The sequence below is a fragment of the Nostoc paludosum FACHB-159 genome, assembly GCF_014698835.1.
GTDB classification, from domain to species: domain Bacteria; phylum Cyanobacteriota; class Cyanobacteriia; order Cyanobacteriales; family Nostocaceae; genus Nostoc; species Nostoc paludosum.
On sequence record NZ_JACJTU010000006.1, the window covers coordinates 1 to 57671 of the forward strand.

The window sequence follows — 57671 nt, forward strand, 5'->3', positions numbered from 1 at the left end:
GAATGATTTTTACTTGGGGTCATGCTTTAAGCTGCTGGAATTCTTTTGCAACATACATTTTGGCAGTTTTTGACCCCTCTTCTTTCAATCTTGGTGAGAAATCCGGGTATTAGAGGCTCCGGGTGATAAGCCTATGGTAATTGAATGTAAAAAGATAGTTTATCCACCCAAATATTATGAGCGACATCGGCATTTTCACAATTTTTATCAATATTTATATGAGTCTTATAATCGCAAATTAAAACCTGTTTTATCTCAAAATCTATATGAAATTCGTATAAACGAAAATGCACTGTATCAAAATAGTAAACAAAAATTGCCTTCAATATCGAATCAGATCGTAGCTCATGTATTGCAGCATATTGAGGAGCTTCATATCTCTAATCAAATCTGCTCAGCAGAACCTATTCCTTGGTGCTTTCGCCAGGTTCCAGAAAATGAACGTGATGACGAATCTTACAAATCAGGGCTAAGGTTATCTTCAGTAAAACCCTTCTCGTATCAATTTGATAAATTAGCCGAAGCTGAAGAGGAAATAGCCAAGCAATTAGCTAAATATTTATCCGAGGCAGATAAGAAATTTAAGGAATATGCCAACTGTTTAAAAATTTTAGTTCTAGAAATATGTGGTGATATTTCGTCTATTCCTGCACCCGAAGTAATTGTAGAAATAATCGAAAATGCAACTATTCCACCTAGCGTAGATCAAATCTGGCTTGCAGACCCACAAGATGATGCAGAAAGTATAATTACTTATCATCAAATTGTGTAGTAATAATTGAGATTTACACCAGGAAATCGAACGCTTGCTTCTACTAAAGCCTAACTACTTCTGCTATTGAGAGCGATCGCGCTTTGCTCTCACCTCAAGCGATCGCGAATAATCCCAACACAGTGCAAACTGAGATAATTGATAGTATGACTTTCGTAACGAATGATAGCTATGACTGACTTACTTGAACAAGCGATCGCTAAACTAAAAAATTTGCCTGCCACTGAACAAGATGCCATTGCAGCAATGATTTTAGCAGAACTAGAAGATGAACGCCGTTGGGATGAAGCTTTTGCCCGTTCTCCAGACATACTTGCCAAACTCGCAGCTGAGGCAATGGCTGAATACCGTGCAGGTAAAACCCAAGAGTTAGATCCAGATACATTGTGAAGTCACGTATAACCGCTCAGTTTCGTCAAGGGTTTGCCGATTTACCTGAGCAAGTTCAACAGCAAACGCGTGAAGCATACCGCCTTTTCAAACAAGATCCTAGCCATCCAAGCTTGCGTTTCAAAAAAGTACATCCAGAACTACCAATTTATTCAGCACGGATTAGCAAAAGTTACCGAGCAGTTGGACAGTTAGATGGAGATACTATTATTTGGTTTTGGCTTGGTTCACACGCCGAGTATGACAGGTTGCTCTCTCAGTTGTAGCGACAACTTAAAATTTGCTTCTACTCGAACTTTAATACTTCTACTATGGAGAGCGATCGCTATGGTACTTTGCCAGTACCAGCCAATCAACTCCTGCGAGTCATGGAACTCAAACAATTAGCGAAAAAACTCGGATTTAGCAGGATTAAATCAGAAAACAAACAGCACGTTGTTTTAGAAACTCAAGTTAAACTATACATAGCAGAGTGAAAGTACACTTGTGCCCAGCCTCTTCCCTGTTTTCCATTTTCTCTCTAGCTTTGAGTATTTTGTTTTACAATTTTTCACTTAACGATCTTCAGGTTACATAGTTGCGGTTAATATAGAAGCGATCGCCAAATTAACAAAGCAGGCTTATTGCCTACTATTATTCTTTTTGAATATCAAAATTATCAAAAATGGCTTTTACTTATAACCGCACGGTTCGCTTTCAAGATACTGATGCTGCTGGGGTAGTTTATTTTACTAATGTTTTGGGTATTTGTCATGAAGCTTATGAAGAATCTCTAGAAGCATCAAGTATTAATCTCAAAGATTTCTTTAATAATCCATCTGCGGCTTTCCCCATTGTTCATGCTAATGTGGATTTTTTGCGTCCTATGTTTGTAGGGGATAAATTGCTGATTAGTTTAATTCCCCAAAAACTAGGTGTTGATAAGTTTGAAATTACTTATGAAATTACTGTAGGTGAAGTGGTGGTTAGTAAGGCTATTACTCGGCATGTTTGTATTGATGTAAATAGTAGAGTTAAGCAGGAATTACCTGATGAGATAATTCAGTGGTTGGAAACGAACCGCAGAGGCGCTGAGGGCGCGGAGAGAAGAAGGGCAAGAGAGGTTATTTGAGAGGATTTTGTAGGTATGCGATCGCTATTTTTTCTAGCTGTTGGCGGTTAATTTTACCTTGGGAGTTACGGGGTAAGTTTTGTTGCGGAATCCAATATTTTGGGATTTTAAATTTGCTAAGTTTGTCTTTGAGTAGGGTTTGAATTTTTAAGGTAGAGATATTTGATTTTTTGGGAATATAAATTGCTGTTAAGGCTTGTCCCCAGTGTTTATCTGGAATGCCTATTACACAAATATCAGCAACGAGTTGAGTTTCTCGTATGGCTGATTCAATTTCTGCTGGGTAAATATTTTCTCCGCCTGTAATGATTTTTTCGCTGCTACGTCCGACAATATTTAAGTAACCTTGGTCATCTAAAAAGCCTAAATCGTCTACTCGAAAATTATCCTGATTTTCTTGAATTATGGGATAGTAACCAAGGGCTAAAGATTGAGCTTGAATGGTAATATTTCCTATTTCATTGGAATTTAAAATTTCGCCTTGCTGGTTGTGAATGGTTACCTTGGCATGAGGAAGAACCTGACCGCTGCTAGTTTTACCATTTAGAAAATCATCTGGTTTAAGAGTAGCAATTTGAGAAGCGGTTTCTGTCATGCCATAGGTTGGTGCTAATCGAATGCGATAAAATTTAGCTTTTTCTAATAGTTCTTCCCATGCTGGTGCGCCTCCTAAAAGGACGGTGTTAAATTCGCTTAGCCATTCTGTTAATTCTGGATTTTCTAGAAGTCTTTGTAGTTGAGTTGGTACTAATGATATGAAAAATTCTGATTGTTTAATATTCAATATTTTGCCAGATTCTAGAGTTTTAAATGGTAGAATGGCTAGTCTACCACCTGTGGTGAAAGAACGAATAAATTGCATTAAACCGCTGACGTGATATAGCGGCAAGACGCAAAAAGAGTTGACTTTTTTTATTTGAAAATATTCTGTAAATCCTTGTACAGAAGCTATGAGGGTTTCCCAAGTATGAATAGCAAATTTAATTTGTCCTGATGAACCACCTGTGGGAATCATGATTAGTGGGTATGGGGCATTGGGCATTGGGCATTGGGCATTGGGTATTCTCGGCGTCCCCGTGTCTCCCCATCTCCCCATCTCCCCTGCCCCATGCCCTATTCCCAAAACAATATCTGGTTGTACTAAATCAAATACTTGTTGCCATTCTTGTGTTCCCCAATCGGGGTTACAAAGAAAAACTGGGCAATTAGCTGCACAAGCGGCAAGAAAACTTGCTAAAAATCGTAATGTTTCGCGTTCGGCTAAGATGATTTTTGGCGGTGTTTCAAACGCGGATAACTGTATTAGCTCTAAATATAATTCTTGAACTAATTGATTAAATTGGCCGCTATCATAACCAATCAACCAATCATTTTCATTCAGGTTATTAAGATAGTCTAAAGGGTTTTCCATAGACTTTGAAGCCAGGTATGTTCTTGTTCAAAAAAGTGGTCAATGCCAAAACCAATTGCCCTGTGATTTTGGGATAATTCTGCTGCTAGTTGAAGTGCTGCTTGTCTGCCGATCGCACTTTCAAAGACTGATGAAAATACAGCTTCAATTTGATTTTCTTGACAAAACTTTCTCAACCGAGATGGCGATCCAATTATCCCAGGTTTAATTACAAAAATTCCTCGCCAACCTTGTTGATAACAAGCAATGAGTTGCTTTAGTGTGGCGACTGATTCATCTAAAGCGATGGCTGTTCCATAACACATACTCAATTCCAACATTCCCGGAAATTGTTCAACGGGTAATGGTTGTTCTATAAATTCAATTTCTGGGTTTAGTTCTCGATTTGCCTGGAGATTATCGCAAGTCCATAGCCACAAGTTAGCTTCTTCATAGTTGAGTCCCCCGTTAGCATCTAATCGCAGTTTGCTAATAGCTGGTAAAGTCCGTGCCAATAACTCAAAAATTTTAAGTTCATTAGCGATCGCATCTACACCAATTTTCCATTTAAACGTGCGATATCCCTGCTGCCATAAACTTTCCCATTGATTTAAAGCTGCTTCCCCAGCAGGGAGTAAGGCGCTAAATTGGGCATGGGGCATGGGGCATGGGGCATTGGGCATGGGCCATTGGACATTAGTTCCCCCAATCTCTCCGTTTCCCCATCTCCCTACCCCCTCCTGCGCTGATTCAAAGCCAAATTGACAAGCAGGTAACTCATCTGGAATGGAGAAAATCGTTTCGTCTGTAATTTCTGCTGGGAGTTGGCGACAAAAATCTAAAGCTTGTTCTATGGTTTCCGAACCAAACCAACTAATGGGCGCGATTTCTCCCCAGCCAACTCTACCTGATTCGTCGGTAAGGCGCACAATAATGCCATCTCGAATATCCCACTTTCCATGACTTGTACTAACCGTTCGCACAAATCTTCGCCGATAAGGGCGAAATTTAAATGTGTAAATCACTATCTTGATTTGTCATTAGTCATTAGTCATTAGTTATTTATCGTTTTTCTTTGCCTCATGCCCCATGCCCCATGCCCCATGCCCAATAACTAAAACAAAAATCCTAAGCCTAAAAGTAAGCAACTCCAAAAATGTATGGCGACGGCGATGAATTTACAGTTACTAACTTTGTCTGGTTGATGATGATTTTCTTGGACGTGGCGGCATAATTTGATGGCAAAGGGTAAACTCAACCAACTTAGCAATGTCCAAACTGGAAAAATGCCCGACAGCACAAACAACAAGCCCAGAGGATAAATGCTGCCAGTGAACCAAAATAGCACTTGGGCACCTTTTTCGGTTCCGAGGCGAACGATGGGCGATCGCTTGCCTGCGGCTATGTCATCCTTAACTTGGTGAAAGTGCGAGCAAAATAAAATCAAAGTTGTGGCAATACCAACAATTACTGAGGCTGCTAAACCCGTCATTGAAAAAGTTTGAGTTTGGCTATAGTATGCTGCTTCCACTGCCAAGGGCCCAAAGGCAAAAAAGCAAAGAATTTCCCCTAAACCTTGATATCCTAAGCGAAAGGGAGGCCCTTGGTACATATAGCCCAAACCACAGCACAGCAAAATTATACCGATAACAGTTAAGTCTTGTTGCCAAAAAGCGATCGCTACTATCGCCAACAACCCTAAACCTAAGCACAAGTTTCCTAACCAAAATATTAATGGCTTATTACCTGTTAAATTCACCAAAGAATGGTGTTTATTTCGATCTATACCTGTTTCTGAATCAAAGACATCATTACTGATATTTTCCCAGGCAAGAATTAAAATTGCCGCAGCTACAAAAGTAGAAAATATTACCCCATTGAAAATTTTTGTTTCGGCAAATGCTACTGCTGTTCCTACCCAAATGGGCATGATGGCAACGCTGTACATGGGCGGTTTAATCGCTGCCATCCATAACTTAGTGTTCGGATATAAAATCTGCTTGGTAGTCATCAGTCGTAATTAATTAAATTCCCACAATATCACTTTTACAAAATATTTTTAATATCATAATTCTCTGATTTAGGAGAATATTATGATGAATGAATATATCAATCATACTAGTACAACACGGCATAAATAAACCACCCATTTCAAATCAATCAAACGCTGACGCTGCATACCTTTTTGAATACTTCGACAAGCTCAGTACGAGTTTTGAATTTTGAATTCCGCCTTGCGGGTGGGGTTGGACTCCCGACAGTGATGCCGAAGTTGCAGTCTTGACTACAACTGGCTTCTTAGGCTCTAGGAACACCACCAAAAGGCAAATCTTACGCTGGTGAAATGGCAACTTAATATGTTACCTGTAAAAATACGACCACGATTAATTACACTTTAGGAAGTTAACTTAAAAAAAATTTACTATCGATAGATCCATGACAGTTTCACCATGTCGTAGCAACTTGTTTGTACAGCACAAAGATTTATATCAATTTCTGTTAGCAGTGCAAAAAAAGTGCATCAAAAATAATTCCAAGCAAATTGTCAGTATCTCCCAAGAGATCGATTTAGTTGACCCTTTACTTGTATTGGCTCGATTTACACAAGCAAATGAAATAAATTTTTACTTTGAGGATAAAGGTAAAGGAGAAGCGATCGCTGCAATTGATTCTGTAGAAAAGTTACAAGTTGATGGCACAGACCGTTTCACTAAAGCTGAATATTTTATCAAATCTTGTCTAAAAAATATAATTAATTTTGGTAACTCTAACCTACCTTTTTCTGGGCCTCATTTTTTTTGTTATTTCAGCTTTTTCGATCAAAATTCCCAAGTGGATTATCCATTTCCATCAGCTACCATTTTTCTGCCATGTTGGCAAGTAGCTGTGAAAAACCAGCGCTGTATATTAGTAACAAATTTAATGATAAATGCTGATGTAAATATTCAAAAAATATTAGACACTGTACAAACGAAAATTCAATTCCTTCAATCTTTAGAAAATTATTCTCCAGATATCGATTTTCCGACAAAATTTTACCAAAAATCCATCGCCAACGCCGAGCTATTTAAATATTCAGTAGCTTCTGTTTTAGAAAAAATCCAGTCTAGCCATTTAAGCAAGATTGTCTTAGCAGATATACTAGATGTCAAATCCAGCAATCATTTCGACTTAGTTAAATCTTTAAACAATCTCAGACAAATACATCCTAATTGTTATATTTTTTCTACAAGTAATGGCAAAGGGCAAAACTTTATTGGTGCAAGCCCCGAACGATTAATTAGTATTAATAATCAGCAGTTAATCACTGATGCTTTGGCTGGTTCTGCACCACGAGGTAAAACTCCTGCTGAAGATGCAGCTAAAGCCAATCGCTTACTTAATAGTGAAAAAGAAAGACACGAACATTCGCTGGTACTTAATTTCATAACTCAACGCCTATGCCAGCTAGGTTTATTACCCCAAATATTAGCACCTCGTCTGCGGCAATTATCCAACATCCAGCACTTATGGACACCAATTAGTGCTGTAGTTCCTGCTAACATCCATCCATTAAAAATTGTCGCGCAATTGCATCCTACACCGGCGGTTGCTGGTGCAGCACGAGATGTTGCTTGTGCCGAAATTCGTCGTTATGAAAGCTTTGAAAGGGGTTTATATGCTGCACCTCTGGGTTGGATAGATGCGAAGGGAAATTGCGAATTTATTGTGGGAATTCGCTCAGCATTAATAGATGGCGATCGCGCTAGGTTGTATGCTGGTGCTGGTATTGTTGCTGGTTCCGATCCTGATAAAGAATTTGCAGAGGTGCAGCTAAAACTTCAGGCTTTGTTGAAAGCATTAGTTTAAATTTATAGCAGGCAATAAGCAATAGGCTTGAAAGTCTATTATTGTCTAGGTTTTACGATCGGTTTATGTCTGAAATTATGCTTCAACTGCTAGAAATTACTTTTTAATTTCAGAGTGTTGAGTGCTAGACATCAGACAATTTATACTAAATCCCGATGAGTAAAGGGTTTTGCATTGGCGCCAGTGTAGTTAGCGACAATATGACCGTCACCAGTCATTTGATATTTGTATGTAACTAATCCTTCTAAGCCAACAGGGCCGCGGGGAGGCATTTGTTGAGTGCTAATTCCGACTTCTGCACCGAAACCATAGCGGAAACCATCAGCAAAACGGGTGGAACAATTGTGGAAGATATTGGCTGAATTCACCAGTCCAAAGAACGCTTCCACAGCGGCAGAATCTTCAGAGATAATGGCATCTGTGTGACGGGAACCATATTCGTTGATATGAGCGATCGCATCTTCAATAGAGTCTATAATTTTAATCGACAAAATAAAATCGTTGTATTCTGTTTCCCAGTCAACTTCTGTTGCAGTTTCGATATCCGGTAGAATTTTTAAAGTACTTTCGTCGCCTCTCAATTCTACGTGCCGTTCTGCTAAAGCCGCAGCAACTTTGGGTAAAAACTCTTGAGCAATTGACGAGTGAACCAGCAAAGTTTCAATAGCATTACAAACAGCAGGATATTGGGCTTTGGCATCTACTGTAATTGGAACCGCAAGAGAAATATCAGCGGCTTTATCTATATATAAATGACAAATTCCATCGGCGTGACCTAGTACGGGAATGCGTGTATTTTCCTGCACAAATCTCACAAAGGAATTAGAACCTCTGGGAATAATTAAATCTACATATTTATCTAACTTTAAAAGTTCGAGAGTTTCCTCTCTAGTTGTGAGCAACTGTACTGCATCAGGGTTAACACCAGTATGAGATAATCCTTGTTTAATTGCCTTAACTATCGCTTCACAAGAGCGTACAGCTTCCTTGCCACCTTTGAGGATGACGCCGTTTCCAGATTTGATAGCCAAAGAAACAATTTGAATTGCTGCTTCTGGACGCGCTTCAAAAATAATCCCTAAAACACCCAAAGGACAAGTGATGCGCTTGAGAATTAAACCAGTGTCGAGTTCGCGGTGAATCTGCACTTTACCAACAGGATCGGCTAGTTTACCAACATCTCGTACCCCAGCGATCGCATCTCTTAATTTATGTTCATCTAACTGCAAGCGCTTATAAAGCGGTTTAGGAATTCCAGCCGCAGTCGCAGCTTCACAATCAGCAATATTCGCTGCCAGAATTTCATCTTTAGCTGATTCTAAAGCCTGGGCAATGGCTTCAATTGCTTGATTTTTGGCCTCAGTGGAGAGAATCGCCAGCTTACTTGCAGCTTGCCGAGTTTGCGCTGCGATCGTAATTAGGGAAGACCCAACTTGAAAAGTAGTCATATTACAAAAAAACCCTCAACTTTCTCATCCTATCAATAATGGGTAATGGGCATTGGGCATTGGGCATTGGGCATTAGGCATTGGGCACAAACAGAAAGACTTGTTACAAGTTCTCACTCAAGTCACCTTGTCCCCTTGTCTCCCCAGTCCCCATTCCCCATTCCCCAGTCCCCATTCCCCATTCCCCATGCCCCATACCCTAAACGTTAACGGCAGTTTGAGTGATAATTTCCCGCACTTGGCTGGCGGTCAAACTCGCATTGGCACTGAGCATTAAGGCTGCTACTCCTGCTACATGAGGAGCGGCCATAGAAGTGCCATTATAAAAGCCGTAGGTTTGATTTGGTAGCGTAGAGTAAACGCTAACCCCTGGCGCAGTCACATAAGCCATGTTGGAATCACTTCCGGCTCGGTTAGAGAAATCGGCTAGGTTGTTATTGCTGTCAACTGCTCCAACGGCTAAACCCCAGTTTGTAGCATAGTACGCTGGGTATAAAGGAGTTGAACCTCCTGAATTAGCTGCTGCCATGACTACAATTACACCTTGGCTGGCGGCGTATTGAATGGCTGTTTCTAAGCCACTGTCAGGAACGGTTCCAGCTACACTTATGTTTATTACTTTCGCGCCGTTGTTGACGGCGTAATAAACTCCTTGGCTAATAGTAGAATAAGTGCCTTTGTTATCATCACCCAACACTTTCACAGGCATGATTTTGGCGTTATAGGCAATGCCTGTAACTCCAAAATCATTGTTAACTGCTGCGATCGTACCAGCCACATGAGTACCGTGACCGTAAACGTCTAAAGTATTGTTATTGTTATAAATAAAGTTCCAGCCGTAGAAATCATCAATGTATCCATTGGCATCATCGTCGATACCGTTGTCAGCAATTTCTCCATTATTTGTCCAAATGTTTGAACTTAAATCTGGATGGTTATAGTCAACGCCAGAATCTAATACAGCAACAACTACTCCTTGACCTGTATAACCTTTCGTCCAGACTTCCGGAGCTTTAATTAAATCTGCGCCCCAGTTGTTACCACCTAAATCAGGAATACCGGAAAAGGTAGGTTGACCGATAGCTTTAGCGACGGCAGCAGAAGCATTGACTAAACCATAACCATCTATAGAGCTATAATTTGGCAAGCTGTTGGCAAAATGAACATCAATACTAGCTTGGTTAGCTTCATTGAAGACATTGGCTAAGTCATCTTCTCCATCGCCATTAAAGTCACCCGCTAGCCATTTTTGCTCATTCCAAAATCCACCTTGTGCGGTTGCCCATCGCTGATTTGTGAAGCTGCTAGTGCTGGAAAGATGAACATCAATACTAGCTTGATTAGTATCATTGAAGACATTGGCTAAGTCCTCTTGCCCATCACCATTGAAGTCACCTGCTAGCCATTTTTGGTCATCCGAAAATCCACCTTGTGCAGTTGCCCATCGCTGATTTGTGAAGCTGCTACTGCTAGAGAGGTGAACATCAATACTGGCTTGATTAGCATCATTAAAAACATTGGCTAAATCATCTCGCCCATCGCCATTGTAATCACCAGCTAACCATTTTTGGTCGTTGGAAAATCCACCTTGTTGAGTTGCCCAGCGTTCAATTGTAAAGTTACTGCCGTTGGAGAGATGAACATCAATACTAGCTAGATTAGCGTCATTGAAGACATTGGCAAAATCATCTCGCCCATCGCCATTGTAATCACCAACTAGCCATTTTTGATCCTTGGAAAATCCACCTTGTTGAGTTGCCCAGCGTCCAATTGTGAAGCTATTACCACTGGAGAGATGAACATCAATGCTTGCTTGATTAGCGTCATAAAAAACTTTTGCTAAATCATCTCGTCCATCGCCATTAAAATCACCAACAAGCCATTTTTGACTATTCCAAAATCCACCTTGTCGAGTTGCCCACCGCTCATTTATGAAGCTACCACCGTTGGAGAGGTAAACATCAATATCGGCTCGACCAGCGTCATTAAAAACTTTTGCAAAATCATCTCGTCCGTCACCATTGAAGTCGCCTGTTAACCATTTTTGGTCATTCCAAAATTCACCTTGTGCAGTTGCCCATCGTGCATTGATAAAACTACTGGCAACAGTACCAGAAATTTCTGAACTAATAGAGGAGGAAACAGACTCTGTACTCAAACTACTAATACCCGAAGTACTAACATAGTCTTTTGCAAGTCCAGTTAAATAATCAATTCCGGCTATTGTTTGGTCTGTTTCATCTAAGGTGTCTGCAAAACTCAAGGTAGTCAGTGCTTGGTCAATAGCATCAATATCAAACCCGTAATTTAAAGAAAGTTCAGGTTGTCTTGTTGCCGAAATAGATAACAACGCTAGATCTGATGTACCAAGAGAAATAACACTATGAGAATTGGCGATAGGGTCATTAGGCAACAGGCTCAAGGAGTTAGCATCCAAAACGGTAGGGTCGGGCATCTAGCGTATTCCCCCAAAAATTCTCAATTAAGTTAATGTCATTGCTGAAAAATAATAAACAACTGAAACTAGCCATTGATAGAACACAGGAAGCCGATAGAAAAATCTTTATTCAAAGAATTTTTTTCTATTATTTGCCATCTGAAATTTGAATTTTCAGATACGTGTATAACATTTAAATGTAAATAATATTGTAAAGCAAAACTAAAGATTTTATAAAATAAGTTAGAGAATAGCTGTATAGCAACAAACATAAGAAATAGATTTAAGCAAATTTTTCTAAAGCTTAAGGAGGCCTGATGGTTACAGCAACAGTACCAGGACAACAGGTCAAAGTTGGCCCCACCCAACTGCTGATTAACAATGAATGGGTAAACAGTATCAGCGATCGCCGATTTGCAACAATCAATCCAGCTACAGGTGAAGTCATCTGCGAAGTCTCAGAAGCAGACGCCCCAGATGTCGATAAAGCAGTACAAGCAGCCCGTACCGCCTTTACTTCTGGAGAATGGCCAAAGATTTCTGCCACCCGTCGCGGCGAGTTACTTTACAAGCTAGCTGACTTAATTGAACAAAATATCGATGAGTTGGCGCGGTTAGAAACTCTCGACAATGGTAAGCCGCTACAAGATTCTTTGGGTGACTTGGGGTTAGTCATCGCTTGTTACCGCTACTATGCAGGCTGGGCTGACAAAGTTCAAGGTAAAACTATTCCAATTAACGGCCCTTACTTCTGCTACACTCGCCACGAACCCGTGGGTGTGGTTGGTCAAATTATCCCGTGGAATTTCCCATTGCTAATGCAGGCTTGGAAACTAGCACCCGCTTTGGCAACTGGTAATACTGTAGTGATGAAAACCGCAGAACAAACACCTTTATCAGCCCTACGGGTGGGTGAGTTGATTGTTGAGGCTGGTTTTCCGCCTGGTGTGGTCAATATTTTATCAGGATACGGGCCAACCGCTGGAGCAGCAATTTCCCGTCACATGGATGTTGACAAAGTGGCATTTACTGGTTCCACTGAAGTCGGGCATTTAATTATGGAAGCTGCTGCTAAAAGCAACCTCAAGCGCGTTACCTTGGAACTTGGAGGCAAGAGTCCCAACATCGTGTTTGCCGATGCTGACATGGACAGGGCGATCGCTCTTTCTCACGAAGCTTTATTCTTTAATCAAGGACAATGCTGCTGTGCTGGTTCGCGGGTATTCGTGGAAGAAAAATGCTACGACGAATTTGTTGCTAAAAGTGTAGAAAGAGCAAAAAAACGCATTGTTGGTAATCCCTTCGATGCCAAAACAGAACAAGGCCCGCAAGTAGACAAAGAACAATTCGATAAAGTCATGAGCTATATCGAATCTGGGATGCGGGAAGGTGCCCAAATGCTATGCGGTGGCAATCAAGTTGGCGACAAGGGTTTCTTTATCGCCCCCACAGTCTTTGCCGATGTCCGCGATGAGATGAAGATTGCCCAAGAGGAAATCTTTGGCCCAGTAATGAGCATCATCAAATTCAAAGATATCGAAGAAGTAATTCAACGGGCAAATACCACAATCTACGGACTCGCCGCCGCTGTGTGGACTCAGGATATCACCAAAGCACACGCGATCGCTAACAATGTTCGTGCTGGCACAGTCTGGGTAAACTGCTACGATGTATTCGATGCTGCTGCTCCCTTCGGTGGATTCAAGCAATCGGGTATTGGTCGAGAGCTAGGCGAGTATGGCTTGCAGCAATACACCGAAGTCAAAACAGTTACCATTAAACTCTAGTTTGGCTGGAGTCTAGCTTTAGCTTTGACTGTTGACTGTTCACAGTTAACAGTCAAAAAAAGACCATATCTAGCTTTCTTAATTACGAATTACGAATTACGAATTACGAATTACGAATTACGAATTACCAATTACCAATTGCCATAACGCAATTTTTAGTATGGGGTGGGCATGATAAATACGACATAGCACACAACCCAAAGATAACTCTAATGATAAATGCGATCGCCACTAAATTTCGCCAATTGATGGCTGGGAGGAAAAGCCGAATTGCCTATTTTCACGGTCATAGCCGCAAAAACCAAACCAGACGTTCCTTAGTACTGTATACCTGCATAGGATTAGTAGGTACAATTTTGGCATTCTTGTTAATAGCATCCCCTGGATTCACTCAACAACCGCAATCCCAACAACCGTTATTAGTAGCTACACGAGTCATACCACCATTTGTACTACAAGACAAAGAAGACAAAGATCGGCTATCGGGATTCAGTATCGACCTCTGGCGCAGCATCGCTAACGAAATGGGTGTAGAGTCTAAATTTATTCAATATCCCACTGTGTCGGAACTGCTTGCTGCCATTCAGGAAAACAAAGCCAAACTGGGAATTGCAGCTATTTCCATTACAGCCGAACGCCAGCAGTATTTTGACTTTTCATTACCAATTTTTGCTGGGGGGCTGCAAATTCTGGTCAGAAACCCAGAGAACAACACCAGTGGCTTCCCCGATATTTTCCAACTGTTTTTTTCCACTAGCCTATTACAAGTAATAGGTATTGCCCTATTGCTAATTGCCGTAGCAGCCCACATCATTTGGTTATCTGAGCGCAACCATAAAGAAGGAATGGTTCCCCAAGAATACTTTCCTGGCATTTTTAAAGCTTGTTGGTGGGCAGCTGCTACATTAGCAACCCAAGCTGATGAAATGCCTAAAGGAGTAGTAGGACGCTTAGTAGGTATTGTCTGGATGTTCATCGGAGTGCTTTTCGCTGCCTACTTTACAGCCAGCGCTACCACCTCATTAACAGTGCAGCAACTTCAAGGCGATATCAAGGGTATCGACGATTTGCCCGGTAAGATAGTGGCCACAACAGCGGGTAGCACAGCCTCTGCATACCTGCGAGAACATCATATTTCAGTTCTACAAGTTCCTAAAATTGAGCAAGCTTACAATGCTCTAATGACCAAAAAAGCTGATGCTGTGGTGTTTGATGCACCCGTACTTCTGTTTTATGCTGCCAATGAAGGCAAAGGAAAGGTACAGGTTGTTGGCAGTATTTTGCGTGAAGAAAGTTACGGTATTGTTTTACCCAATGACAGTCCCCACCGCAAACCAATTAATAGAGCTTTGTTGAATCTCAAAGAAAATGGCACTTATCAATCTTTGTATGATAAGTGGTTTGATGCTAAAGAATCTTGAAGTGGGCATGGGGCATGGGGCATGGGGCATTGGGCATTGGGCATGGGGCATGGAGAATAGGCAGTAGGAGTTTGAAGGCGACAGTTGAGGTATTGAGGCTGAAGTTTTAGGCTTTAAGCCTTAATGTTAGACCTTTAAGCCTTAATGTTAGACCTTTAAGTCTTAATGTTAGACCTTTAAGCCTTAATGTTAGACCTTTAAGCCTTAATGTTAGACCTTTAAGCCTTAATGTTAGACCTTTAAGCCTTAATGTTAGACCTTTAAGCCTTAATGTTAGACCTTTAAGCCTTAATGTTAGACCTTTAAGCCTTAATGTTAGACCTTTAAGCCTTAATGTTAGACCTTTAAGCCTTAATGTTAGACTTTTAAGCCTCGAAGTAAAACCATAGATCTGTAGAGACGTTGCAATGCAACGTCTCTACATTGTTTGGAGGATAAAGGTTTTAGTCTTATCTGAAACGTATTGCCCCATGCCCCATGCCCCATGCCCCATGCCCCATGCCCTATTCCCCATCTCCTTCTTGAGCAAGTCGAACTTTTGCCTGTTGCCACAATTTCTCTAACTCATCCAAACTGTAATCGCTCAAGGGGCGGTCAACAACTGCCTCCATTTTTTCTAATCGCTGGACAAATCGCTCATTTGTGCCTTGCAAAGCGGCGCTAGGGTCAAGGTTATGCCAACGCGCAAGTTGAATTACAGCAAATAGTAAATCACCTAATTCTGCTTGTTGTCGTGCTGGTGTTTCCTCTGCTAAAGCTTGTTGAAATTCCGCTAATTCTTCATGAAATTTATTCCAGACTCCATCAATGTTTTCCCATTCAAACCCCACAGCCGCAGCTTTCTGGGAAATCTTCATTGCCGCAGTTAATGGGGGAAGGGTACGCCCATAACGACTGAGTTTCGCACTCAGTTTTTGAGTTTCTGGAGATGATTCGCCTTTTTCGGCAGCTTTGATTTGTTCCCAATTTTGCCGCACTTCATCGACACTTTGCACTGAGACATCACCAAACACATGGGGATGGCGGCGAATTAATTTTTGGGAAATGCCTTGAGCGATTTCTTTAAGGGAAAATTGCTCAGATTCGCTGGCAATTTGGGCTTGCAATACTACTTGTAATAATAAATCGCCCAACTCTTCGGCGATCGCTTCCTTATCCCCATTTTTAATCGCGTCCACCACTTCATAAGCTTCTTCGATTACGTAAGGTGTCAGCGTTTCGGGAGTTTGCGCCAAATCCCACGGGCAACCACCATCAGGCGATCGCAATTTTGCTACTACCTCTATTAACTCCTGTAACGCGGCTAAAGTATCACTATGCTTTTGATTTGATTCCATAAGTTAAATTATCAAATTTATTGTTGACATAAATAATTAAATATGCAGTGGAAGTTTTTATCCTTGCAATTAGATTGTAAAACTGATTAAGAGCGGCTTTTAGTATTTCTAGGTTTAGACTGACGCTTAGTGCGACTTGTAACTTGGCGCTTCTTCATTTTGCCACTGGGAAGTAATCCACGAACTCCCTGTTTTTGAAACCGCTTGTATGCCGAACCGCCCCAATCGCTGAGAGAATGACTCATGGCACCAAGTTCTAAACCCAAGAAAAGGGCGACATATTCAGTATCGTAATCTAAGAGCGATCGCCCGACAGTTCTCCCCAACTCTTGCCAGGTAAAACTAAAATTCCACAGCTTTTGGGCAATTGCTAAAACAAAAATTGCCAAAACAGCTAGCAAACATCCCAGATAAAGCACCCGTAGCGTTGTACCAATAATCGGCCCGTGGGATAAAAAAGAGCGATGACGGAGACTTTTTTGATAAGGTAACCATATCCAACGCAAGAAACCCCAGCGTTGGTACTGCACAGAATAAATATCTAAATCCGGGCCAAACATCAATCCGCCGAACAGAAATCCACTGGCAACTAACAAAGTTGCATTGCTACTGCGAGTTTGCCAGAAAGTTACACCCGCCACGAATGGCAGAGAATATAGAGTAATGCGATCGTGCGTCCGACCAGAGGGCATCCTGATTCCTGTTAGCGATAGCGGGGCGTTGAGCCAGTGCTGAATACTGAGTGATTATAAGCCAATACCGTCGGCTTAAGCATTTTTTAGTTGTTTGTTGTATCCTCTGTTCTGTTCAACTTTAGCCGTTCCTCAGCCACCTTGCTCCTGCTGGGCTTTCTGCTTTATTTGTTGTAAAAGAAAGATAGAGTTACTTTTTATTTTTGCCTTTTACCTTTTGCCTTTCTTATGGCTGTAATTCGCTTAATTCTATTGGTGGCGATACTGGGAGGACTAACACTGTTGTTAGTTCAAAACTGGTCACCTCCCCTATCGCTGGTATTTTTAGGTCTGCGGACTCAACCATTACCACTAGCGATGTGGGTTTTGTTCAGCACAGTCACTGGTGCTTTTACATCTATATTTATTGCAACGTTGTTTAAAGTATCCAATTACTTTGCCCCAGGACAACGCCAAACTCGTGATAGACCAACAGCAACTTCACCTCGTCCAAAGGCAAATCCTAGAGAAGAACCTACATCTGGTCGTTCCAGCCCTCCTCCAGCTAGTAAAAAAGAAGAACCTACCAACGATGTGTTTGACGATTGGGAGACAAATAATAGTGGAGATGATTGGGACTTTGATGAAAAGCCCGAAGAAGCGTCTACTCGCAATCCTCAAACTCAACAGCCTAGAGACTCTAAAATTTACGAACGTCAATCACAACCTAAAAGCAGTTCTGAGTCTGGTTCAGTTTACTCTTACAGCTATCGCGAACCGAAAAATACGGCTGCGGGAAAAACTGAATCAATTTACGATGCTGATTATCGAGTAATTATTCCCCCCTATCAACCGCCAACCACGAACCAAGCAGATGATGATGATGATTGGGGATTTTTTGAAGATGATTCTGAAGATGACAATGAACGCCCGCGTCGGTGAGAAGTATTAAGCTATATCTCTACTTAATACCACACCGCTCTCTGGACTCTTGCTTGACTTTACCAGTCATGGCAGCTTCCTGCAAAGCCATGAAAGCATTAAAATCTTCCAAGTCATAACGGGTAGTCAACAGTTGTCGGAGTCGATCTTCAGCTTCGACTGTCAAATAGCCGGTGGCTAAAGCTTCTTGTACAAGGTCACGAATTCGAGCCATAGTTGACGCCTCATTCATCCTACTATTTATTAATTCAGGCTTATTCAAGTGGAATATGCAGTAGTTTTTATGTCGAAAATTTCTAAATTTGCAAATATTTTTCGGCTAATTACGGGTAATAAGTCATTATTTACACCTTTATTATGAATAATTAATTGTTCATTGGTTGTCCTAATTGAATTATTAAAAAAACTACTTTGTGTTGATTGAAACACGGTATGTTGTATACTTAAATTCGCCCGTCCAAGAGAAAATGCGTGTTATTTGAATAGACAGAAATTGTTTCGATAAAGTTTCAAAGAAGTTATCTTAAATTTCCGTTAAACGTAAATATAGCTCAACAAAATTTGTTAAGCCACCTCACGAAAGTCACTCAATTTGTGAGAATATTAATTATTTATCTATACTGAATAATTATTAATTTATGATGTTTGTTATTTTCAATACATCAATAACAGTAATAATGGCACTTGGTTCTATGCAAATAGAAGATGAATTTATAGAAGCTAAGACTTCTACTTTGAGAAAAAAGACCAAATAATAGATGATTTATAGACCACATCTATCTTAGGAAAGATTATTGTATGACTACACAGGGGGTTTAGTGGAGTCGCATCACTAAAGAATATATTTTGGTTAACGTGTGCTGAGTTAGCATTTACGTTTGGTTAAAGCTCAATTCTTGTTAACCTTAAAAAAGTCTAATTTCTCAAACCTTTACCCATATCCGTTGTCGCGATCTGAGCAGTGCGATCGCTTGTCAGTCTAATTCTCTAAAATCTCAATTCAGTACTAAAATTAAACTCTTGTCAGGCTTTATTTGAGTCTGACGAAGCCGCTAAAATAACTGACAATTGGAGCAAAGCAACTGGTGAGCAGTTTATTACAAGGAGTCAACCTGTACTTAATTGGTATGATGGGCGTTGGTAAGACGACGGTGGGGCGCTTACTAGCAAAACAGCTGGGTTATGGGTTTGTGGATACCGATGATGTTATTGCTCAAGCAGCAGGTAAATCCATCAATCAGATATTTGGCGAAGAAGGAGAAGCAGGATTTCGCCAGTTGGAAAGCGATGTCCTGTCACAGGTTTGTGCTTTTACAAAGTTAACCATCGCAACTGGTGGCGGTATTGTCTTGCGCCGAGAAAACTGGGGTTACTTACACCACGGTTTGATAGTGTGGTTAGATGCGCCAGTGGAACTAATTTACAGCCGTTTAGCTGAGGATACCACAAGACCGCTGCTGCAAGATGCCAATCCTCAACAAAAGTTGCGATCGCTCCTCGAACAACGCCAAGGACTGTATTCCCAAGCCGATCTCAAAATCACCGTACAAGCAGGAGATACACCCGAAGAAATTGCCACGCGCATACTTGAGGCAATTCCGAGCGTTCTCAAAACACAAGTTTCTCATAATTAAAAACAGAGCGATCGCTAAAACAACATAGTTCAATTACAAAGTCAGGACAAATTTGGGCAAAAGAAGCTTTTTGTGGTTCTGTTAAACCATTCCATCACGGTTTTTGCTTTCCTACAAACCTTTCGCGATCGGCCTATGCCCCATCCCCCAATACGGTTCGGTTAAAGGGGAAAGGGAAAAGGGAAAAGGGTAATTTCAAACTTTTTCCCTTTTCCCCTTACCCTTTTCCCAGCCCACATCAGAGATTAAAAATGCTTATCCGAACCGTATTGCCCCATCCCCCATGCCCAATGCCCGATACCCCTTGCCTTATTGTTACAGGTTCCAAATTCTTCTACACTGACTGGAATAGGTTTTAACTCTTAACGGCGGCTCCTCATGACGGTCAACGATTCTGAATACATCAGACAAGCTGAAGCCACTCGTGTGCGTGTACTAAGCGAAGCACTACCTTATATTCAACAATTTGCTGGTCGCACTGTTGTTGTCAAATATGGTGGCGCAGCGATGAAAGACAGCACACTCAAAGACAAAGTTATCCGCGATATTGTATTCTTATCCTGCGTAGGCTTGCGTCCAATTGTAGTACACGGTGGTGGCCCAGAAATTAACAGTTGGTTAGATAAGCTGGGCATCGAACCACAATTTAAGAATGGTCTGCGAGTCACTGATGCCCCCACAATGGATGTGGTGGAAATGGTTTTAGTTGGTCGAGTTAACAAAGAAATTGTGGCGTTAATTAACCAAGCTGGTGGATTGGCTGTAGGACTTTGCGGTAAAGACGGTAATCTATTTACAGCCCGTCCCCAAGGTCAAGAAGACATCGGTTTTGTGGGGGAAGTCAGCAATGTAAATATCAAAATTTTAGAAACTCTCGCTGGTAATGGCTATATTCCTGTGGTGTCGAGCGTCGCCGCAGATGAAACAGGGCAAGCTTATAACATTAACGCCGATACTGTAGCTGGAGAAATCGCCGCAGCACTAGGAGCAGAAAAGTTAATTTTACTCACTGACACCAGTGGAATTTTAAAAGATTACAAAAATCCGTCTACCTTAATTCCTAAAGTGGATATTCGCGAAGCTCGTGAACTGATTACTGCTGGTATAGTTAGCGGTGGGATGATTCCTAAAGTCAATTGTTGCGTGCGATCGCTTGCTCAAGGAGTACGTGCTGCACACATCATTGATGGTCGCATTCCCCACGCCCTACTATTAGAAATCTTTACTGACGTTGGGATCGGGACAATGATTCTTGGTTCGCAGTTTACATCGTAGAAGGGCATGGGGCATTGAGCATTGGGCATTGTTTATTCTTTCTCCCCCTGCCCCCCTGCCTCCCCTGCTTCCCACTCCCCACTCTACCAAGGATAGTTAATAATCACCCGCGATCGCCCACCGCTAAATGGTGTACGACGCCATGAGTTATTGATAATCACCGGATTGACTATTGTTGAGTTGCGAATTGTCGGATTAACCAAAGTTGGATTAATCAAGGTGGAATTTCTCACCCTCTGCCTGATGACAGGATAGGAATAATTGTTGTAGTAATCAATGCGTTGTGGTGTCAATCCTGTTGCTGGGTCTACAGGCATTGGTGTGGAAATGGGGCTACCATAAATGAAGGAACCAACAGCAGGCGATCGCCTAATTCCAGAGCCACTATCAATTATAATTATCTCGGCAGATGCTGGAGCGATGGCAGCACTCATAACTGCCAAAGATATGCCTGCTCCTAGCCAGCACAATTGTGAATGCTTGATTTTAACCATATGTTTGATAACTTGTATTTGATACCGGACTTTTTAACGAGAAAATAGCTATAGCTACTTAGTTAAAATTTTAGAAGTTTATTTACTTTCAAGTTGTCAGTCTAGGAAAAGATTTTAAAAAGATTGCTGAAATTGGCAAAATTAAAATAGTGGTAATTTGTGAGCAGAACGTGAGTGCAGATAGTATAGAAATTGCTAAAACCCGCTACCAGACTGGGAAAATTGCCTTTGAGAATGGGCAATATCGCGAAGCTGTAGAGAATTTAGAAAAGGCCAGCGCCTTATTAGCTCGTAATTCTCGTCTTGGAGGTGAAGTCGAAATTACTCTGGTGACTGCTTATGAAGCAGCTGGACGCACAGATGATGCGATCGCTCTGTGTGAAAGACTCAAACGCCACCCACATTTTGAAACTAGCAAACAAGCGCGACGGATGCTTTATATCTTAAAAGCACCAAAGCTCAAAAGGCCAACCGAGTGGATGACTCAAATCCCTGATTTGGGCGCACTACCTGATAACGAACTCAAAATTACTGTTGCTGCTAAGTCTACTAAATCTCCTCAACAGCAGAAGCCTAAACTTACTGAGCGAGAATTCGTTGACCTTAGTCAAGTTAATACCAAAGATAATCGCTTTATTTGGGTAGCGTTAATTGCAATAGGTTTAACTATTTTCTACTTGGTTTGGTTGAGTGTTTCCGCAGGGACTGTTTAATACTCGATTCACCACCACTCCAGATTGTGATTTTAAAGCTTTTCTTAATCTGCTAACGAAACCAGATTTGTGGACTTGATGCCCTCAATTTTGATGGCATTGTTTTTCCCTCTACAGCGCGATTAATGGCGTTTGTATACGTAAAGAATTAGCCTTTTTGGGTTGAGGGCGAGTTTTTCACACAAACATATAAGAGTGCTATGGGAATTTAACAAAGCTATAGGCACTCTGATGATTTTTGAATGTTTCTGATAAGGTTAATCAACACTCAGCATAAAATTAGGAAAGCTTTTGAGCAGTTTCTCAACAGGAGCCAGTCTGTTGCAAAGTTTCCCAAAATTGTAGCAACTGGGAAGAAACCTTTAACACCAGATTGCCTTCCGTTGAGGTAAAAGTCAAGATTGGTTAAAAAGTTTGACTTTTGTGGAGATTTATAGTTTATGCGTTCTTCAATTTTAGGAAAAATTTTCTTGTCGTTGATTAGACCATTAAGGTTTGTATTGGCAAAGATAAAATTTCTTTTGCCACGAATTAGTCGAAATCGAATCAACCGATTTTTTCCAATCCCAAATCCTATTTTGTGGCTAGTAGTGTTAACATCCCTACTACTTTCTGGTTGTGTTAAGTATGATGTGGGAGTTAACTTTAATAACTCAAATAGTGGTGAATTAGTACAACATATAAAATTAGGAGAGCAGCTAACGAGTTTTAGTGGCGATTATGTATACGAATGGTTAAATAGCGTAGAGCGACGTGCCCGGAAGCTTGATGGTAAAGCGCAGCGAGTTTCTCAAGAAGAAGTTATTGTAACAATTCCTTTTAGCAGTGGTGGGGAATTGCAAGAAAAGTTCAACCAATTTTTTAACTCGCGTGTTAATCAAGTCTCTGAGCCTGTGCAAAGTGAATCTGGCTCAGAATTACCAAAAATTGAATCAAACGTAATTTTGGAGCAAAACAATTTTTTACTGTTAGTAAAAAATCGCTTGATTTATGATTTGGATTTGCGATCGCTGTCTTTAATTTCTAACAAAGGAAACGTCCTAGCTAACGCTGGTTCGATTCTCGATTTGGAATTTGCTCTCAAGACTCCTTGGGGAGTAAAAAATCTTCCACAAACTGAAACTGCAATTGAGCCACAAAAGAATGGCAATCAACTGCTGTGGAAACTCAAAATCGGCGAACTAAATCACATTGAAGCCGTTTTTTGGCTTCCCAGTCCCCTTGGTATTGGTGCATTTTTTATTATTCTGTTTGTCTGGGGAGGATTGTATTTAAGATACAACTTTATGCCAGATCCCAGGATTCAGTTTTCTCCCAAAGTACCAGCAACTCAACAACAGTAGAATATTGATACATCCAAAATTATCAGTTTAGCCGATGAAAAATACATCGGCTTTTTTAATGATAAAATTCTCTAAGCAAAGAATATAAATTGTCCGGAATACGGATAAAATCTGCTTTAATTTTTCAACTTATTTACTTAAACTGGGAATGGACACAGATGTGAGGAATAAGTATTTTCAAGTTGCAGGCGAGTTTTTTACACTATCAAATAGAAGCTCTATAGTTACTTTTTGGTAACTACTTTACTTAGTAAGTATTTACTTTTAGTATCTGACGTAATGCTTGGCAATTTAGAACCAAAAGCAGTAAATCCTAGCCAACAAGGAGATAATTGGTGGCAAACATCTTACATATTGATTCCAGTCCCCGTAGCGAACGATCGCACTCCAGAGAACTATCTAAGGAATTTATCACTGCTTGGAAAGCAGCGCATCCTGAAGATGCGATCGCCTATCGAGATTTAGGGCGTCACCCAGTTCCTCACGTTGACGAACCTTGGATTGCAGCTGCATTTTCCCCGCCAGAAACCCACACCCCAGAATTAGCCGAAGCGCTGCGAATTTCAGACGAGTTAATTGATGAATTTTTAGCTGCCGATCGCTACGTCTTTGGAGTGCCAATGTATAACCTTAATATACCTTCCACTTTTAAGGCTTACATCGACCAAATCGTTCGCGTTAACAAGACTTTTGCTGTGGATGCTCAAGGCGGCTATAAAGGGTTAGTCGAGGGTAAAAAGGCAGTTATCATCACCGCTCGTGGCGGTAACTTTAGCCCGACATCCCCTTTGGCAGCCTATGACTTCCAAGAACCATACCTACGGACGATTTTCGCCTTTATCGGGCTTACAGACATTCAATTTATTAACGCTAATAGCTTGAATGAAGGTGATGCCACTCGTACCGAATCTTTAGCAGAAGCACGGACAGCAATTCAAGATTTGATTGCTCAGTGGTAAGAAGGGACTGGGAACTAGGGAATAGGGATTCGGAAGATTTTCTGATACCTAGTACCCAGTTCCCAGTCCCCAATCCCTATGGTGACAACCGCTGAATTTTCCAACAGCCATTATCTAAATGGCTGTAGAGTAAGCGATCGTGCAGACGGCTAGAACGTCCTTGCCAAAATTCGATTTCTGTGGGGATCACTCGTAAACCTCCCCAATGAGGTGGACGAGGGATCTCTTGATTTTCATATTGGTTCTTAAACTCTTCCATACGTCGCTCAAGAACTTCTCGGCTTTCTAACACTTCGCTTTGATTAGATACCCATGCACCCAAACGACTGTTGACAGGACGACTGTGAAAATATTGGTCGGACTCAGCTTCAGAAACTTTCTCTACATAACCACAAATCCGCACTTGACGTTCCAGTTCCGCCCACCAGAAAACTAAAGCTGCCTGGGGATTTTCTGCCAGTTCTTGCCCTTTATGACTGTTATAGTTGGTGAAGAAGGTAAAGCCCCGTTCGTCAAAATCTTTAAGCAGTACCATTCTGGCTGAAGGCTTACCATCTGGTGTAGAGGTAGCAATGGTCATGGCATTGGGTTCGGGAAGCTGGGCCGATACTGCCTGCTCGAACCACTTTCTAAACTGAATAAAAGGATTAAGGTCAACTTCAAGTTCGCTCAAACCTTCCAAGGTGTAGTCTTTGCGAAGGTCTGCTACAGTTTTGTCCATTTTAATTTGCTTCCTTGCTATCAGATAGTCTAATAGATACCTTTGTTAAAAATATCTACGATCGCGATCGACACTAACGCCAGTTTTACAATTTATCTCAAGGAGTCCTAAAAACAGATTGCCTCAGATGCGCCGTTCTGCCTCCCTTAAACGTCTGTTAATCTATGGTCTGAGCGGTCCGCTGATCGCTCTCAATGTCTGGTTGCTATCGGTGCTTTTTCGTTATTTCCAGCATCCAATTAGCATTTTGAGCATTGCAGCAATTCTGGCTTTTTTACTAAATTATCCGGTTAAGTTCTTTGAACGCGCTCGGATTACTCGCACTCAAGCGGTGAGTGTTGTTTTACTTGCCACTTTAACCATTTTGGTAATCCTGGGCGTGACGCTAGTACCAATGGTGATTGACCAAACAACCCAATTATTAAATAAGATTCCTGATTGGTTAACTGCTAGTCAAGCAAATCTAGAGCAGGTTGAGGCGCTGGCCAAGCAACGACGTTTACGTTTGGATTTGAGGGTTGTGAGCGGTCAAATCAATGCCAACATTCAGAATGTAGTGCAACAACTAGCTTCTGGTGCAGTGGGATTTGCTGGAACGCTATTGTCAGGATTATTTGACGTAGTGCTAATAATTGTGCTGGCGTTTTATATGCTTTTGTATGGCGATCGCGTTTGGTATGGTTTGGTAAATCTTTTACCCTCTGATATAGCAGATCCCCTGACTGCATCTTTGCGGCTAAATTTCCAAAACTTCTTCCTCAGCCAGTTGTTGTTGGGACTATTCATGGTAACAACCTTGACCCCAATTTTTCTAGTCTTGAAGGTACCTTTTGCTCTGTTGTTTGCCATACTAATCGGGCTTTCAGAACTCATTCCCTTTATTGGAGCATCTCTAGGCATCGGTCTAGTGACGATTCTGGTATTGTTACAAAATTGGTGGTTAGCAGTTCAAGTTGCCGTGGTATCAATTATCATGCAGCAGGTTAAAGATAATCTATTAGCTCCCAGATTACTTGGCAATTTTATCGGACTCAATCCCATCTGGATTTTTGTTGCTATTTTGATGGGGTATGAGATTGCTGGATTGTTGGGGACACTTGTTGCTGTTCCCATTGCTGGTACTATCAAAGGCACTTTTGATGCCATCAGAAGCGGGAAATCAAGTGAATTTGTATCAACAGTCACTATCACTCACGATCCACCCCTTGATTAAATTAGATAATTTAGTAAATATTCAATGCCGTTTAAGAATTGTGGCGTGCCTATTGTCGCTGTGTACCCAAAGTATTTAATAGTCAAGCAATGCGAATAATTTTTTAGGAGAATGGAAAATGCAAAAGTATATATGTACTGTTTGTGGTTATATTTACGACCCACAAGCAGGTGATGAAGACGGCGGTATAGCACCAGGAACAGACTTTGGAAGTATCCCAGATGATTGGGTCTGTCCAACTTGCGGCGCCCAAAAATCAGACTTTGAACTTTATGAAGAGTGAAGATATAGCAACTGCCAGCTAGGTTAGGACATAAACTAATGCTAAAACCCCAACACCAGTAAACTTTCAAACCTGTTGCCTATTGCCTGTTCCCTGTTCCCCGGTATAACAGCTAGCCTAGAGAGTAGATGCCTGAAAAGAGATATTTTTGAAATTGCTACCGTTACAAATTGTAGTTATTGGGGGTGGGGCAGCGGGTTTTTTTGGCGCGATCGCTTGTGCTAAAGTTAACCCTGATGCCCAAGTTACTTTAATCGAAGCTAGTCGCCAACCCCTAGCGAAAGTCCTTATTTCTGGTGGCGGACGCTGTAACGTCACTCACGCTTGCTTCGATCCTGGGGAATTAGTGCAAAATTACCCCAGAGGCGCGAAAGCTTTGCGCGGCGCTTTTACTCGGTTTCAAGCTCAAGATACAGTAGCTTGGTTTGCTAAACACGGAGTCTATTTAAAAACTGAAGCCGATGGTCGGATGTTTCCTGTTACCAACACTTCAGAAACAATTGTAGAATGTCTGATTAAAGCGGCAGCGACATCTGGAGTCAAACTTCGCATCGGTACACCCGTAACTTCAGTAAAACGCACTTCTAAAGACCACGGGTTTGATATCCTGTTGAAGTCGGGAGAAACAATAAAATGCGATCGCCTACTTCTTGCTACCGGTAGTAGCTTGATAGGTTATAAAATTGCTAGAGAGTTAGGACATAAAATTGAATCACCCGTTCCCTCTTTATTTACCTTCAATATTCTCGATCCAAAGCTGAGGGAGTTAGCAGGAATTAGCGTTGACACCGTACAATTGCGGTTATCTGTAGGTGGCAAGTCTCAATTACAACAAACTGGTCCGTTACTGATTACTCATTGGGGTTTGAGTGGCCCGGCTGTTTTAAAGCTTTCTGCCTGGGGTGCAAGAGTTCTACACGAAAGCCGCTATCAAGCAACATTATTAATTAATTGGTTGCCTGGTTTGCAACAAGAACAAGTGCGAGAACAAATTTTAGCAGTCAAGAATGAATGGGCAAAAAAAGCGATCGCATTGCATCGTGGTGTTGACCTGCCGCATCGTCTGTGGCAATATATCATTGCCCGCGCAGGTATTACCACAGAGGATCGTTGGGCGGGAATATCTAATAAAACGTTAAATCTGTTAGTCCAAGAACTCACCCAGGGGCAATATTTAATCAGTGGCAAAGGAGTTTTTAAAGAAGAATTTGTTACTTGTGGCGGTGTCAATCTCCAAGAAGTAAACTTTAAAACAATGGAAAGTAAGCTAGTTCCTGGGCTTTATTTTGCTGGAGAAATTTTAGATATTGATGGTGTGACTGGCGGCTTTAACTTCCAAAGTGCTTGGACAACGGCATATTTAGCCGGCAATGCAATGGGAACCGAACTGTCGCACATTTAAGACAGCAGGTATTTTCGTGTTGAGTGTTGACTGTTGAAAGTTAACCTTAAAAGGGAACACTCAACTGGGAAATCTCTTAATTTTCAAAGATTATATCATGTCCGGTTAATTAGTTATATTCCCACACTCATTGCACCCCACCCCGCCAAAGCTGTGCTTTGTCTCCCCTCCCCGCCTGCGGGGCTACGGTGTACACACAAGTATAGCCAGCATGGGTTTCAACTCTTCTAAGGGTGTTGTAGGGTGTGTTATCGCGCCAGCGTAACGCACCGCCAAAGATTTACGGTGCGTTAGGACTGCCGTCCATAACGCACCCTACCTTTCCTCAAATCTTTTATAGATGGGGTTTTTCCGACTTGTGTGTACACCGTAGGCCTGCGGGGTGAGGTTCTTCGCGATTTAACAAGCAATCAAGCTGACATAATATTATAGGGGTTTAGCAATCCTAAACCCCTACTCACTAGTAGCTATTTTCAAGTTAGATATTCGTGCGGTCAATCACGCAACGAGGTATGAAAATATTTCTTTCCTAGTCCCCAGTCCCTATTTTTAAAACAGATATTGCCATGATGAAGAGATGCTGAATAAATGGCAAAATTAAGGGTACAATGACTGTAAATTCTTACCTAAAACGAGAATTTTGTTTACGGCGTTGCTTATGTCTAGCAATTGCTTTGCGCTTCTCTTTTTCTATTGGAGTCTCGAAGTGACGTTTTTTTCTCATATCTTGGAAAATTCCTGCTTTAGAAACTTCCCGCTTAAATCTTCGTAGGGCTGATTCAATACCTTCATTCTCTCCTAAAACTACTTGTGTCATTCTCATTCCTCCTAAATGTGGATGAATAATTGAAAACTAAAATACAAAAGAAAATATTCCAGCAGATTCGAGCCTTTGGCTTTATCTGCTGGAGACTCTAAATGTGAGATTTTTAAGAATCAACTTAGTAGTTTCTGTTGCGGCGAGCATTGCCGCCACCCCAACTCCCACGAGAGGAATTGTTTCTTTCCTCACGGGGTTTAGCTTTATTTACTCTCAAATCACGTCCCATCCATTCAGCACCATCAAGTGCTTCAATGGCAGCTTGTTCTTCTGCATCTGTTTGCATTTCCACAAAAGCGAACCCACGCGGCTTGCCTGTTTCTCTGTCTGTAGGTAATTGAACACGGGCTACTGTTCCGTATTCTGCAAATGCCCGCCTGAGGTCGTCTTCCGTAACCTGATAGGACAGGTTACCAATGTAAATTGACATAAGAGTCTCCGAATTTAGGGAGTGTAGAGAGTTAAATTCGGAGAGACGCTTTTAAAGATCAAAACGAGTTACTCAACCGAACATAATCCTTATAAGGATAAGTGTAGCACAGCCTTTTAATATGCATTCACAGTGAATTTGATTCCCAAACCAAAGTTTCAGGACGGGGTTTTAACCCTTCCAACGATACGCTTTGGCTGTTTTTGCTATGACAGTTTTAATTTTAAAAGCCAATCAGTATTAACTAGCGATCGCCCAGAAATTAGTGTTTTGGAAATTTAGATATGTACTTAGCTTTAAGGATTATTTACTAGTGGGGTTTATTGTACCATAAATTACCGTGTTAAAAGCGAACTGGAAAATCATCGATGTCCAAATGTTCCAAACAATTTTAGCCCTCGCTGAACTGGGCTAAAATCCTTTCTGCTTCTTTACACAGCACCTCATGATGTTCACCGTTACTAGCCAGCAAACCTCCCCATTGATTAATATCACCGGTGTTGTATTCCAAGGGCGTACCGTCGAAGTGAGTAAATTGACCTCCAGCTTCTGTTAAAATCAGTTCTGGCGCTGCCATATCCCAATCTTTGGGAGCAGATTTGCCAGATAGAGAAATGTAAATTTCTGCTTGTTTTTCGACAATTGTGGCGATTTTACAGCCGACACTGCCAACAGCTTTTTGATTTTGACAGGGTAAGTTTTGCAGTAAATAATCTAACCGTTGATTGCGGTGAGAACGACTCACGACTAAAGTTAAATCTTCAATTCGTTTAGCTGACGACACTTGTAAAGCAACAGAACCATCGCAGGTTTCTACAAATGTACCGCCTCCCTTTGTAGCATAATACAACTTTTGCGCTTCTGGAACTGCCACTACTGCTAACACTGGGCGTGTTTCTTTGACTAAAGCAATGTGAATGGCATATTCTCCAGTTTTTTCGATAAAGTCCCGCGTGCCGTCTAAGGGATCTATAATCCATACCCAAGGGGTAGAAGATTGTGGAGACTTACTTACGGATTGATAGGTTTCTTCGCTGATGTAATTAAAATCTTCATTACCCAAACTTGCTTGTAGCTTTTCGAGGATATATTGACTGACAGCTACATCTGCAACGGTAACAGGTTCATTTTGTTTGTATTTTACTGCTAAATTAGGATCTTTGGCAGTGCCGTGATAATAAGATCGCAGTATATCCGCGGCTTCCCAACCTATCTGACGAGCGATCGCTAATATTTCTTGTAAGTCTTTCATCAATCTAGCTTAATGTAACTTAAAAATATATAACCTCAGTCGGGGGACATAGCTGTGCGTCCCTAAATAAAATTCATCCAGCGTCGAGTGCCAAAATATTGGCAGGAATTAGCAGCGATATTTGCTGCTAGTGCCAGTGCGTTGGTAAAACTTTCTCTTAAAATGTGGTGACAGAAGCCACCGTGAAAAATATCTCCAGCTCCTAAGGTATCAACTGCTTGAATTTGGGGCACATCTACAATACCAGTTTTATTGCAACTCAAGTATTGAATTGGTTGTTCTCCGTGAGTAATGGCGATATGAGGAATATTAAATTTGCTTAGATAACGAAAAACTTCTTCTGAAGTTTGACAGTTAGGTGGATGAAAATTAGCCGAACATATAGCGTAGTCTACAAATGGTAGGATTTCTTCAAATCCGGGTTTCCAGCTACCACCATCGATGACTACCGGGATACTCTGGACTTTCGCCATTTTGGCTATGGAGTAACCAACAGCCATCTGATGTCCGTCAATTAGTACTATGGCAACATTTTCTAAAATATTTGCTGGGATGGATGCGCTACTGGCTTGAGTTTTCACAGCATTGATGGAAACCACAGCTCTTTGCCCTGTGGCTTGGGTAACAATAATTGAAGAGACTGGTGGTGCTAAATCGATGGTAGGCTCAAGATCGGCGATCGCCACTTGATAATTTGCCAAATCACCTCGAATTAACTGTGTCATTGGGTGAGAACCTAGCACACCTAAGACTGTAGCCTGATTACCTAAATAGCTAAAAGCCACAGCTGCGTTTGTAGCTGGGCCACCCCCTGCCACAGTATAGTCAATAGCAACTATCTTTTGATTATTCTGAGGCAAAGACTCAGCTAGGTAAATCAAATCCAAGGTTACCAAACCTACAAATAACCCATTAGCCATTAGTTATTAGTCATTTGTGTTCGTAGTAGTGTATGAATTGTTTTTTCTAACAGACGCGATTAATCACCTCTTTTGTACAGACGCAATGAATTGCGTCTCTACTCTTAACTTTTGTACAGACGCGATTCATCGCGTCTCCTAACTTTTAACTCATGCAAACCGATCCCAAACCAAGAACACTGTACGTCGTTGGCACACCAATTGGCAACTTAGAAGATATGACTTTTCGGGCTGTGCGAATTTTGCAAACTGTGGATATTATTGCTGCGGAAGACACGCGCCACACAGGGAAATTGCTACAGCATTTTGAAATTAAGACACCCCAAATAAGTTACCACGAGCATAATCGTACCAGTCGCATTCCAGAAATATTACAATATTTGGCGAATGATAAAGCGATCGCTCTAGTCAGCGATGCTGGAATGCCAGGAATTTCCGATCCTGGATATGAGTTGATTAAAGCTTGTATTGAAGCAGGTATTTCCGTAGTTCCTATTCCTGGTGCAAGTGCAGCAATTACAGCTTTGAGCGCAGCTGGACTACCTACGGATCGGTTTGTCTTTGAAGGTTTTCTGCCAGCAAAAACTCAACAGCGACGAGAACATTTAGAATCTTTACAAACAGAATCTCGCACATTGATTTTCTACGAATCGCCCCACCGTTTGCAAGATACTTTACAAGACTTAGCAGAAATTTGGGGAAGCGATCGCCAAATCGTACTCGGACGGGAGTTAACTAAATTGTATGAGGAATTTTGGCGGGGAACAATTGCCGAAGCGATCGCCCACTACAGCCAGCGAGAACCCCAAGGTGAATATACCTTAGTTGTTGGGGGAATTCCACCGAGTCAGATCCAATTAACACAAGAGGAATTAAAAGCCGAATTGAAACAATTAATTACTCAAGGAATATCGCGATCGCAAGCTAGCCGTCAATTAGCAAAAGTAACTTCTCTTCCCCGTCGCCAACTCTACCAACTAGCTCTTTCTTTGGTTATAGACTCTGATTCTAATATTTAAACATATGAACAAGGTATATTATGTATGCAAAATAGTACGATTATAAATAAAATGTTCGTGCTTTAATTGCTAAATTTTAGATGCAAAACTTAGCTCGTTTCTCCTTTTGGAAGCAAATCTTTATTGCTCTCCTGTTTTATGTTATTTGCAGTAGTATAGGTGTCCTACTTTCACCACATGGAATTGCAAAATTAGCAGTACAAGAGGGAAAAGAGTTTCAGTACTGGGATGCAATTCATTATGTCAATTTGGGTTTTAATCCTCAATGTCAAGCCTTCTACCCACTCTGGTCTCAAATAAATCGTTTATTTGCCCCAGAGAATCCCCTTGTTGGGCTGCGGTATGCTTTTATTCTGTGTAACATCCTCTTTGTCTTGTCACTGCCTATCCTCTTATACGTCTTGCGAAAAGTCATTAAGTCAGAAAGTCTAAGCTTTATCACTCTCATACTTTATGTTGTCAATCCCAATTCTATTTTCCATAGTATTGGCTACACTGAGAGCTTGTTTTCCTTATGGGCAATTATTAGTGTAGTCGCTCTTTTGTTTTCAAATTCTGTATTTTGGAATGTCATCTTAGCAGTGTCCATGATTCTAATGTCTGTGTCTCGGCCGAGTTTAGTGCAACTTCTCTTTGCTTCATCTAGTGCGATATTTTGCGTATTTTTAGGAAGTCACTTCAGGTCTGAAACCCATTCCAAAACTAGGGAGTGGAAAAAATATACTATACCCGCTGGATTAATTGCTATATGCGCTATCGTAGGTTATTCAATCTACGGCATTTATTGTTTATTATCAACAGGCAACTTTTGGACTCCCTTTAAGGCTCAAGTGGAGTGGGGAAGAACTCTTCAGTTACGACCGTTATTCCTCCTCTTTCCTAGATCCCTGTTAAATGATTTACACGGTCTGTACTTTCCATTTATTCTATTATTTCTAGTGGTAATCCTGATTTACTTTCATACCAAAGACCAGAAAATTTCACTGTATGTGCCCAAACATCCTCTATTATGGATAACCCTTTTTTATCCTCCTATAGCGATTTTGATTTATTCCATTCGTTATTGGCTGTTAGCTAAAGCTGGCAAGCTTACTCCTCAATCTGTAACTTCAAGTATTTTCCAATTACAAACAAATTATGTATTCTTTTTTTGCTTATTCATTTGCATAGCCAATGCAGCTATTGGATTTTTAGCAGCTTCAGGCTATCTCTATAGTCTTGCAAGATTTGTATTCGCAACACCCTTCTTTTTTATTGCTTTTGGTATGGTCATAGGCCATCTTGATAGTCCAAAAACACGAGAATTTCTTTATGGGTGTATCCTGGTTTCTGCCTTAGGACTAATCGAACAATGGTATCGTTGGGGTAACAACCGTTGGGTAGGATAATTGGCTAAAACTTATTTCCCGCAATTAATCATGAGTTAAATAACATAGCTATATGCAAAATAATATCAGAAAAACTAAGTCTAAAAACTCGCCTATATTGTTCCTATTAATCTTAACCATAGCTATCAGAATCTACAACATTAATTCGCCAATTATCGGCATTCATTCCTGGCGTCAGTCAGATACAGCAGCAATAGCTAGAAATTTTTATGAGAATGGTTTTAACTTATTTTATCCTCAAATTGACTGGGGAGGTAATTCTCTTGGTTATTGTGAAACCGAGTTTCCAATTTATTCATTTATCGTTGCTCTTTTTTATAAAATTTTTGGAGTTGCAGATTTTTGGGGAAGATTTTTCTCAGTTATTTGTTTTTTAGTAGCTCTTTATTTCCTTTATCAGTTAATTAGCAAAATTTTAGATAAAAAGACTGCATCTTGGTCTTGTTTATTTTTTGCAATTTTACCTTTGAATGTTTATTATAGTAGAACTTTTCAACCAGAGTCGATGCTGTTGATGTGTTCAGTTATCGGCATATATTATTTTATTAAGTGGTTAGACTCGGAAAAATTACAAGATTTAATTTTATCGGGGAGCTTTGTTGCCTTAGCTTGTCTAATCAAAGTTTTACCAATAATTTATTTAGGAATACCACTTTTTTATTTAGCATGGACTAAATATGGTATAAGAGTTTTTTCTCAAATATGTCTGTGGATTTATAGTATCTTGATATTAATAACTGTAGCTATTTGGTATTACCATGCTCATCAACTATTTTTAGAGTATGGCAATACTTTTGGCTTTTGGTCGGGTTCAACCAATAGATATAACTATAATATTGTCCTTACCTCACGTTTTTGGACAGAAATATTCTTTAGAACCATTGTTAGGCATTTTGCAATTTTCGGCTTTCCCATATTTTTATTAGGTTTATTGCTACCTAGAAAAACTAGACAAGAATATGTATTAGATATTTGGTTAATTTCAGTAATTTTAACTTGGGTTTTAGTACCTGTTACAAGTTTAGTTCATGAATATTATCAACTTCAATTTATGCTTCCGGGAGTAGTATTCATGGGTAAAGCTTGTAGTTACTATTTGGAACAAGCTGCTGAGCAATTTAATTATAAGAAAGCTATAGTAGTGTGTTTATGTCTAACTGTGGCTGCTGGCTCTGTCATTTATACTGTTGATTATATGTTCAAAGAAAGAACAGAAAAATCGGCTGTTTTTCAATTGGCACAGCAAATAAAACAAAATACAGAACCAAAATCATTGATAATTGCTACTACTGGTAGTGACCCAACATTACTTTATTTATCACATCGGAAGGGATGGCTAATTAACCACAATGATGTTACTGAAGAATATATTTTATCTAAAGCAAAATTAGGAGCTAAATATTTAGTAGGAAGTTTTAATTTTGTAGAAAGCTATAATTTGTTGGTTGATGATAACCAAAAGAAAAAAGTTCAGGATTTTCTCGATAAATATCCCAATCTTTTGAAAGATAGTATGAGTTTCATTGCTAAATTAAACTGATTCTATAAAAGTAATGGTGCATCAGGCTAAAGCCTAACGCACCTAATTCAGATTTATGTCTCTCTGATTGTATTCTGAATTCTGACTTCTGTTTTAATTTTTCGGAGCCTGGGCTGGCATTAAATAATTTCTCAATATTTCAGCTAATACCTGTACGTGGGGTTCGTGAAGTAGAGAAAGGTGAGAACCGGGAATATAATGTACATCTAATCCTCCGGCAACTATCTCGCCCCAACCAAATTGAGGATCGTATTGTATGCCTATACCTTCGCCTCGGTTTTGGTCTTCAGTCCGCAAGAGGATAGCTCGACCAGGGTAGGCTGGATAAGTATATTGACTAATAGCTTGAGTATTAATGTCTATACTTTTTAAGTGTTTGTCAGTTTCAGGTAAATCAAGTTTGGCTTCCAAATAACGCCTATATGTATTTTGGAGGCGGGATTTATTCCAATAGCTCCATTTCACAATCTTTTGCCAGAGGTAGTCAACTCCTTGTTGAAGGATATTATTTAAATGCAAGAAGATGCGTTTGAAAAATGGCGATCGCCAGCTATAACCAGGACGACAACTATCAAGGATAATTAAAATACCAATTTCTTCACCTTTTTCGTGGAGTTGTCGAGCCATCTCAAAAGCAACTGCACCTCCAAAAGAATAACCTCCCAGAAAATAAGGGCCATGAGGTTGGAAGGTCTTAATTTCTTGAATGTAGTGCGCGGCCATGTCTTCAACGCGGGTATGGAAAGGATGTTTTCCATCTAGCCCCTGTGGTTGTAGTCCGTAAAATGGTTGTTCGGAACCTAAATTTTGTGCCAATTCACGGAAACACAAGACTTCTCCACCAAGTCCGTGAACGCAGAAGAAAGGCGGCTTGGAGCCATTGGGTTGAATTTCTACTAAGGATGACCAAGTAGCTTTTGATTTGTTTTTTGCTGAAGTCTTATTTATAGCTAAATCTGCTTCTTCACTGATGATTTTGGCTAAAGCTTCTACAGTACTTGACTGGAAAAGAATGGCAAGCGGCAAATTTTTATTAAATGTCTTTTCAATTTGCCAAAATAATTTTACTGCCAGTAGAGAATGCCCTCCTAATTCAAAGAAGTTATCTTGAATGCCAATGGGCTGTACGCCTAAAAGTTGTTCCCAAATTTCTGTTAGCTGGCGTTCCACTTCATTGCGGGGAGCAACAAAGGTTCCTTCTGGTTCTTGTCTTGATAAGTCGGGTGCAGGTAAGACGCGGCGGTTTACCTTGCCGTTGGGAGTTAGGGGCATGGCCTCCAGCAAGACGAAAGCTGAAGGTAGCATGTACTGTGGTAGCTTGGTCGAGAGGAAGCGCCGGATTTCACTAACTGTAGTTACTGAATCCTGATTTAGGATAATGTAAGCTACTAAACGTAGATCTCCTGGAACATCTTCACGGACAATTACTACAGTCTGGAGTACATCTGGGTGTTGGGCTAACACCGTCTCAATTTCTCCTGGCTCAATGCGTATGCCACGGATTTTGACTTGATGATCTTTGCGACCGAGGATTTCTAAAGAACCATCTGGACGATAGCAACCGCGATCGCCTGTATAATACAGCAAATCTTCTTCGTCATTTCCAAAGGGATTTTTGACAAAGCGAGAACGGTTTTCTTGCTGGGCATTGATGTAACCCAAACTCCGAAATGGAGTCCTAATTACAATTTCGCCCGGTTCGCCAATGCCGCACGGTTGATGATTTGGTGTAAAAACTAGTGCTTGGCTTTCTGGTAATGGCGATCCTACTGGCTGTATTCCTGGCATACACTCAACAGGTACTTGGTAATAACACTTAGCCAAGGTTGTCTCCGTTGGCCCGTAGAGATTGACAATTTCCCCTGATTCTGGGAAAGCATCCCGCCACCGAAGTACAAGTGTTTCCTTGAGAGGTTCCCCAGCAAAAAATAACCAACGTAAGTTACGTAGAAAAACTCCTGATGGTACATTCACTAACCAAGATTGTGCTAAGGAAGGAACTGTGTGCAATACAGAAATTTGCTCGGCTTCTAAGTAACGCAAAATTTTAGTCGGTTCTAAATTATCCCCTTCCTCTGGCAAACACAAAGTTGCACCACTAGTTAAAGGTAAGAAAATATCTCTGAGGACGACATCAAAGGAAAGGCCTGTCAATTGCGCAACGCGGTCTTGCTGACCAATTTTAAATGTCTGCCGCTGCCAGTTGAGAAAATGCGCCATTCCTTTGTGACACCCCAGTACGCCCTTAGGTACGCCAGTGGTGCCGGAAGTAAAGAAAATATAAGCTGCATCATCACCAGCGATTTGAGGCAAGTTTACAGTTTGAGTACTGCCTTGGAGTGAATTTAGAATTTCTCCTGTATCTGGATTTACCCAGATACTAATTAAAGATTCAGCTATGCCTCTATCTTCTTGAGCCTGAGTATCTATATATAATATGTATTTAGCTTTAGCTTGTTGTAGCATCAGCTGGTGACGTTGGCTAGGCAGTTTGCGATCGAGTGTCAACAGCACACCGCCGCTTAAAAGCACAGCTGTCATACTTGCAATCAGTCCAAAGCTGCGCGTCCCAAACACCGCCACCACATCTCCCCGCTGGAGTCCTTGGGATAATAAAGCCTCAGCTAAACCTTGAGCTATTTTCCCCAATTTTCCATAGTTCCAAGTCCGAGAACCTTGACGAAGTGCGGAATGTTCTGGCACAGAGTTCACCCAAGAGGTAAACATTGTTGTTACCAGTTCGTACTCTGGTTGAGGCAACACTGCTGTTGGTTCTGGCAGCAAAAATCGCGCTTGTGGTGTGACCAGAGAATACAAACTAATCTGATTTTCTGGAGCCGCAACAATTTGATTCAATAAATGATGGAATTGATGCAGCATTTCCATCATCCGCTCTGGAGTAAACAAATCGGTGTTGTAAACTAAATCAAGCTTGATTCCTTGATTTTGTTCTGTAACATACAAAGTTAAGTCAAACTTAGAACCTGTTTCTAGCATCGGGATTGGTTCTACAGCCACCTCAGGTATTTCCAGTCGGATGTCCCTCAAGTTGAGCATATTAAACCACACTTGAAAAAGTGGGTTGCGGCTGGTATCCCGTTCTGGTTGCAGTTCTTCCACCAGTTTCTCGAAGGGCATATCTTGATGGGCATAAGCACCCAAGGCCATCTGCCGGACTCGACTCAGCACTGAACGAAAACTGGGATCGCCAGAAAAATCAGTCCGTAAAACCACAGTATTAATGAAAAATCCAATTAACCCTTCAACTTCAGAACGGTTACGTCCAGCAATGGGAGAACCAATGAGAATATCTTCTTGCCCAGTATAGCGATGCAGTATTGTTCCAAAGGCCGCCAGCAAGGTCATAAATAAGGTGACACCTTCCTGACGCGACAGTTCTGTGAGTGATACACCCAAGCTTTGGGGTAGCGTTAATGACTCGGCCGCCCCTTGGTAAGTTTGCACTGGTGGCCGTGGTCGGTCAGTGGGTAATTCCAGTACAGTATTAGCGCCTGCTAACTGAGTTTTCCAGTAGTTTATTTGGTTGGAGAGGACTTCACCCGACAACCATTGATGCTGCCAAGCAGCAAAATCGGCATATTGAATGGGTAATTTTGCTAAGGGAGAAGGCTTACCATTTAAAAAAGCTTCATAAACGGCTACTAACTGCTGCCAGAGAATACCCATTGACCAACCATCTGAGGCAATGTGGTGCATGACTAACAGGAGTATTTGCTCGTGTTCGTCTATTTGCAGCAAGCTAGCCCGCAGCATCAAGTCAGATTCGAGGTTGAAGGGGGGTTGCGCTTCTTGAGTGAGGAGATATTGCGCTTGCTCCTCTGTGACTGTAATTACCTTGAGTTCGACAGACCGAGGGGGAGTAATTACTTGTATGGGGCTACCATCGGGTGATTTAATAAAGTTTGTTCGCAGTGCTTCGTGATGAACAACGATCGCATCTAGCGCCTGTTGCAATACACCCACATTTAACTCACCCGTTAAGCGCTGTGCATCTGAAATAATATATGCCCGACTGTTGGGTTCCAATTGCTCCAAAAACCAGACTCGTTGCTGGGCAAAGGATAAGGGCGCTGCTTCTCTGTTGGCAATTTGGGGAATGGCCTGATTTTCGGGATTATTTTCTGCAATTTGGTTTTGAGCAATTGCTTCGGCTAAATTAGCGATCGTGGGATTTTCAAACAAAACTTGCAACGATATTTCTATGCCGAAGGCTTCGCGAACTCTAGACATCACTTGAGTAGCCAGGAGTGAATGGCCTCCCAATTCAAAAAAGTTATTGTAGATGCCTACTTGTTCCAAACGCAGAACTTTTGCCCAGATGCTTGCTAAGACTTCTTCTGTGGGATTTTGGGGTGGGACAAAGTTACTTGAAAGATGAAGGTCGGATATATCAGGTGCAGGCAAAGCGCGGCGGTCTATTTTCCCATTGGGGTTTAATGGCAGGGTATCTAAAAATACGAAGTAGCCAGGCACCATGTATTCAGGTAGGCGACCTTGCAAAAACTGGCGTATTTCAACCTGAGTAGGAATTTCCCCAGGGTTAGGAACCATATATGCCACCAGCCGCTTATCGCCAGGAATATCTTCTCTAGCTATAACTAAAGTCTGCGTCAGCGCTGGATGTTGACTAAGTACAGCTTCAATTTCTCCCAATTCAATCCGGAAACCGCGTATTTTCACTTGGTGGTCAATGCGACCAACAAACTCTACATTGCCATCGCTGTTATAACGTGCCAAGTCCCCAGTTCTGTAAAGGCGTGCCCCTTCTTGAGAGCTAAAAGGATCGATAATAAACTTTTCTTTCGTCAGTTCTGGACGGTTGAGATAGCCCCGCGCTAAACCAATACCGCCAATATATAGTTCACCTGACTCACCAACAGGCACAGGCTGTAAATTTTCATCGAGGATGTAAATCTGAGCATTGGTAATGGGGCGACCAATGGGAGCAATGGTGTAACTAGTGCCCCGCTGGCAAGTCCAGAATGTGGTATCAATGGACGCTTCTGTGGGGCCGTAACAATTGTGTAAAACATTGTCCAAATTCAATTGGGCAAAAAATCGGTCTATGAGTTCTACAGGTAAAGCTTCACCACCGCAGGTAACGTGCCTGAGAAGTCGGCAATTCTCAATTCCCTTTTCTTCCAATAAAACACGCAATATTGAAGGTACCAAGGCTAGGACAGTGATTTGCTGGTGGGCGATCGCTTTTACAAGATAGGCAGCGTCTTGATGTCCACCAGGACGAGGTATAATTAATTGCCCCCCAAAGCACAACGGCCAGAATATCTGCCACACTGAGGGGTCAAAACTAAAAGAAATGGTCAGTAAAACTTTGTCTGCGTCAGTTAATCTAAAGGTTGTTTGCCGCCAGTGCAATTGATTGCAGATTCCACGGTGAGGAATCATTACACCCTTGGGCTGTCCTGTAGAACCAGATGTGTAAATTACGTAAATTAAATTATCAAGCGTCGTTTGATTTACAGGATTTTCTTGGTTGTTTTGGGTGTTTTCTTCCAAAAGCAAGTCTAGACAAATTACTTGTGCCTGATGCGGTGGTAAGTTCTCAACCAATTTCTCTTGGGTTAACAACACTGGTGTTTGTGTATCTTCCAAGATGAAAGCTAAGCGCTCTTTTGGATACGACGGATCTAAAGGCACATAAGCACCTCCAGCTTTGAGAATTCCCAACAGCCCTACAATCATCTCCAAGGAGCGCTCTAAACAAATACCCACAAGTACTTCTGGCCCAACACCTAATGTACGCAGATAGTGTGCTAGTTGATTTGCTCGTTGGTTTAACTGCTGATATGTAAGTTGCGTGTTTTCAAATACTACTGCAATTGCTTGGGGCGATCGCTCTACCTGCATCTCAAACATTTGATGGATACACAGATTACCAGCAATTGTTTGGGTATCAGTCCATTCGTGGATAACTTCAGTACCCCAAATGTTAGTTAAGGTATCTAACGGAATATTTTCTTTATCTTTTGAAGTATTATTGTCTATCTGCATTTTCTATATATCAAGAATTTACTAAAGTCTCTCGTTCCATTTGTGATTTTACTAAAGCCAAAATTCCTATTGATTTAATAATAATCAGGATATATTTATATTACTTAATTATTTGTATGTTTTTGATATATTGTATTTTTTAAGCCAGGAAAAAGCTGTACAGTCAGTAAAATAATTTTTTTCAATATTTCCTAATAAAAGAGGTTCCTGAGTTTTCAAGAGGCTTTAAATCAAAATTTATACCCAAAATTATAATTATCTATTATTTCAAAAGTTGCCTTTATAAAATATATAAAATAAATGTATATATGCTTGAAAAATCCCATAATCTCGGAGTTTAGGCTTTAAAAATTCAAAACTATATGACCAATTAAAAATAAATATTTGAGTTTTATGTAAAAAGTGAATTGCTGTTTTTAGTTACGTAATGTAGCAAATATCATAGTGGAGTTACTTTATCCCTTTTTATCCCTTTTTATATTGACTGGCTGAGCTAAAAAATAATTATTACCGAATCTTCATTGTGTTTCTTAGTATGTAAAATTACTGTAAAGCCTTAGTATGAGTAGCTGCAATAATTACGGAAATTCATTACAATTTTTACATACGCACTTAATTGCGTAAGTCTATAGTTTCAGATATGGAACCCTAAATTAGTTCTAAATCTAATGTGAATCCAAAGAATAGCCAAAATAATTGACTCTCGAAAGGAGCAAAAATGCCTATAATGCAGATATAACAAGCCTTATACGTCTTAAACATACTTGATAGTGCTTCAATTTCTGAAAACTCATTTTTAGTGTTCCATATTTGCGGAACAATTTTATTGGTTTTGTGAAGTACACATCTTGATTTGTTACACTCCAGCGAACAAAATACTCACTTGACAAGAGCGATTTAGTGATGAAGCGAACCTTCGGATTTCACTGAAGTTACGGTCTATTGTCTATTCAGATGTTTAAGAAGTGATACGAATCTAACCAAAGTTCAAAGAAATGTAAATTTTTGTAACAAAAATCAACAATTTTGATGCATTTCGTTATATGTTATGTCTGTATGTTTTTTTAATCAGTAATTATGCGTAAGCAAGCAAAAAGCCTTGAAGCAAAACTGAACTAGTATAGCTAAACATACTACATTAACTTCGTAAGGGGTATAATTTTTTCTGAAAGCCCAGATCTGTGAAAGACCTTTGACGGCCCGGTTAATGTACTACGAAAATTACAAACTTTGATATCTTGACCTGGCATGTCCAATTATTAATGTCAGGAACTGCATTGAACTATAGTTTAATTAAGACAAAACCCTTACCTTTACATTAAAGCCCCAAGTTCCCAGATGCTACGTTGTAAAAAATGCTGAAGGTTTGGGTAAAGCTCACACTAAGACGCTCGAATATATTTTTGCTAAAAAAATTAACTTTACTCTTAAAAAGAGAGTAAATATTCAACTAAGAAGGTCAAGTTTGTTTCTAAAGACATGTGAGATATTCCACTTGCATATATTTTCATCCAACTTTAACGACACCAAGTGTTACTAACTATGAGTAATCAAAGTATCGCAACAAACAAATTGAGTGAAGTACCTTTGGATCTACGTGCATCTTCAATAGTGAAAGTACGCAAAGGTTCGTGGTGGCTGAGACTAACAACACTGTTTTTAGTAGATTGTACTCTTTTATCCTTAGCTTGGATTTTAGCTGGATACCAATCTTCTTACAGTTTTACTTGGGGCAGTTCAATTAATTATTTGCCCATATTAATAACTATTGGCATTCAAATAGGATCGCTAGCTCTAGAGGGTATTTACCGAGAGGGTCAAAAACGGTATGACTATCTCAATATTATTAAATCACTGACTTTTGCTCACGGACTAATATTGCTTTTTTGTTTGACATATCAGCCAATTATAGATATTAAAAGTCCGAGGTTAATACTGTTGTCTTGGTTATTCAGTACATTTTTTGTTTGTACTGGTAGATATAGTGTAAATCTAGTTCTCGAATATCTCCGTAAGCAAAAGAAAATAGTCCGTTCTTCTGTATTCATTATCTCCGATCCTCAAGACCACGAGCAAATAGCAAGCTTCATAAAAAAAGAGAAGCATTACATTGTATCTGGAACAGCAAACACTAACGCCTTAGACAGATATCAACGTCAACAAACATTGAATCAACTTAATCAGCTAGGCGTAACAGAAGTCTTCATATCTTGGGATGCTTTGAAGAATAGAATGTTTTTGTGTTGGTTATTTCAAGCATCAGGTATACAAGTACATATTATACCGATGGAATTAAAACCAATTTATAGAAACGTAGAATTCAACAAAATAGGAGGAATGCCTTGTCTGAGTTTAGATTGCCCGATAATTACAGGTAAAGACTTCTGGATAAAGCGTATTTGTGATTTTTGTTTCGCCACTTTCTTCGTAATGTTAACATTCCCCATCTACATAGCTATAGCTATAGCTATAAAGTTGGATTCTCCTGGCACAGTATTTTACAAGCAAACTCGTATCGGCCTACATGGAAAACAGTTCAAAGTATGGAAGTTTAGAACCATGAGAGCTGATGCAGACAAATTGCAGAAGGAACTGGAAGCTTTAAATGAGACAAAAGATGGGATTATTTTCAAAATAAAAGACGACCCTCGTATTACTCGTGTTGGAAAATTTCTCCGTCGTTACAGTTTAGACGAATTACCCCAACTCTTTAATGTGATCCTTGGAGAAATGAGTATAGTTGGGCCTCGTCCTTTACCAACTAGAGATGTAGATAAGTTTTCTGAACATCATTTTATTCGACATGAAGTTTTACCTGGTGTTACAGGACTTTGGCAAGTTTCAGGCCGTTCAAATATTTTAGATTTTGAACAAGTTATAGCTCTGGATATGAGCTACATAGAAAATTGGTCGCTTAGTTTAGACTTTGAAATTTTACTCAAAACAGTTATGGTGGTTTTGAAAAAAGAAGGTGCATACTAAAATAAAATGAGTTGCTGTCGTTGAGTTTCACTCAATTAATTGCCAAAATCATGAAAAAACTCAACGAAGCAACCTCTTTATTTATCCTCAAATTATTTAAATATTTCTGTCTCAGTTACTTTATTAAAAAAAGCAAAACTGACATATCACTTTGTGCCAAGTAAGTAAATATTTTCTTCAAAAATAAATCGGAGAAATAAATAAAATTAATTTAAATGCTTGATATGTCTAATAGCCTTAGAGTATCTGAGAAAACAGATTTTCACTTATGCATTTTAAGATTGAGAACTTATTTCTACAAAGATTTACGGTTTTTACAGTTATGAATTTAATTTAAATTAAGTAACTGTAACATAAGGAAATCAGTGGAGCAAAAATTCTAAAAATTAAGCTGATTACTATATGCTAAAAAACCGTAAACTAATAACTAATTCTGTTTCAATGGTAGTTAATCGTTTAGCGCAAAGCATCACAGCCTTTGTGTTAACGGCATCTATCGCTCGCATATTAGGAGCCGAGGTTCTAGGACAATATCTACTAGCATTCACCTATTACTTTATATTTGTAAACATTGCCTCACAGGGGTTAAAGACCTTATTTACTAGAGAAATAGCCCGCGAACCCGAAAAAACACCACTTTATTTAATAAGTGGAACCTGGTTGCAGTTAATTTTCAGCTGTTTAAGTTATGTCCTTTTGGTAATCATAGTATTTTTATTGCCCTACACTTCTGAAACTTCTACTGCTTGCTACATAATGGGTTTAACAATCATTCCTTTTTCGCTTTCCAATATTACTGAGGCAATTTTTCAAGCAAAAGAAAAGATGCATCTAATTGCCCTAGCAACAGTTCCAGTGTATGTAATACGTTTATTCATCATGCTCTGGGCAATGCAGAGGAATTACGGAGTTGATTATTTAGCGGCGATTTTAGTTATTTCAGAATCAGTAATTTTGGGTATTGAATGGATTTTAATCACTAAAATTGTCAAAGCCAAATGGCAAATTGATAGAGATTTTGTCTGGAAAACAATAAAAAATGCGCGTACCTTCTTTGCAATTGAAGGACTAGCTGTGGTCAATGCCCGAATTCAAATTTTGATACTTTCACTATCAGGGAGCGAGTTTGTAATCGGTGTTTATGGTGGAATCATACAATTATTCCAGCCGTTTTTGATTATTGCCAATAGTATAGGAATAGCAATGTTTCCGGGATTATCAAAGGCAGTGAATCAAGGGCGGGATAAACAGCGAAACATTATAGAAAAATGTATTGAAATTTTATTAACCATTGGATTACCTTTATGTGTTGGTCTGCTATTTATTGGGAAAAACTTACTAGTTTTTATATATAATCCTAGCTTTGCTCAAGGAAGTTTAGCTCTTAGTATTATTGCCATATCGTTAATTTTTCTTCCCTTTAATCAGTCATTATCTTTTTTACTGGTAGCAAATGGGTTTGAGATTGTAAATTTGCGTCAAGTAGCTATCAACACTATATTAGGAAGTTTGTTAGGTCTGATATTAGTCTCGCAATATAACTTACTGGGTGCAGCAATAATGGCTTTATTAATGAGTTTTATTGCTTTTAGTCAATATCTATATTTCACTTATACTCTTGTATTTCCATTGAATTTATGGCGAATTATCCGCTCTCCTCTGATAATAAGTATCTTAATGGCAGTTGTATTTATGGTTTTAGAAACAAGTCATTTGAATTTTTTATTAACTATAGCGATCGCCACTTGCTGCTATATTCTATTCGTTAGCTTTTCAAGTATTCATGCTTTAGGTAAAATTCATATTCTCTGGGAAAAAGTTGTAAAAAGATGACCGATAGTATCGCTAATTCTGTTATCTAATTAACTAGTTTACAAAAAAATTCAAGCATCAAATTCAATAAATATGGAAATTATTCAAACAGAAACAACAACTCAAAATATGCCAATATCAAAGGAAAATAACCAACCAGTAGTTAGCGTAGTCATTCCTACGCGTAACAGACCACAAATTGTTGTCAGAGGCGCCAAAAGCGCATTAAGTCAGACACTACAATTCATTGAAGTGATTGTGATAGTAGACGGGCCAGATCCGCAAACAGTCGATGCACTATCTCAGATAGGCGATCCCAGACTCAGAGTTATAGAATTACCAAAAAATATTGGCCCATCAGGTGCTAGAAACACTGGGGTTAAGGAAGCAAAAGGTACTTGGATAGCATTTTTAGATGATGACGACCAATGGCTACCACAAAAATTGGAACGTCAATTAGAAGTAGCTAATAATTCCAATTCTCAGTTTCCAGTTGTCGCCAGCCGTTTCATTTCTCGCACTCCAAAAGGTGACTTTATTTGCCCAAGAAGGCTACCTCAAACCTCTGAACCTTTGAGTGAATATCTTTTTGTTCGGAACTCGTTTTTTAAAGGAGAAGGATGCATACAAACCTCCACTCTTTTTGTGAAAAAAGAGTTAATGGAAAAAATGCCTTTGGAAGAAAAATTTGACAGACATGAGGACTGGGAGTGGTTGCTTAGGGTTAGTGCAATGGAAAATGTACGAATAGAATTTGTACCTGAAGCTATGGCAATCTGGCATTCAGAAATGGGAATCAAGCGTTTGAGTAACGTCAATGATTGGAAATATTCTTTGGATTGGATTCGTTCAACCCGTAATTTAGTAACACCAAAAGCTTATTCAGGTTTTATTGCAACAATTGTTAGTCATTCTGCGTCATTAGTGGGTGATTGGAAAGCATTTTTCCCTTTATTGTGGGAGGCTATAAGGTGGGGTAAACCCAGACCAATAGATATATGCTTGTACTTAACAATGTGGTTGATTCCTCAAGATCTTAGACAGCGAATTCGCTCTGTTTTCAATAAAAATTCCAAAAAACAACCAGCTGTTTTAAAGGAAATTTCACCCTGAAGTGAGTTAATTGACTATATACTGAGGTATCAAAAGGATGTGTTGTCAGTTAAACCGCTTCATCAGCGTCAGCGACTGGCAACTCATGTATACTGTGTCTCTAACTGGGCGAAAGCAATACTTAAGATTAATCAAATACTTTTATGTTTGTCAAAAGCCATATAAGTGAATTGAGTTCTTAAAATCTACTCTACATTAATGATATGAACAAAAAATTGAATTTGTTACAAGTATACCGTGGTATTGCTGCTATCCTCGTAGTCTTATCTCATGGCGATCGCATACTTGGTCGCGAATTAAATCAAAATACCTTCTTGCAAATATTTCATTTTGGTTGGATAGGCGTTGATTTTTTTTTCGTACTAAGTGGGTTCATTATATTTTATATTCATCAATATGATATAGGTAAACCAAGCAAATTAAAATCTTTTATTACTAAACGATTTATTCGCATATATCCATTGTATTGGATTGTTTTGGCTAGCAAAATTCTAGCTTCTACATTTACAAATTATAAAGATACAATTTCTCAAACAGGTGCAGGTGAAGTTATAAAAGCTTTTTTATTATTACCACAAGACAGAGCTATACTTAACACTAATTTTATTGGTGTCAGTTGGACTCTAAGTTATGAAATATTTTTTTACTGCCTGTTTGCTGCGCTAATTTTCTTCAACACAAAAATTTGTAGAGCTATAATTATTGCTTGGATAGCTGGTGTAATCCTCAATCTCTTCAGCCTTTTACCAATTGGCAACAATTTTATACTTACATTTATATTTGATGAACATAATCTAGAATTTGTTCTCGGTTGCGTAGTTGCCTATACTGTCTCTAGATCAAAAATTAAATTTAAAAATTCATTAATTTACGTTTCTATTTTTATGTTGGTATTGTCAATTATAAATACAAAATATGGCGAATTTGATGTATCAGGTATTCCCTCATTAATAAGTTATGGCATTCCCTTTACACTTCTGATTCTTGGCTCTGTATATTTAGAAATGTCGAATAAAATAAATATACCATTAATTTTAATTTATCTCGGAGATGCTTCTTATTCTATATATTTAACACATGGTTTTTTCTTAAGTAATATCAGTAAAATTTTGGATGTGTTGGCAAGGAAAAGTGAAGTATTATACACAATAATCAGTTTCAATATCATTGTGTTTTTAACTGTCGTCATAGCAGTAGCTATGGGATGTTTGATTCATACTTATGTAGAAAAGCCATTATTTATAAATTTAAGGAACAAAGTATTTGCTAAAATTACCTGAAACTAACAGCTACACACTGACAATCAGCTTAATCTCTTGTCTGTGTCCATGATGATGCATACTACAAAAAATGAGAAAACTTTTACTTTCTGCGGAACAACTCATTACAGTTATTTGCTTAATAATTTATTCAGGAACTCCATTAGATCCATTCCTGACAGAAGGCTATACCTTACAAGAAGGTGATAGAACTATATTTAGATTACTTTACACTCTTACATATGGAATAGCTTTTTTATTAATTATTCTACGGTGGAAGAAAGTTATCTATGTTATTAGCAAAAACAAGCTTCTTTGGGCCTTACTCGGATTTTGTGCAATTTCTAGCTTTTGGTCTTTAGATCCAGATACAACTACACGTAGGGTTTTTGGTCTCATAGGCACAACATTTTTTGGGGTTTATCTAGCTTCACGCTACACCTTGAAAGAACAACTGAAATTGTGTGCTTATATGCTTGCTATCTCAGCAATAGCCTGTTTCCTAGTTGTTTTTTTGATCCCGCAATATGGTCTTGGAGGGGATGAACAAGCAAGTGCTTGGAGAGGAATATATTCGCAGAAGAATATTCTTGGTAGGAGATTTGTACTGAGTGGAGCAATATTTTTCTTCCTTGCCATGACTACTCGGCAAAATCGCTGGGTTTTATGGCTTGGCTATGTAGCTTCTGCAATACTTGTGTTATTCTCAAGCTCAACAACATCTTTAGGGAATTTATTGATACTTACAGGAACTTTCCCCGTATATCAGAGAGTTTTACGCTTTAGGTATACAACGTTAATACCTACATTGACATTTATAGCGACCATAAGTATAGCTTTTTACGCCTTGTTCGTAACATACGCCGATCAAATTTTGGGAAGCATAGGTAAGGATACTACGTTAACTGGACGTTCAGAGATATGGCCAGCTGTGTTGGAGATGATTCAGAAAAAACCATTGCTTGGATATGGCTATGGAGCATTCTGGTTTGGCGCTGATACTTCTGGTGCGGCTTATGTACAAGAGTCAGCAGGATGGCCTGTTCCTAGTGCACACAATGGATTTTTGGATCTGTGCTTAGCCTTGGGTATAGTAGGATTCTTAATTTTTATAGCAGGTTTCTTAAGTAGTTTATTCAAAGGAATATATTTAATACGGTTAAATAAAATGGTCGAAAATAATGTATGGCTATTAATTTATTTAACCTTTCTTGCTGTTTCAAACTTCACCGAAACTATATTAATAGAACAAAATTCCATTGAATGGACACTTTATGTTTCAGCTATACTATCAAGTCAACTATCTCATAATTTCAAAGAAAGTTATAAAAATACATTCACTGCCAATACTGGGCAATTAAAAATTTAAGAATTTCAAGGTAATTTCTCCCAAAATTTTGTAGCAAAACTAAGTCTAAAAATAATGAGTAAAAATAATCCTATCAAAGTTATTATGTTAGGTCCTAGCTTACTTCAACAAGGTGGGATTTCTGGCTACGAAAAGCTTTTTTTGGAGGATGCCCCTCCTGAAGTTAAAATATGTCATATTATTACCCATGAAGAAGGAAGTTTAGCAAAAAAAATTACGGTATTTTTGAATGCTGTATGGAAATTCCTCTGGATATTACTGAAGCAAGAAGCTGATATTGTTCAACTTCAAATTTCACAGCGTGGCAGCATTTTGCGACAAGCAATTATGATTCTTTTAGCTTGGGTATTCCGCAAACCAATAATAATACACGCTCATGGTAGTCAATTCCATCTATTCTACACTGGGTTACCAAAATCTCTACAGCAACTTCTCAGTTGGATATTTGGCAAATGTCAAAGGTTGATTGTATTATCTGAAAGTTGGAAAAGGTTTTATATAGAACATCTTGGTCTCAAACCAGAACAAGTTGTAGTTTTCTATAATCCAGTAAAACTTCCTGTTGAAGTTCCACACCGTTCAGCCTCTGACAAAGTTAATCTACTTTTTTTAGGACGAATTGGACAACGCAAAGGAGCATTTGACTTGATCGAAGCCATTTCTCTTTTACCTAATGAACATCGCACTAAATTGAGTCTGATTATGGCAGGAGATGGAGACGTAGAAGAAGCACGCAATTTAGTTAGAACTTTAAATCTAGAAGATTACATAAAATTACCTGGTTGGATAGGCTCAGATGAGCGCGATATTCTCCTAACTCAAGCAAATATTTTTGTGCTGCCATCTTATAATGAAGGCCTGCCATTAGCAATGCTAGAAGCAATGGCTTGGGAGTTACCAGTTATAGTGACACCAGTAGGAGGTATACCTGAAATAGTTACTGATTTAGAGAATGGGCTAATCGTTAATCCAGGTAATCTTGAGCAATTATCAAATTCTTTGAAATGTTTGATTGAAAATGAAAGTTTGAGATTTTCTCTGGGACTTAAGGCTAGAAAAAGCGTTTTTTGTCTTGATATTAAAAATCATTGGATTTCTTTTATTGATTTATATAATTCAATCTTAAATTAAGATGTTAAAGTAAGCCTAAAAAGGTAGTGAATCGAAGCATACTAAAGTACGAAATATCGAAATACACAGGTTCATTAAACCTGTTTGTATCTAGAAAAATCAGATTTTATAATTGACAAGTGTTTTCGGCAAATAATTAACAATTGAAGTTATTATGGCATCAGCAAAAAGAGTACTAATTATCGTTGAAAATCTGCCAGTTCCCTTTGATCGGCGGGTGTGGATGGAAGCCACTACTTTGCAAAAAGCGGGATATGAGGTTTCTGTGATTTCACCTACAGGTAATGGCTTTGATAAAGATTATGAGATTATTGAGCAAATTCACATCTATCGTCATCCTCTACCACCAGAAGAAAGTTCAGTCATTGGATATCTACGAGAGTATAGTTGGGCGATTAACTGGCAATTTCGCCTAGCTCAACGGGTGTGGCGAGAGCGCGGTTTTGATGTCATCCATATTTGTAATCCGCCGGATTTGCTTTTTTTAGTAGCAGGGTGGTTTAAATTATTTCATGGTGTACGCATTATTTTCGATCATCATGACCTCAGTCCTGAGATGTATGAGGCTAAGTATCAAAGGCGTGACGTCTTTTATCATGGATTACGGTTGGCTGAACGCTTGACATATGGGACAGCAGACATCGTAATTTCAACCAACGAGTCGCATCGAGAGGTAGCTATTACCCGTGGTCAAAAGAAACCAGAGAAGGTCTTTGTAGTTCGTAGTGCGCCAGACCTTTCCCGTTTTCGCCGAATGCCTCCAAACCCCAATTACCGTAAAGGTAGGGACTACCTGGTGGGTTACATGGGTGTTATGGGGGAACCAGAGGGAATTGATTATCTCCTGAGAATGGTAAATTACATTGTTAAGAAAAAAAATCGCCAAGATATTCACTTTATGCTTATTGGCAGTGGTCCTGCGGCAGAAAAACTCAAAGCCTTATCTAAACAACTGGAAGTAACTGATTTTGTAGAATTCACAGGATTTAAACAAGGCGAGGAACTTTTAGAGCGGCTCTCCAGTTGTGATGTGTGCGTGGAACCCTCTCCTACATCTGCCTATAACGAAAACTGCACCATGAATAAAATTCTCGAATACATGGCTATGGGTAAAGCAATTGTCCAGTTTGATTTGCGAGAGGGAAGACGTTCTGCACAAGAGGCATCTCTCTATGCCAAACCAAATGATGAGGTGGAATTTGCTGAGAAAATTTTAGAGCTTCTAGATTCCCCTGAACGCAGAGAAAAAATAGGAGTCGAGGGCCGACGGCGAATGGAGGAGATACTTGAGTGGCAATATCAAGTTCCTAAACTTTTAGAGGCATATGATAAAATTTTTCAAATTCAGTAATTACCAGCATTAATTTCTACAATCATTACTCATGAAGTTGAGTAATAGGTAAATACTATAGGTAAATACTTAATATTCATGATGCGTCAAATCGTTAAGAAGGGCTGAAATCAGCTAAAACCTATAATTTACCAAGGTTTTTTCTAACGAATATGGCGCAATCATGCCAGAATGGAAGCTCAATTTGTAACTTATATAGTCTATACTGTGTGTTATGCGTAAGGTTTTATGGTACAAGTCGTGTTAATTGTAGTGCCTTGTGCTTGTTCCAAGCCATAATATCTTTAGTTTATCGCTCAAAACCTGTACTTTTGAAGATTTATGTCATAAAAATTTATGGAATCTAGAGAAACTATTGATTTAGACCTTAATCGTTACTTGTTGATGTTGAAACGGTGGTGGATACCCGCAGCCACCATATTTATAGCTACAGTTATGCTTAGTGCAGTAGCTACACGATTTATGAAGCCGTCCTATGAAGCAGAAGGTAAATTATTGTTCAGAATTCCTTCTTTTAAAGTAGTAGGGTCTAATCTTTTGCCGACAACCACAGAAGGAGGATCTACAGGAGACCTCAAATCTCTGATAGCATCTCAAAATCCTATCAACACTGAGATAGAAGTTCTTTCCTCTCCTTCTTTATTACAGAAGACAATAGATAAGTTACAGCTCAAAGATAAAGAAGGCCAACCCTTAACAGTAAAAGCTCTACAAAAATCGCTGGTATTAAAAATTATCGGCGGAACAGATGTATTGCGAATTAGTTATTCCAGCCTTGACCCTGAAGAAGCTGCCGCAGTGGTCAACACAGTAATGAATGTTTATGTAGAAAACGATATTATCACAAATCGCTCAGAGGCAGCAGCAACTCGTCAATTTATTGCTAGGCAGCTTCCAAAAACGCAAGAGGCTGTTGACAAAGCAGAGAGAGAATTGCGCATATTCAAGCAGAAGAACCGGATTGCAGACCTAACAGAAGAAACAAGGTCAGCCGTCGGCATTATTGGGAATTTAAATAACGAGATTAATACTGTTCAGGCTCAATTAGATGAAGTTAACGCTCAAACCAATGAACTAAGACAGAAAGTAAATTTAAGTTCCCAGAACGCCCTCGCTGTCAGTGCCCTCAGTCAGTCACCAGCTGTACAGGGAATCTTAACACAACTTCAAGATATCGACCGACAATTAGCGAGTGAGCGTAGCCGTTTCCAAGACGATAACCCAGCAATTATTAATCTAGAAGCAAAAAAAGCTAACTTAAGAGCTTTACTACAACAGCAAATTTCGCAAACTGTTGGTAACAACGCACAAGTTCCTCAGAATTTATTGCAGATTGGAGAACTCAGACAAAACCTGATCCAAAATTTTCTGCAATCAGAAGTGCAACGCTTTGGCTTGAGCCAAAGACTTGCCTCTTTGTATAATTCCCGCTCTAATTATGAACAGCGGGTGAAAGTTATACCCCAGTTAGTACAAAATCAGCGCGAGTTAGAGCGGAAAGTTGAAGTTGCAGAATCAACATATCAAACTTTATTGAAAAAGGTTCAAGAATTACAGTTAGTTGAGAATACGAATACAGCTAGTTCCCGAATTATTGCTCAGGCTTTAGTCCCCACCGATCCAGTAGCAGGCAAAAAAATTATCGTTTTGCTGCTAGGAGTAATGTTCGGTTTATGTTTGGCTACAACAACTGTTCTCTTCTTAGGTGTGAGAGATAGATCTCTAAAAACACTTAAGGAAGTTAGAGATGTATTTAGATATACCTTACTGGGAATTGTTCCTTTGTCTGTGAAAAAGGTTCGCTCTCGTTTTTCAAGTGCAGAATCAATCACTCAAAAAGTTGCTGTCCGAGATATGCCTCACTCTTTAACAAGTGAAATGTATCGGATGATTCAAGCAAATCTAAAATTCTTGAGTTCAGATAAAGTACTCAAAACAATTGTAGTTACTAGCGCAGTTCCTAAAGAAGGAAAGTCTACAGTTTCAGCGAATTTGGCAGCAGCGATCGCTCAGTTAGGGCGCAAAGTTTTATTAATTGATGCAGATATGCGAGTTCCTTCTCAGCACCATCTGTGGGAACTAAACAATGTAGTTGGTTTAAGTGAGGTCCTTGTAGGTCAAGCTGAAGTTAACACAGCTGTATCCAAAGTAATGGATAACCTTGATGTATTAACTGCTGGAGTTAGACCTCCCAACCCACTTGCTTTGCTTGACTCAAAACGTATGGCATCATTACTTGACAATTTTTCATCTCAATCTAATTATGATTTTGTAATTATTGATGCTCCTCCACTTCTTTTAGCTGCTGATGCTCTAACTTTAAGTCAAATGACTGATGGGATTTTGTTAGTATCTCGACCTGGCGTCATTGATTCTAACAGTGCTAACGCTGCTCAAGAGATGTTAGAAAGATCTAACTATAATGTATTAGGTTTAGTTGTCAATGGAATCATTGATAAAAACGAATCTAGTACTTATTTGTATCACGGTCATGAGTATTTCCAACCAAGAGAGTTGACAAAAGAGTTTAAGGGACTTGCGAAAAAGTAAAAGCTCCACAGTAGTTTATGTTGGTTAGATTACAGCAGTAAAACCTGAATTAGAGCGAAACGCTTATAAGGAAAGTTTAGCGGAGCAAGTAAAGCTCCGCTTTTGATTAAATGTTAATGCTACAGCAGTTGAACCATACTTTAGGACATAAATTTAATTACAAAAATAGGTTGTAAGGTAAAATTCTGATTTTTACAAAATTTTACCTTACAACCCGTTAAGAACCTATTTAGTACTACTGAATTTCGTACTATTGAATTTCGTATGCGCCTCTATCCTGTGCTGAACCCTTTATACGGGGGCCGCCGAGAAAATCGGTTTTCAAAAAATCAAACTTAATGCCACTATTGATTGCTGGACTCGTCGATCTGACTCTAAAATCATTACCGGCAGCATTAACAAACTGTGGATCTGCGATAATATCGTTAGGGCCCTTACCACTTGCAGCATAACCGTTATTGTTATAAAGGTTGTAGTTAAAAGTGGTGTTGATATTTCTTCCACTCGACAAGTTTATCGGCTTGCCATTCTGAGAATATAAGATGTTATTCAGGACTCTGACATTTTTAGTATCATTCATCGAGATTTGTCCGTATGGAATTTCTGGAGTCTGGTTATTCAGATAAGAAGTGTTATTAATCACGTCGATATTGTCACTTCTGAATGCATGAAAACCGCCACCACCATTTAGATACGAAATGTTGTTAGCAATCAAAGTCCGGCCTTGATACGGAGGTAATTTTGATCCCGCCTCATTATTTCTTCCACGATCCATAATATATCCGCTTCCGTCTTGGATCTTCCCGTTAAAAATCCAGGGAACGTACATTCTATTTCTGTAGATCTTGTTGTTAGTCACGATCATTCTGTAGCTGCTTTGGTTATTGTCATAGTTCCAATTTTTGAGAAATGAAATACCACTACAACCAAAAGGAGCATACCAGGCGTTGTTGTATACTTCATTATTATTTAGTGTTACATAGTCCACTTCAATGCCTGTAATGCCTCCTCCTCCACAGTCATGTACCTCGCTGTTGAGAATACGTATATGATGAGGACGACCATTTTGTCGCCCATCTATAGTAATGCAGCTTCCGCTAGTTTTTGGGTTTCCAGTGTTATTCTTTTGACTCAGGGCATAGCTGAGGCTTATATTACGATTATTTCCTTCAACTTCTATCCCGTTTACCTCGATATACGAAGCTCCATTTTTAATCCAAATACCATGCCATCCATCGTGCTGAATTTTGGGTGAATGTCCAGGGTACGCTTTATATGTAATCCATGCATTTGAGGAACCGGAGCGTGTAATCACTAATACTGAGCCTGATGGGCTTGAATTACTGTATACTCCGTTCATTAAAAATACTGTATCACCTGGTTTGGTGAGGTTTGCCGCTCTTTGAGGAGTTCTAAACGGCGATGAGGGAGTCAGTCCGCTATTTTTGTCGTTCCCGCTACCACTGACATAATATGTTGTCGAAGCACCTGGAACTTGGCTTATTAGCTTGCGGTTGGGTAGCTTATTGACTTGAACAGTGGATGATTGAGGAACATCTTTAAGTAAAGGCTCTGTTATCTTCTGTCCTTGAACCATACCTGCTAATGCCCAGGGAAGTACAACAGATGCACTCAAACTGAGAAAACTCAAACCATGAATCATCATAGGAAAAAAAGGTTATGTTGCAAAAACTGAACTGTCAACGGTTACTAACTCTAGCCTTAGTAAGTAACTCAGTAGTCGATACAGTCGTATCACTGCCATTTGTAAGTTTATACACGGTTTTTTAGGTTTGCACCTGCGAATTTCCGCGTAAATATTATTTGAATGCTTTTTGAGATTGTGTTATCAAAATTGGCAAATTTCTAGTAAAAATACTGAGGATAAACTATCAGTATGCAGAATTACCATTCTAATGAACACTAAGCATCAGTACAAATGGCATCATTCGTAATTCGACATCATTCTACTGTGTATATGCGGGATCTGTAGTTAAGATAGTGTATCTCTCATCAATCGGTTAATTTACTTAAATAATACTTATAGTAATGAAAATCATGATTTTGCTAAAAACAAGGCAGAGACGAACAAAACTCGTCTCTGCTTTTAAAAGATTCTCATTATCATAGGAATTTCAGGTAATTACAACAAACCTTTAAAAAGCCTATTAATCCAAATTGAAAATTCTCAGTAATACCCGTAGGGCTTAATTTAAATGTAATGCTAATGAAATTATGGGGACACGAAAAGTTGACCAATGCCCCCAATTGAAATCTGAATTTCAAACTAAAGTCCGAATACCCTCAAAATACTGAAGATAACACCTAAAGGCCCAGCGACAAGGCCTGCGCTATCACCAACCTTTGCTCCGCCGGAGCGGCCGACTACTACGACATCATTATTGCGGAGTATGGGATTAGTTTGCTCATTAATCCCAGCTGAGAAATCCACTTTTACTACACGTTTAGTGACGGAACCATTAGGATTGAGACGAATCAAATCAACAGCATCGTCACTAGCTCTGGCATCGTTGAATCCGCCAGCAGCAAGTATAGCTTGGTTTAAAGAGCTATTCGGTTGAATCTCAGTTAATCCTGGCCTTTTGACTTCCCCGACTACACCCACTTGAATGCGTGCAGGAGACAAAGTAGTTGTAGCTAGCTGAGTAGCTTCTGCTGGGTTGATCTCAGTCGCTGTCGGAATAACAATCGTATCTCCGTCTTGGACGATAATATCTTGATTGGCGTCGCCACTCTGTAAGAGTTGCCAAAGATTAATATCTATAGCTTGTTCTGAGCCAGTTCGTGTCAGTCGGCGTAGCTTGAGATTACGAATATCTGCCTGTGCTGTAATTCCACCAGCTAGTTGAATTACTCGCGTTACATTTGGTAGACCAGTGGGAGTAGCAGTACCACTGTTAGGAGTTGCACCTCCCTGATCGTTTAGGCTACCTGGGGTAACTAGATAGGAACCAGGACGGTTAACTTCACCAATAATTGTTACTGTGCGGGGTGTGGTTTGACTAGCAGCAAAGTTAGCTGCAAATATATTTCGGGATTCTGCTATGTTGAAGTTATTCGCAGTGGGGACAACTATAGTATCTCCATCC

General features: G+C 39.7%; 44 protein-coding genes and 2 pseudogenes (1 of these 46 running past the window's edge). 29 read left to right on the plus strand and 17 right to left on the minus strand.

Annotated elements, in window-relative coordinates; translation table 11 throughout:
• The first annotated feature begins 133 nt into the window (after positions 1-133).
• From H6H03_RS07705 to H6H03_RS07725, 5 genes and pseudogenes are all read left to right on the plus strand, one after another.
• Positions 134-772, plus strand: a complete 639-nt coding sequence (locus H6H03_RS07705) for a hypothetical protein (protein WP_190954565.1) — start codon at positions 134-136, stop codon at positions 770-772.
• Positions 773-943: 171 nt separating this feature from the next.
• Entirely contained in the window at positions 944-1162 is a 219-nt protein-coding gene (locus H6H03_RS07710; protein WP_190954566.1) for a hypothetical protein, read from the plus strand.
• Positions 1159-1428, plus strand: coding sequence for a ParE family toxin-like protein (locus H6H03_RS07715; protein ID WP_190954567.1), 270 nt, complete (start codon positions 1159-1161; stop codon positions 1426-1428). Before H6H03_RS07710 ends, H6H03_RS07715 begins: the two co-directional genes overlap by 4 nt.
• 51 nt (positions 1429-1479) lie before the next feature.
• A pseudogene (locus tag H6H03_RS07720) lies at positions 1480-1620 on the plus strand (TRCF domain-containing protein); the annotation flags it as partial.
• Positions 1621-1826: 206 nt separating this feature from the next.
• Positions 1827-2273: an acyl-CoA thioesterase gene (locus H6H03_RS07725; protein ID WP_190954569.1), complete on the plus strand. Its 447-nt coding sequence runs from the start codon at positions 1827-1829 to the stop codon at positions 2271-2273.
• Here the strand turns inward: H6H03_RS07725 and H6H03_RS07730 are convergent.
• From H6H03_RS07730 to menA, 3 genes are all read right to left on the minus strand, one after another.
• Positions 2266-3684 (minus strand): 2-succinylbenzoate--CoA ligase, encoded by a 1419-nt coding sequence (locus H6H03_RS07730; RefSeq protein WP_190954570.1) that lies wholly within the window; start codon positions 3682-3684, stop codon positions 2266-2268. The two genes, H6H03_RS07725 and H6H03_RS07730, sit on opposite strands and share 8 nt — an antisense overlap.
• Positions 3669-4688 (minus strand): o-succinylbenzoate synthase, encoded by a 1020-nt coding sequence (locus tag H6H03_RS07735; protein ID WP_190954571.1) that lies wholly within the window; start codon positions 4686-4688, stop codon positions 3669-3671. Before H6H03_RS07735 ends, H6H03_RS07730 begins: the two co-directional genes overlap by 16 nt.
• 89 nt (positions 4689-4777) lie before the next feature.
• On the minus strand, positions 4778-5674 hold the full coding sequence (gene menA / locus H6H03_RS07740; RefSeq protein WP_190954572.1) for a 2-carboxy-1,4-naphthoquinone phytyltransferase: 897 nt from the start codon (positions 5672-5674) through the stop codon (positions 4778-4780).
• A 425-nt stretch (positions 5675-6099) separates the two neighbouring features.
• Between menA and H6H03_RS07745 the strand changes: the two genes are divergently transcribed.
• Positions 6100-7512, plus strand: a complete 1413-nt coding sequence (locus H6H03_RS07745) for an isochorismate synthase (protein ID WP_190954573.1) — start codon at positions 6100-6102, stop codon at positions 7510-7512.
• Between the two features lie 140 nt (positions 7513-7652).
• On the opposite strand, the gene H6H03_RS07750 is transcribed toward H6H03_RS07745, so the two are convergent.
• Both H6H03_RS07750 and H6H03_RS07755 read right to left on the minus strand, forming a co-directional pair.
• Complete coding sequence (locus H6H03_RS07750) at positions 7653-8960, minus strand: glutamate-5-semialdehyde dehydrogenase (RefSeq protein ID WP_190954574.1); 1308 nt, start codon at positions 8958-8960, stop codon at positions 7653-7655.
• Positions 8961-9159: 199 nt separating this feature from the next.
• Positions 9160-11415 carry a S8 family serine peptidase gene (locus tag H6H03_RS07755; RefSeq protein WP_190954575.1) on the minus strand — a complete coding sequence of 752 codons (2256 nt, stop codon included), beginning with the start codon at positions 11413-11415 and terminating at the stop codon, positions 9160-9162.
• 299 nt (positions 11416-11714) lie between these two features.
• Between H6H03_RS07755 and H6H03_RS07760 the strand changes: the two genes are divergently transcribed.
• Both H6H03_RS07760 and H6H03_RS07765 read left to right on the plus strand, forming a co-directional pair.
• The gene (locus H6H03_RS07760; protein ID WP_190954576.1) at positions 11715-13184 is read left to right on the plus strand and encodes an aldehyde dehydrogenase family protein; all 1470 of its coding nucleotides are present in this window, start codon (positions 11715-11717) and stop codon (positions 13182-13184) included.
• Positions 13185-13396: 212 nt separating this feature from the next.
• Positions 13397-14605 carry a transporter substrate-binding domain-containing protein gene (locus H6H03_RS07765; protein WP_190954577.1) on the plus strand — a complete coding sequence of 403 codons (1209 nt, stop codon included), beginning with the start codon at positions 13397-13399 and terminating at the stop codon, positions 14603-14605.
• Between the two features lie 503 nt (positions 14606-15108).
• Here the strand turns inward: H6H03_RS07765 and mazG are convergent.
• Together mazG and H6H03_RS07775 are read right to left on the minus strand one after the other, a co-directional pair.
• Positions 15109-15942, minus strand: a complete 834-nt coding sequence (gene mazG, locus H6H03_RS07770; protein ID WP_190954578.1) for a nucleoside triphosphate pyrophosphohydrolase — start codon at positions 15940-15942, stop codon at positions 15109-15111.
• A gap of 86 nt (positions 15943-16028) precedes the next feature.
• On the minus strand, positions 16029-16634 hold the full coding sequence (locus H6H03_RS07775) for a metal-binding protein (RefSeq protein ID WP_190954579.1): 606 nt from the start codon (positions 16632-16634) through the stop codon (positions 16029-16031).
• A gap of 228 nt (positions 16635-16862) precedes the next feature.
• Here H6H03_RS07775 and H6H03_RS07780 point away from each other — a divergent pair, with 228 nt between their 5' ends.
• The gene (locus H6H03_RS07780) at positions 16863-17555 is read left to right on the plus strand and encodes a LapA family protein (RefSeq protein ID WP_190954580.1); all 693 of its coding nucleotides are present in this window, start codon (positions 16863-16865) and stop codon (positions 17553-17555) included.
• Positions 17556-17574: 19 nt separating this feature from the next.
• Here the strand turns inward: H6H03_RS07780 and H6H03_RS07785 are convergent, their stop codons facing one another.
• Entirely contained in the window at positions 17575-17769 is a 195-nt protein-coding gene (locus H6H03_RS07785; RefSeq protein ID WP_190954581.1) for a hypothetical protein, read from the minus strand.
• A gap of 871 nt (positions 17770-18640) precedes the next feature.
• On the opposite strand from H6H03_RS07785, the gene H6H03_RS07790 reads away from it, so the two are divergent.
• Together H6H03_RS07790 and argB are read left to right on the plus strand one after the other, a co-directional pair.
• Positions 18641-19189: a shikimate kinase gene (locus tag H6H03_RS07790; RefSeq protein ID WP_190954582.1), complete on the plus strand. Its 549-nt coding sequence runs from the start codon at positions 18641-18643 to the stop codon at positions 19187-19189.
• Positions 19190-19567: 378 nt separating this feature from the next.
• Complete coding sequence (argB, locus tag H6H03_RS07795; RefSeq protein ID WP_190954583.1) at positions 19568-20464, plus strand: acetylglutamate kinase; 897 nt, start codon at positions 19568-19570, stop codon at positions 20462-20464.
• A gap of 83 nt (positions 20465-20547) precedes the next feature.
• On the opposite strand, the gene H6H03_RS07800 is transcribed toward argB, so the two are convergent.
• Complete coding sequence (locus tag H6H03_RS07800) at positions 20548-20958, minus strand: hypothetical protein (protein ID WP_190954584.1); 411 nt, start codon at positions 20956-20958, stop codon at positions 20548-20550.
• 170 nt (positions 20959-21128) lie between these two features.
• On the opposite strand from H6H03_RS07800, the gene H6H03_RS07805 reads away from it, so the two are divergent.
• The 3 genes from H6H03_RS07805 (at position 21129) to H6H03_RS07815 (ending at position 23973) form a co-directional block, all read left to right on the plus strand.
• Entirely contained in the window at positions 21129-21671 is a 543-nt protein-coding gene (locus H6H03_RS07805; protein WP_190954585.1) for a tetratricopeptide repeat protein, read from the plus strand.
• A 440-nt stretch (positions 21672-22111) separates the two neighbouring features.
• Positions 22112-23014: a DUF3153 domain-containing protein gene (locus H6H03_RS07810; RefSeq protein WP_190954586.1), complete on the plus strand. Its 903-nt coding sequence runs from the start codon at positions 22112-22114 to the stop codon at positions 23012-23014.
• 335 nt (positions 23015-23349) lie between these two features.
• Positions 23350-23973, plus strand: coding sequence for an FMN-dependent NADH-azoreductase (locus H6H03_RS07815; protein ID WP_190954587.1), 624 nt, complete (start codon positions 23350-23352; stop codon positions 23971-23973).
• A gap of 76 nt (positions 23974-24049) precedes the next feature.
• On the opposite strand, the gene pdxH is transcribed toward H6H03_RS07815, so the two are convergent.
• Positions 24050-24694, minus strand: a complete 645-nt coding sequence (gene pdxH / locus H6H03_RS07820; protein WP_190954588.1) for a pyridoxamine 5'-phosphate oxidase — start codon at positions 24692-24694, stop codon at positions 24050-24052.
• Positions 24695-24821: 127 nt separating this feature from the next.
• Between pdxH and H6H03_RS07825 the strand changes: the two genes are divergently transcribed.
• The 3 genes from H6H03_RS07825 to H6H03_RS07835 all read left to right on the plus strand — a co-directional run bounded on the left by H6H03_RS07825 (position 24822) and on the right by H6H03_RS07835 (position 27592).
• Positions 24822-25907: an AI-2E family transporter gene (locus tag H6H03_RS07825; protein WP_190954589.1), complete on the plus strand. Its 1086-nt coding sequence runs from the start codon at positions 24822-24824 to the stop codon at positions 25905-25907.
• A gap of 118 nt (positions 25908-26025) precedes the next feature.
• Positions 26026-26190, plus strand: coding sequence for a rubredoxin (gene rd / locus H6H03_RS07830; RefSeq protein ID WP_190954590.1), 165 nt, complete (start codon positions 26026-26028; stop codon positions 26188-26190).
• A gap of 154 nt (positions 26191-26344) precedes the next feature.
• Positions 26345-27592: a BaiN/RdsA family NAD(P)/FAD-dependent oxidoreductase gene (locus tag H6H03_RS07835; protein WP_190954779.1), complete on the plus strand. Its 1248-nt coding sequence runs from the start codon at positions 26345-26347 to the stop codon at positions 27590-27592.
• Positions 27593-28214: 622 nt separating this feature from the next.
• Here H6H03_RS07835 and rpsU read toward each other — a convergent pair.
• From rpsU to H6H03_RS07855, 4 genes are all read right to left on the minus strand, one after another.
• Positions 28215-28409, minus strand: a complete 195-nt coding sequence (gene rpsU / locus H6H03_RS07840; RefSeq protein ID WP_073645277.1) for a 30S ribosomal protein S21 — start codon at positions 28407-28409, stop codon at positions 28215-28217.
• 124 nt (positions 28410-28533) lie between these two features.
• Positions 28534-28842 (minus strand): RNA recognition motif domain-containing protein, encoded by a 309-nt coding sequence (locus tag H6H03_RS07845; protein WP_190954591.1) that lies wholly within the window; start codon positions 28840-28842, stop codon positions 28534-28536.
• Positions 28843-29233: 391 nt separating this feature from the next.
• Positions 29234-30094, minus strand: a complete 861-nt coding sequence (locus tag H6H03_RS07850) for a 3'(2'),5'-bisphosphate nucleotidase CysQ family protein (protein WP_190954592.1) — start codon at positions 30092-30094, stop codon at positions 29234-29236.
• A gap of 62 nt (positions 30095-30156) precedes the next feature.
• Positions 30157-31014, minus strand: a complete 858-nt coding sequence (locus H6H03_RS07855; RefSeq protein ID WP_190954593.1) for a sugar kinase — start codon at positions 31012-31014, stop codon at positions 30157-30159.
• A gap of 152 nt (positions 31015-31166) precedes the next feature.
• Here H6H03_RS07855 and rsmI point away from each other — a divergent pair, with 152 nt between their 5' ends.
• The 4 genes and pseudogenes from rsmI (at position 31167) to H6H03_RS07870 (ending at position 34961) form a co-directional block, all read left to right on the plus strand.
• A complete protein-coding gene (gene rsmI, locus H6H03_RS07860; RefSeq protein WP_190954594.1) occupies positions 31167-32033 on the plus strand; it encodes a 16S rRNA (cytidine(1402)-2'-O)-methyltransferase in 867 nt (288 codons plus the stop codon).
• Positions 32034-32113: 80 nt separating this feature from the next.
• Positions 32114-32662, plus strand: a pseudogene (locus H6H03_RS41970) (mannosyltransferase family protein); the annotation flags it as partial.
• 360 nt (positions 32663-33022) lie between these two features.
• Positions 33023-33421 (plus strand): hypothetical protein, encoded by a 399-nt coding sequence (locus tag H6H03_RS40175; RefSeq protein ID WP_242065739.1) that lies wholly within the window; start codon positions 33023-33025, stop codon positions 33419-33421.
• 52 nt (positions 33422-33473) lie between these two features.
• Positions 33474-34961: an ArnT family glycosyltransferase gene (locus H6H03_RS07870; RefSeq protein ID WP_190954596.1), complete on the plus strand. Its 1488-nt coding sequence runs from the start codon at positions 33474-33476 to the stop codon at positions 34959-34961.
• A 93-nt stretch (positions 34962-35054) separates the two neighbouring features.
• Here H6H03_RS07870 and H6H03_RS07875 read toward each other — a convergent pair whose 3' ends face one another.
• Positions 35055-40994 carry an amino acid adenylation domain-containing protein gene (locus H6H03_RS07875; RefSeq protein ID WP_190954597.1) on the minus strand — a complete coding sequence of 1980 codons (5940 nt, stop codon included), beginning with the start codon at positions 40992-40994 and terminating at the stop codon, positions 35055-35057.
• Between the two features lie 1542 nt (positions 40995-42536).
• Between H6H03_RS07875 and H6H03_RS07880 the strand changes: the two genes are divergently transcribed.
• The 8 genes from H6H03_RS07880 to H6H03_RS07915 all read left to right on the plus strand — a co-directional run bounded on the left by H6H03_RS07880 (position 42537) and on the right by H6H03_RS07915 (position 54561).
• Positions 42537-43976, plus strand: coding sequence for a sugar transferase (locus H6H03_RS07880; protein ID WP_190954598.1), 1440 nt, complete (start codon positions 42537-42539; stop codon positions 43974-43976).
• A gap of 441 nt (positions 43977-44417) precedes the next feature.
• The gene (locus tag H6H03_RS07885) at positions 44418-45809 is read left to right on the plus strand and encodes an oligosaccharide flippase family protein (protein WP_242057798.1); all 1392 of its coding nucleotides are present in this window, start codon (positions 44418-44420) and stop codon (positions 45807-45809) included.
• 72 nt (positions 45810-45881) lie between these two features.
• Complete coding sequence (locus H6H03_RS07890) at positions 45882-46901, plus strand: glycosyltransferase family 2 protein (protein ID WP_242057794.1); 1020 nt, start codon at positions 45882-45884, stop codon at positions 46899-46901.
• A 203-nt stretch (positions 46902-47104) separates the two neighbouring features.
• On the plus strand, positions 47105-48181 hold the full coding sequence (locus tag H6H03_RS07895) for an acyltransferase family protein (RefSeq protein ID WP_190954600.1): 1077 nt from the start codon (positions 47105-47107) through the stop codon (positions 48179-48181).
• Between the two features lie 70 nt (positions 48182-48251).
• Positions 48252-49529: an O-antigen ligase family protein gene (locus H6H03_RS07900; RefSeq protein ID WP_190954601.1), complete on the plus strand. Its 1278-nt coding sequence runs from the start codon at positions 48252-48254 to the stop codon at positions 49527-49529.
• A gap of 54 nt (positions 49530-49583) precedes the next feature.
• On the plus strand, positions 49584-50660 hold the full coding sequence (locus H6H03_RS07905) for a glycosyltransferase family 4 protein (RefSeq protein WP_190954602.1): 1077 nt from the start codon (positions 49584-49586) through the stop codon (positions 50658-50660).
• A 154-nt stretch (positions 50661-50814) separates the two neighbouring features.
• Positions 50815-52011 carry a glycosyltransferase family 4 protein gene (locus H6H03_RS07910; RefSeq protein WP_190954603.1) on the plus strand — a complete coding sequence of 399 codons (1197 nt, stop codon included), beginning with the start codon at positions 50815-50817 and terminating at the stop codon, positions 52009-52011.
• 336 nt (positions 52012-52347) lie between these two features.
• On the plus strand, positions 52348-54561 hold the full coding sequence (locus H6H03_RS07915) for a GumC family protein (RefSeq protein WP_190954604.1): 2214 nt from the start codon (positions 52348-52350) through the stop codon (positions 54559-54561).
• A 250-nt stretch (positions 54562-54811) separates the two neighbouring features.
• Here H6H03_RS07915 and H6H03_RS07920 read toward each other — a convergent pair whose 3' ends face one another.
• Positions 54812-56197, minus strand: a complete 1386-nt coding sequence (locus H6H03_RS07920) for a choice-of-anchor Q domain-containing protein (protein ID WP_242057793.1) — start codon at positions 56195-56197, stop codon at positions 54812-54814.
• A gap of 651 nt (positions 56198-56848) precedes the next feature.
• Positions 56849-57671: the 3' portion of an SLBB domain-containing protein gene (locus H6H03_RS07925; RefSeq protein WP_190954605.1), read on the minus strand. It continues 641 nt past the right edge of the window; only the last 823 of its 1464 coding nucleotides appear in the window; the start codon falls outside the window, past its right edge — the gene reads right to left on this strand; its stop codon occupies positions 56849-56851.

Bases quoted from the DNA above. Each gene is read 5' to 3' on its own strand.
- rd (WP_190954590.1), top strand. From the start codon at position 26,026: ATGCAAAAGTATATATGTACTGTTTGTGGTTATATTTACGACCCACAA.
- argB (WP_190954583.1), top strand. From the start codon at position 19,568: ATGACGGTCAACGATTCTGAATACATCAGACAAGCTGAAGCCACTCGT.
- H6H03_RS07900 (WP_190954601.1), top strand. From the start codon at position 48,252: ATGAGAAAACTTTTACTTTCTGCGGAACAACTCATTACAGTTATTTGC.
- H6H03_RS07845 (WP_190954591.1), bottom strand. From the start codon at position 28,842: ATGTCAATTTACATTGGTAACCTGTCCTATCAGGTTACGGAAGACGAC.
- H6H03_RS07780 (WP_190954580.1), top strand. From the start codon at position 16,863: ATGGCTGTAATTCGCTTAATTCTATTGGTGGCGATACTGGGAGGACTA.
- pdxH (WP_190954588.1), bottom strand. From the start codon at position 24,694: ATGGACAAAACTGTAGCAGACCTTCGCAAAGACTACACCTTGGAAGGT.
- H6H03_RS07890 (WP_242057794.1), top strand. From the start codon at position 45,882: ATGGAAATTATTCAAACAGAAACAACAACTCAAAATATGCCAATATCA.
- H6H03_RS07885 (WP_242057798.1), top strand. From the start codon at position 44,418: ATGGTAGTTAATCGTTTAGCGCAAAGCATCACAGCCTTTGTGTTAACG.
- rpsU (WP_073645277.1), bottom strand. From the start codon at position 28,409: ATGACACAAGTAGTTTTAGGAGAGAATGAAGGTATTGAATCAGCCCTA.
- H6H03_RS07775 (WP_190954579.1), bottom strand. From the start codon at position 16,634: ATGCCCTCTGGTCGGACGCACGATCGCATTACTCTATATTCTCTGCCA.
- menA (WP_190954572.1), bottom strand. From the start codon at position 5,674: ATGACTACCAAGCAGATTTTATATCCGAACACTAAGTTATGGATGGCA.
- H6H03_RS07905 (WP_190954602.1), top strand. From the start codon at position 49,584: ATGAGTAAAAATAATCCTATCAAAGTTATTATGTTAGGTCCTAGCTTA.
- rsmI (WP_190954594.1), top strand. From the start codon at position 31,167: ATGCAAACCGATCCCAAACCAAGAACACTGTACGTCGTTGGCACACCA.
- H6H03_RS07765 (WP_190954577.1), top strand. From the start codon at position 13,397: ATGATAAATGCGATCGCCACTAAATTTCGCCAATTGATGGCTGGGAGG.
- H6H03_RS07755 (WP_190954575.1), bottom strand. From the start codon at position 11,415: ATGCCCGACCCTACCGTTTTGGATGCTAACTCCTTGAGCCTGTTGCCT.
- H6H03_RS07730 (WP_190954570.1), bottom strand. From the start codon at position 3,684: ATGGAAAACCCTTTAGACTATCTTAATAACCTGAATGAAAATGATTGG.
- H6H03_RS07810 (WP_190954586.1), top strand. From the start codon at position 22,112: ATGCGTTCTTCAATTTTAGGAAAAATTTTCTTGTCGTTGATTAGACCA.
- H6H03_RS07785 (WP_190954581.1), bottom strand. From the start codon at position 17,769: ATGGCTCGAATTCGTGACCTTGTACAAGAAGCTTTAGCCACCGGCTAT.
- H6H03_RS07825 (WP_190954589.1), top strand. From the start codon at position 24,822: ATGCGCCGTTCTGCCTCCCTTAAACGTCTGTTAATCTATGGTCTGAGC.
- H6H03_RS07760 (WP_190954576.1), top strand. From the start codon at position 11,715: ATGGTTACAGCAACAGTACCAGGACAACAGGTCAAAGTTGGCCCCACC.
- H6H03_RS07745 (WP_190954573.1), top strand. From the start codon at position 6,100: ATGACAGTTTCACCATGTCGTAGCAACTTGTTTGTACAGCACAAAGAT.
- H6H03_RS07895 (WP_190954600.1), top strand. From the start codon at position 47,105: ATGAACAAAAAATTGAATTTGTTACAAGTATACCGTGGTATTGCTGCT.
- H6H03_RS07705 (WP_190954565.1), top strand. From the start codon at position 134: ATGGTAATTGAATGTAAAAAGATAGTTTATCCACCCAAATATTATGAG.
- H6H03_RS07855 (WP_190954593.1), bottom strand. From the start codon at position 31,014: ATGGCTAATGGGTTATTTGTAGGTTTGGTAACCTTGGATTTGATTTAC.
- H6H03_RS07875 (WP_190954597.1), bottom strand. From the start codon at position 40,994: ATGCAGATAGACAATAATACTTCAAAAGATAAAGAAAATATTCCGTTA.
- mazG (WP_190954578.1), bottom strand. From the start codon at position 15,942: ATGGAATCAAATCAAAAGCATAGTGATACTTTAGCCGCGTTACAGGAG.
- H6H03_RS07710 (WP_190954566.1), top strand. From the start codon at position 944: ATGACTGACTTACTTGAACAAGCGATCGCTAAACTAAAAAATTTGCCT.
- H6H03_RS07870 (WP_190954596.1), top strand. From the start codon at position 33,474: ATGCAAAATAATATCAGAAAAACTAAGTCTAAAAACTCGCCTATATTG.
- H6H03_RS07800 (WP_190954584.1), bottom strand. From the start codon at position 20,958: ATGGTTAAAATCAAGCATTCACAATTGTGCTGGCTAGGAGCAGGCATA.
- H6H03_RS07880 (WP_190954598.1), top strand. From the start codon at position 42,537: ATGAGTAATCAAAGTATCGCAACAAACAAATTGAGTGAAGTACCTTTG.
- H6H03_RS07725 (WP_190954569.1), top strand. From the start codon at position 1,827: ATGGCTTTTACTTATAACCGCACGGTTCGCTTTCAAGATACTGATGCT.
- H6H03_RS07915 (WP_190954604.1), top strand. From the start codon at position 52,348: ATGGAATCTAGAGAAACTATTGATTTAGACCTTAATCGTTACTTGTTG.
- H6H03_RS07850 (WP_190954592.1), bottom strand. From the start codon at position 30,094: ATGAAAGACTTACAAGAAATATTAGCGATCGCTCGTCAGATAGGTTGG.
- H6H03_RS07910 (WP_190954603.1), top strand. From the start codon at position 50,815: ATGGCATCAGCAAAAAGAGTACTAATTATCGTTGAAAATCTGCCAGTT.
- H6H03_RS07750 (WP_190954574.1), bottom strand. From the start codon at position 8,960: ATGACTACTTTTCAAGTTGGGTCTTCCCTAATTACGATCGCAGCGCAA.